This is a genomic window from Vibrio sp. SCSIO 43137 (assembly GCF_028201475.1).
GTDB lineage: Bacteria > Pseudomonadota > Gammaproteobacteria > Enterobacterales > Vibrionaceae > Vibrio.
The window spans coordinates 3,114,260-3,171,930 of sequence record NZ_CP116383.1 but is presented as its reverse complement, the minus strand read 5'-3'; the positions used below and the strand labels follow the sequence as shown (position 1 = coordinate 3,171,930).

At 47.3% G+C, this 57,671-nt stretch carries 49 protein-coding genes, 4 tRNA genes and 1 pseudogene (2 of these 54 running past the window's edge); 28 read left to right on the top strand and 26 right to left on the bottom strand.

Going from position 1 to position 57,671, the window contains the following annotated elements; genetic code table 11:
* Positions 1–857 carry the 3' portion of a bifunctional biotin--[acetyl-CoA-carboxylase] ligase/biotin operon repressor BirA gene (gene birA, locus PK654_RS14885; RefSeq protein ID WP_271696728.1) on the top strand. 97 nt of this gene lie to the left of the window's left edge, so 857 of the gene's 954 nt are visible here — the last part of the coding sequence; the start codon falls outside the window, past its left edge; the stop codon is at positions 855–857.
* A gap of 7 nt (positions 858–864) precedes the next feature.
* Here the strand turns inward: birA and coaA are convergent, their stop codons facing one another.
* A complete protein-coding gene (coaA, locus tag PK654_RS14880) occupies positions 865–1,788 on the bottom strand; it encodes a type I pantothenate kinase (RefSeq protein ID WP_271696727.1) in 924 nt (307 codons plus the stop codon).
* Between the two features lie 205 nt (positions 1,789–1,993).
* Here coaA and PK654_RS14875 point away from each other — a divergent pair.
* The 13 genes from PK654_RS14875 to rpoC all read left to right on the top strand — a co-directional run bounded on the left by PK654_RS14875 (position 1,994) and on the right by rpoC (position 15,911).
* A tRNA-Thr gene (locus PK654_RS14875) sits at positions 1,994–2,069 on the top strand.
* 26 nt (positions 2,070–2,095) lie between these two features.
* A tRNA-Tyr gene (locus PK654_RS14870) sits at positions 2,096–2,180 on the top strand.
* A gap of 34 nt (positions 2,181–2,214) precedes the next feature.
* Positions 2,215–2,289, top strand: a tRNA-Gly gene (locus tag PK654_RS14865).
* A gap of 11 nt (positions 2,290–2,300) precedes the next feature.
* Positions 2,301–2,376, top strand: a tRNA-Thr gene (locus tag PK654_RS14860).
* A gap of 139 nt (positions 2,377–2,515) precedes the next feature.
* Positions 2,516–3,700, top strand: a complete 1,185-nt coding sequence (gene tuf / locus PK654_RS14855; RefSeq protein WP_271696726.1) for an elongation factor Tu — start codon at positions 2,516–2,518, stop codon at positions 3,698–3,700.
* 229 nt (positions 3,701–3,929) lie between these two features.
* Positions 3,930–4,307 carry a preprotein translocase subunit SecE gene (gene secE, locus PK654_RS14850; protein ID WP_271696725.1) on the top strand — a complete coding sequence of 126 codons (378 nt, stop codon included), beginning with the start codon at positions 3,930–3,932 and terminating at the stop codon, positions 4,305–4,307.
* Positions 4,308–4,319: 12 nt separating this feature from the next.
* Positions 4,320–4,868 (top strand): transcription termination/antitermination protein NusG, encoded by a 549-nt coding sequence (nusG, locus tag PK654_RS14845; protein ID WP_271696724.1) that lies wholly within the window; start codon positions 4,320–4,322, stop codon positions 4,866–4,868.
* A gap of 144 nt (positions 4,869–5,012) precedes the next feature.
* On the top strand, positions 5,013–5,441 hold the full coding sequence (gene rplK, locus PK654_RS14840; protein ID WP_261834260.1) for a 50S ribosomal protein L11: 429 nt from the start codon (positions 5,013–5,015) through the stop codon (positions 5,439–5,441).
* A 4-nt stretch (positions 5,442–5,445) separates the two neighbouring features.
* Entirely contained in the window at positions 5,446–6,150 is a 705-nt protein-coding gene (rplA, locus tag PK654_RS14835) for a 50S ribosomal protein L1 (protein WP_271696723.1), read from the top strand.
* Positions 6,151–6,446: 296 nt separating this feature from the next.
* Positions 6,447–6,941 carry a 50S ribosomal protein L10 gene (gene rplJ / locus PK654_RS14830; RefSeq protein WP_271696722.1) on the top strand — a complete coding sequence of 165 codons (495 nt, stop codon included), beginning with the start codon at positions 6,447–6,449 and terminating at the stop codon, positions 6,939–6,941.
* 57 nt (positions 6,942–6,998) lie between these two features.
* Positions 6,999–7,367, top strand: coding sequence for a 50S ribosomal protein L7/L12 (gene rplL, locus PK654_RS14825; RefSeq protein WP_271696721.1), 369 nt, complete (start codon positions 6,999–7,001; stop codon positions 7,365–7,367).
* Between the two features lie 244 nt (positions 7,368–7,611).
* Positions 7,612–11,640 (top strand): DNA-directed RNA polymerase subunit beta, encoded by a 4,029-nt coding sequence (gene rpoB / locus PK654_RS14820; protein ID WP_271698899.1) that lies wholly within the window; start codon positions 7,612–7,614, stop codon positions 11,638–11,640.
* 68 nt (positions 11,641–11,708) lie between these two features.
* Positions 11,709–15,911, top strand: coding sequence for a DNA-directed RNA polymerase subunit beta' (rpoC, locus tag PK654_RS14815; protein ID WP_271696720.1), 4,203 nt, complete (start codon positions 11,709–11,711; stop codon positions 15,909–15,911).
* 172 nt (positions 15,912–16,083) lie between these two features.
* On the opposite strand, the gene rsd is transcribed toward rpoC, so the two are convergent.
* Positions 16,084–16,578, bottom strand: coding sequence for a sigma D regulator (gene rsd, locus PK654_RS14810; protein ID WP_271696719.1), 495 nt, complete (start codon positions 16,576–16,578; stop codon positions 16,084–16,086).
* Between the two features lie 182 nt (positions 16,579–16,760).
* On the opposite strand from rsd, the gene nudC reads away from it, so the two are divergent.
* Together nudC and hemE are read left to right on the top strand one after the other, a co-directional pair.
* Positions 16,761–17,555, top strand: a complete 795-nt coding sequence (gene nudC / locus PK654_RS14805; protein ID WP_271696718.1) for an NAD(+) diphosphatase — start codon at positions 16,761–16,763, stop codon at positions 17,553–17,555.
* Between the two features lie 229 nt (positions 17,556–17,784).
* Positions 17,785–18,852 carry a uroporphyrinogen decarboxylase gene (gene hemE / locus PK654_RS14800; RefSeq protein WP_271696716.1) on the top strand — a complete coding sequence of 356 codons (1,068 nt, stop codon included), beginning with the start codon at positions 17,785–17,787 and terminating at the stop codon, positions 18,850–18,852.
* 80 nt (positions 18,853–18,932) lie between these two features.
* Here the strand turns inward: hemE and PK654_RS14795 are convergent, their stop codons facing one another.
* Positions 18,933–19,514: a uracil-DNA glycosylase family protein gene (locus PK654_RS14795; RefSeq protein ID WP_271696715.1), complete on the bottom strand. Its 582-nt coding sequence runs from the start codon at positions 19,512–19,514 to the stop codon at positions 18,933–18,935.
* Positions 19,514–20,440: a D-2-hydroxyacid dehydrogenase gene (locus PK654_RS14790; protein WP_271696714.1), complete on the bottom strand. Its 927-nt coding sequence runs from the start codon at positions 20,438–20,440 to the stop codon at positions 19,514–19,516. Before PK654_RS14790 ends, PK654_RS14795 begins: the two co-directional genes overlap by 1 nt.
* Before the next feature lie 70 nt (positions 20,441–20,510).
* On the opposite strand from PK654_RS14790, the gene PK654_RS14785 reads away from it, so the two are divergent.
* Positions 20,511–21,098, top strand: a complete 588-nt coding sequence (locus PK654_RS14785; protein WP_271696713.1) for a YjaG family protein — start codon at positions 20,511–20,513, stop codon at positions 21,096–21,098.
* A 78-nt stretch (positions 21,099–21,176) separates the two neighbouring features.
* On the opposite strand, the gene PK654_RS14780 is transcribed toward PK654_RS14785, so the two are convergent.
* Entirely contained in the window at positions 21,177–22,226 is a 1,050-nt protein-coding gene (locus tag PK654_RS14780) for a CNNM domain-containing protein (protein ID WP_271696712.1), read from the bottom strand.
* A 259-nt stretch (positions 22,227–22,485) separates the two neighbouring features.
* Between PK654_RS14780 and hupA the strand changes: the two genes are divergently transcribed.
* Both hupA and PK654_RS14770 read left to right on the top strand, forming a co-directional pair.
* Positions 22,486–22,758, top strand: coding sequence for a nucleoid-associated protein HU-alpha (gene hupA, locus PK654_RS14775; protein ID WP_271696711.1), 273 nt, complete (start codon positions 22,486–22,488; stop codon positions 22,756–22,758).
* A 41-nt stretch (positions 22,759–22,799) separates the two neighbouring features.
* The gene (locus PK654_RS14770) at positions 22,800–23,498 is read left to right on the top strand and encodes a DUF1481 domain-containing protein (RefSeq protein ID WP_271696710.1); all 699 of its coding nucleotides are present in this window, start codon (positions 22,800–22,802) and stop codon (positions 23,496–23,498) included.
* Positions 23,499–23,590: 92 nt separating this feature from the next.
* Here PK654_RS14770 and purD read toward each other — a convergent pair whose 3' ends face one another.
* A complete protein-coding gene (purD, locus tag PK654_RS14765; RefSeq protein ID WP_271696709.1) occupies positions 23,591–24,877 on the bottom strand; it encodes a phosphoribosylamine--glycine ligase in 1,287 nt (428 codons plus the stop codon).
* 50 nt (positions 24,878–24,927) lie between these two features.
* Entirely contained in the window at positions 24,928–26,520 is a 1,593-nt protein-coding gene (gene purH / locus PK654_RS14760; RefSeq protein ID WP_271696708.1) for a bifunctional phosphoribosylaminoimidazolecarboxamide formyltransferase/IMP cyclohydrolase, read from the bottom strand.
* A 264-nt stretch (positions 26,521–26,784) separates the two neighbouring features.
* On the opposite strand from purH, the gene zntR reads away from it, so the two are divergent.
* From zntR to PK654_RS14745, 3 genes are all read left to right on the top strand, one after another.
* Positions 26,785–27,183: a Zn(2+)-responsive transcriptional regulator gene (zntR, locus tag PK654_RS14755; protein ID WP_271696707.1), complete on the top strand. Its 399-nt coding sequence runs from the start codon at positions 26,785–26,787 to the stop codon at positions 27,181–27,183.
* A gap of 100 nt (positions 27,184–27,283) precedes the next feature.
* Complete coding sequence (locus PK654_RS14750; RefSeq protein ID WP_271696706.1) at positions 27,284–28,063, top strand: hypothetical protein; 780 nt, start codon at positions 27,284–27,286, stop codon at positions 28,061–28,063.
* A complete protein-coding gene (locus PK654_RS14745) occupies positions 27,984–28,703 on the top strand; it encodes a hypothetical protein (protein WP_271698898.1) in 720 nt (239 codons plus the stop codon). Before PK654_RS14750 ends, PK654_RS14745 begins: the two co-directional genes overlap by 80 nt.
* A gap of 62 nt (positions 28,704–28,765) precedes the next feature.
* Here PK654_RS14745 and PK654_RS14740 read toward each other — a convergent pair whose 3' ends face one another.
* The 12 genes from PK654_RS14740 to PK654_RS14685 all read right to left on the bottom strand — a co-directional run bounded on the left by PK654_RS14740 (position 28,766) and on the right by PK654_RS14685 (position 40,345).
* Positions 28,766–29,329 carry a hypothetical protein gene (locus tag PK654_RS14740; RefSeq protein WP_271696705.1) on the bottom strand — a complete coding sequence of 188 codons (564 nt, stop codon included), beginning with the start codon at positions 29,327–29,329 and terminating at the stop codon, positions 28,766–28,768.
* The gene (locus PK654_RS14735) at positions 29,326–29,871 is read right to left on the bottom strand and encodes a sigma-70 family RNA polymerase sigma factor (RefSeq protein WP_271696704.1); all 546 of its coding nucleotides are present in this window, start codon (positions 29,869–29,871) and stop codon (positions 29,326–29,328) included. The genes PK654_RS14740 and PK654_RS14735 overlap by 4 nt, the downstream gene beginning before the upstream one ends.
* A complete protein-coding gene (locus PK654_RS14730) occupies positions 29,871–31,544 on the bottom strand; it encodes a vWA domain-containing protein (protein ID WP_271696703.1) in 1,674 nt (557 codons plus the stop codon). Before PK654_RS14730 ends, PK654_RS14735 begins: the two co-directional genes overlap by 1 nt.
* A 72-nt stretch (positions 31,545–31,616) precedes the next feature.
* Entirely contained in the window at positions 31,617–32,693 is a 1,077-nt protein-coding gene (locus PK654_RS14725) for a DUF1513 domain-containing protein (protein WP_271696702.1), read from the bottom strand.
* Positions 32,683–33,714 carry an imelysin family protein gene (locus PK654_RS14720; protein ID WP_271696701.1) on the bottom strand — a complete coding sequence of 344 codons (1,032 nt, stop codon included), beginning with the start codon at positions 33,712–33,714 and terminating at the stop codon, positions 32,683–32,685. The genes PK654_RS14725 and PK654_RS14720 overlap by 11 nt, the downstream gene beginning before the upstream one ends.
* A 10-nt stretch (positions 33,715–33,724) precedes the next feature.
* The gene (locus tag PK654_RS14715) at positions 33,725–35,107 is read right to left on the bottom strand and encodes a di-heme oxidoreductase family protein (RefSeq protein ID WP_271696700.1); all 1,383 of its coding nucleotides are present in this window, start codon (positions 35,105–35,107) and stop codon (positions 33,725–33,727) included.
* Positions 35,108–35,199: 92 nt separating this feature from the next.
* Positions 35,200–36,462: an imelysin family protein gene (locus tag PK654_RS14710; RefSeq protein WP_271696699.1), complete on the bottom strand. Its 1,263-nt coding sequence runs from the start codon at positions 36,460–36,462 to the stop codon at positions 35,200–35,202.
* Between the two features lie 358 nt (positions 36,463–36,820).
* Positions 36,821–37,117, bottom strand: a complete 297-nt coding sequence (gene fis / locus PK654_RS14705; protein WP_271696698.1) for a DNA-binding transcriptional regulator Fis — start codon at positions 37,115–37,117, stop codon at positions 36,821–36,823.
* A gap of 23 nt (positions 37,118–37,140) precedes the next feature.
* Positions 37,141–38,109 carry a tRNA dihydrouridine synthase DusB gene (gene dusB / locus PK654_RS14700; protein WP_271696697.1) on the bottom strand — a complete coding sequence of 323 codons (969 nt, stop codon included), beginning with the start codon at positions 38,107–38,109 and terminating at the stop codon, positions 37,141–37,143.
* Positions 38,110–38,245: 136 nt separating this feature from the next.
* Positions 38,246–39,130, bottom strand: a complete 885-nt coding sequence (prmA, locus tag PK654_RS14695; RefSeq protein ID WP_271696696.1) for a 50S ribosomal protein L11 methyltransferase — start codon at positions 39,128–39,130, stop codon at positions 38,246–38,248.
* A gap of 67 nt (positions 39,131–39,197) precedes the next feature.
* Complete coding sequence (greB, locus tag PK654_RS14690; RefSeq protein WP_271696695.1) at positions 39,198–39,671, bottom strand: transcription elongation factor GreB; 474 nt, start codon at positions 39,669–39,671, stop codon at positions 39,198–39,200.
* Between the two features lie 86 nt (positions 39,672–39,757).
* On the bottom strand, positions 39,758–40,345 hold the full coding sequence (locus tag PK654_RS14685) for a DedA family protein (protein WP_443088712.1): 588 nt from the start codon (positions 40,343–40,345) through the stop codon (positions 39,758–39,760).
* Between the two features lie 218 nt (positions 40,346–40,563).
* Here PK654_RS14685 and ompR point away from each other — a divergent pair, with 218 nt between their 5' ends.
* Both ompR and PK654_RS14675 read left to right on the top strand, forming a co-directional pair.
* Positions 40,564–41,283, top strand: coding sequence for an osmolarity response regulator transcription factor OmpR (ompR, locus tag PK654_RS14680; RefSeq protein ID WP_271696694.1), 720 nt, complete (start codon positions 40,564–40,566; stop codon positions 41,281–41,283).
* A gap of 48 nt (positions 41,284–41,331) precedes the next feature.
* Positions 41,332–41,982, top strand: a complete 651-nt coding sequence (locus PK654_RS14675) for an ATP-binding protein (protein ID WP_271696693.1) — start codon at positions 41,332–41,334, stop codon at positions 41,980–41,982.
* On the opposite strand, the pseudogene recG reads toward PK654_RS14675, so the two are convergent.
* Positions 41,979–44,053, bottom strand: a pseudogene (recG, locus tag PK654_RS14670) (ATP-dependent DNA helicase RecG). The gene PK654_RS14675 and the pseudogene recG sit on opposite strands and share 4 nt — an antisense overlap.
* Before the next feature lie 281 nt (positions 44,054–44,334).
* Between recG and queD the strand changes: the two are divergent.
* Entirely contained in the window at positions 44,335–44,691 is a 357-nt protein-coding gene (gene queD / locus PK654_RS14665; protein ID WP_271696692.1) for a 6-carboxytetrahydropterin synthase QueD, read from the top strand.
* A complete protein-coding gene (gene queE / locus PK654_RS14660) occupies positions 44,688–45,383 on the top strand; it encodes a 7-carboxy-7-deazaguanine synthase QueE (protein ID WP_271696691.1) in 696 nt (231 codons plus the stop codon). Before queD ends, queE begins: the two co-directional genes overlap by 4 nt.
* 76 nt (positions 45,384–45,459) lie before the next feature.
* Here the strand turns inward: queE and accC are convergent, their stop codons facing one another.
* The 6 genes from accC to PK654_RS14630 form a co-directional block, all read right to left on the bottom strand.
* On the bottom strand, positions 45,460–46,803 hold the full coding sequence (gene accC / locus PK654_RS14655; RefSeq protein WP_271696690.1) for an acetyl-CoA carboxylase biotin carboxylase subunit: 1,344 nt from the start codon (positions 46,801–46,803) through the stop codon (positions 45,460–45,462).
* 15 nt (positions 46,804–46,818) lie between these two features.
* A complete protein-coding gene (gene accB, locus PK654_RS14650; RefSeq protein WP_271696689.1) occupies positions 46,819–47,262 on the bottom strand; it encodes an acetyl-CoA carboxylase biotin carboxyl carrier protein in 444 nt (147 codons plus the stop codon).
* A gap of 72 nt (positions 47,263–47,334) precedes the next feature.
* A complete protein-coding gene (gene aroQ, locus PK654_RS14645) occupies positions 47,335–47,784 on the bottom strand; it encodes a type II 3-dehydroquinate dehydratase (RefSeq protein ID WP_271696688.1) in 450 nt (149 codons plus the stop codon).
* Between the two features lie 309 nt (positions 47,785–48,093).
* Positions 48,094–50,034 (bottom strand): acetate--CoA ligase, encoded by a 1,941-nt coding sequence (gene acs / locus PK654_RS14640; protein ID WP_271696687.1) that lies wholly within the window; start codon positions 50,032–50,034, stop codon positions 48,094–48,096.
* 234 nt (positions 50,035–50,268) lie between these two features.
* Positions 50,269–50,904 (bottom strand): 3'-5' exonuclease, encoded by a 636-nt coding sequence (locus PK654_RS14635; RefSeq protein WP_271696686.1) that lies wholly within the window; start codon positions 50,902–50,904, stop codon positions 50,269–50,271.
* Positions 50,905–50,945: 41 nt separating this feature from the next.
* The gene (locus PK654_RS14630) at positions 50,946–52,772 is read right to left on the bottom strand and encodes a DUF294 nucleotidyltransferase-like domain-containing protein (RefSeq protein WP_271696685.1); all 1,827 of its coding nucleotides are present in this window, start codon (positions 52,770–52,772) and stop codon (positions 50,946–50,948) included.
* A gap of 215 nt (positions 52,773–52,987) precedes the next feature.
* Between PK654_RS14630 and PK654_RS14625 the strand changes: the two genes are divergently transcribed.
* Together PK654_RS14625 and PK654_RS14620 are read left to right on the top strand one after the other, a co-directional pair.
* On the top strand, positions 52,988–54,154 hold the full coding sequence (locus tag PK654_RS14625; protein ID WP_271696684.1) for a 3-phenylpropionate MFS transporter: 1,167 nt from the start codon (positions 52,988–52,990) through the stop codon (positions 54,152–54,154).
* A 92-nt stretch (positions 54,155–54,246) separates the two neighbouring features.
* A protein-coding gene (locus PK654_RS14620) for a hybrid sensor histidine kinase/response regulator (protein ID WP_271696683.1) crosses the window boundary here: on the top strand, positions 54,247–57,671 show its 5' portion. Its footprint extends 10 nt past the window's final position; 3,425 of the gene's 3,435 nt are visible here — the first part of the coding sequence; it begins with the start codon at positions 54,247–54,249; its stop codon lies beyond the right edge, outside the window.

Here is a 57,671-nt window from a genome sequence, read left to right as displayed (position 1 = left end):
GCGCCGCGATAAGTAAGCATATTAAAGGGCTCTCTGAATGGGGGCTGGATATCTACCGGGTTCACGGGCGTGGCTATAAGCTGGCAAAACCTCTTCAGTTACTGGAGCAGGGTAGGTTGTCCGAAGCGACTTCACTACCGGTAGAGCTGATACCTGTTATTGACTCAACCAACCAGTACTTACTGGAACGGGTAGAAAACCTCACGAGTGGTTCAGTTTGTATTGCTGAGTATCAGACTCAGGGACGTGGCCGGCGTGGCCGTCAGTGGGTTTCTCCTTTCGGTTCTAACCTTTATCTCTCTATGTATTGGCGGCTGGATGCCGGTATGGCAGCGGCAATGGGGCTGAGCTTAATCGTAGGCGTTGCTATCGCTGAGGCGCTGGAGCAGCAAGGTATTTCCGGAGTGAAGCTGAAATGGCCGAATGACCTCTATATTAATGATAGAAAGCTGGCCGGCATCTTAGTTGAAATGAGCGGACAGGCCGGAGGTGCTGCCCATCTGGTGATTGGTATGGGCTTGAATGTGGCTATGCCGGAGAACACCGCAGGCATTGACCAGCCATGGGTTTCCCTTGAAGAGATGGGGGAAGTGCCGGAAAGAAATCAACTGGCCTCTGCACTTATCAATGCGTGGAAGCTGGCATTAGAAGAGTATGAGCAGCGTGGAATGACAGGTTTTGTCAGCCGCTGGAATCGTCTGGATAACTTCTTAGATCGCCCTGTCCGCCTGCTGCTTGGCCCGAGAGAAATTAGCGGCATAGCCAGAGGTATCAACGAACAGGGAGCCTTACTTCTGGAAACAGAACAGGGCATTGAGAGCTTTATCGGCGGTGAGATCTCTCTCCGGGCTGGCTAGATCAGCCCTACTTTCTTAACAGTACTTCTTCTACGGTATGGTTTGAACCTTTCCTCAGAATCAACTGTGCCCGTTCACGGGTTGGCAGAATGTTCTGGGCAAGGTTTTTACCATTAATAGATCGCCATATATCCTGAGCTTTCTGAATAGCCTGCTGCTGATCCATCTTGGTGTAGTGGGAGAAGTAAGAGCCGGGTTTTCTGAAGGCGCTTTCGCGGAACTTAAGAAAACGCTCCACATACCACTTTTCAATCAGTTCAGAATCCGCATCGACAAAGATAGAGAAGTCGACAAAATCGGAAATAAACACCCGGTGCGGGTCATGAGGGTAGTCCATACCACTCTGCAATACATTCAACCCTTCAATAATAAGTACGTCAGGCTGGTCGACTACTTTCTCTTCTTTAGTAATGTCATAAGTAATATGAGAGTAAACCGGTGCCGTGACATTGCGCTTACCAGACTTCACATCGGAAACAAACTGCACCAGACGGCGCATATCGTAAGATTCCGGAAAGCCCTTCTTCTTCATCAAATCCCTTTCATTGAGCACACGGTTAGGCAACAGAAAACCATCGGTGGTGACCAGCTCAACGGAAGGGTGCTTGTCCCAGCGGGATAGAAGTGCTTTAAGCAATCTTGCGGTGGTACTTTTGCCTACGGCCACACTGCCGGCAATACCAATAATAAAGGTCCCCGACTGTTCGTGGCGATTGAGGAAGTTGTTAAGGACGGTATTACGGCTCTGACGGGCAGAGATATAAAGGTTAATCAGACGAGACAGGGGCAGATAAATTTCCACCGCCTCTTTCATGGTGAGACTTTCGTTGATCCCCTGCAGTTCTTGCAAATCATGTTCAGACAGCGTCATCGGGACGGAATTTCTCAGCTCAGCCCACAAGTGCCGGTCGAATGACATATAGGAGTTCATAGACAATCTCAAAACGGTTATATAGATGGCGAAAATACATCATGTAAAGATGAATTCAAGAGATATGGGTAACATAACTCAATAACACAGCAAGAATTTGGGTAAAAAAGCATCGAAAAACAGGAATATTCAGGAAATGGCAAATTTTTTTAATTTAGCTATTGCAAGGGCCAAGATCATCCCATAGAATGCGCTCCACTTATGTGCCGACTTAGCTCAGTAGGTAGAGCAACTGACTTGTAATCAGTAGGTCACCAGTTCGATTCCGGTAGTCGGCACCACTTTCTTTTAAGAAAGAGAAATTTTTGGAGGGGTTCCCGAGTGGCCAAAGGGAGCAGACTGTAAATCTGCCGGCTCCGCCTTCGATGGTTCGAATCCGTCCCCCTCCACCATATTCTTAAGGAAATAGCTCTCAGAGTTACGTGTGCGTGCATCGTATAATGGCTATTACCTCAGCCTTCCAAGCTGATGATGCGGGTTCGATTCCCGCTGCACGCTCCATTCTAAAGAGTGCTGATATAGCTCAGTCGGTAGAGCGCACCCTTGGTAAGGGTGAGGTCGGCGGTTCAAATCCGCCTATCAGCACCAGCTCTTTGCGCATTTTTTTCCTTTTGATACTTTTTTTTGACTAAACTAAGTTTAGTTCTGAAGAACAGTTTATTACCAAGATTTTTTTTGGTTGCGTGGTCATCAAAGCCACCTAAATCCGTACCTAGAGGGACAACTCATGTCTAAAGAAAAATTTGAACGTACGAAACCGCACGTAAACGTTGGTACTATCGGCCACGTTGACCACGGTAAAACAACTCTAACTGCTGCAATCTGTACAACTCTTGCTAAAGTGTACGGCGGTGAAGCGAAAGACTTCGCATCAATCGATAACGCTCCAGAAGAGCGTGAGCGCGGTATTACAATCGCAACTTCTCACGTTGAGTACGACACTCCAACTCGTCACTACGCACACGTAGACTGCCCAGGACACGCTGACTATGTTAAAAACATGATCACCGGTGCTGCTCAGATGGACGGTGGTATCCTTGTAGTAGCTGCGACTGACGGCCCAATGCCTCAGACTCGTGAGCACATCCTACTTGGCCGTCAGGTTGGTATCCCTTTCATCATCGTATTCATGAACAAATGTGACATGGTTGATGATGAAGAACTACTAGAACTAGTAGAAATGGAAGTTCGTGAACTTCTTTCTGAGTACGAATTCCCAGGTGATGACCTGCCAGTAATTCAAGGTTCAGCTCTTGGTGCCCTAAACGGCGAGAAAGAGTGGGAAGACAAGATTGTAGAACTAGCAGAAGCGCTAGATTCTTACATCCCAGAGCCAGAGCGTGCAGTAGACCAGCCGTTCCTACTTCCAATTGAAGACGTATTCTCAATCCAGGGTCGTGGTACAGTAGTAACTGGCCGTATCGAGCGTGGTATCCTACGTGTAGGTGACGAAGTAGAAATCGTTGGTATTAAAGAAACAACTTCAACAACTTGTACAGGTGTTGAGATGTTCCGTAAGCTTCTAGACGAAGGTCGTGCGGGTGAGAACGTTGGTGCACTTCTACGTGGTACTAAGCGTGAAGAAGTAGAGCGTGGTCAAGTACTTGCAGCTCCTGGTTCAATCACTCCACACACTAAGTTCGAGTCAGAAGTATACGTTCTGTCTAAAGATGAAGGTGGTCGTCACACTCCATTCTTCAAAGGCTACCGTCCACAGTTCTACTTCCGTACAACTGACGTAACAGGTAACATCGAGCTACCTGAAGGCGTAGAAATGGTAATGCCTGGTGATAACATCCAGATGACTGTTGAACTGATCGCTCCTATCGCGATGGACGAAGGTCTACGCTTCGCTATCCGTGAAGGTGGCCGTACAGTTGGTGCTGGTGTTGTTGCTAAAATCTTTGAATAAGATTTGACGAAACACTAGTAAAAAGGGCATCATTTGATGCCCTTTTTCTGCGCAAGACAAAAGAGAAGATACGATTTAGTGTCCAACTCATTGAAAAGCAAAGAATTTAATGGTCAAGGTGTAGTATCTTGGCTTAATAATACGCCAAATTATTTAGCGTATTAAGAATGAGCCCTGCAACAGCGGGGTTGTTGTCGTCTATATTTAAGACTTGTGACAGGTTGGTTCTATGAAAGCAAACGCTGAAACTCCAAATAGCTCAAGTACAGCAGATATCTTTAAGTGGGTCGTCGCTTTTGCTCTGTTGGCCGCTGCTGTTGTGGGTAATTACCTGTATGGTGAATTGTCTGTTGTTATTCGTGCAGCAGGTGTTGTTGTACTGATTGCTGCTGCACTGGGTGTTGCGGCTACAACAGCAAAAGGTAAAGCCGCGATCACTTTTGCACGGGAGTCTCGTATTGAGGTTCGTAAAGTTGTCTGGCCTACGCGTCAGGAAACAGTGCAGACTACACTGATTGTATTGGCTGTATGTATTGTTATGGCTCTGGTTCTTTGGGGTATCGACGGCATTATGGTTCGTCTGGTTAACTTTGTAACTGGAATGTGAGGATCTTAATTCATGAGTGAAGCTCCAAAAAAACGCTGGTATGTAGTTCAGGCCTTTTCAGGCTATGAAGGCCGTGTAGCTCAATCTCTTCGCGAACATATTAAAATGCATGCGATGGAAGATTACTTCGGTGAGGTTCTGGTCCCTACTGAAGAAGTTGTTGAAATGCGTGCTGGCCAGCGCCGCAAGAGTGAGCGTAAATTCTTCCCGGGCTATGTTCTGGTTCAGATGATCATGAATGATGAATCATGGCACCTAGTACGCAGTGTTCCTCGTGTAATGGGCTTCATTGGTGGTACTTCTGACCGTCCTGCACCTATCACAGATAAAGAGGCGGATGCGATTCTTAACCGCCTTGAGCAAGCTAGCGAAGCTCCACGTCCTAAGACGATGTTTGAAGCGGGTGAAGTGGTACGTGTTAATGAAGGTCCGTTTGCTGACTTTAACGGTACTGTTGAAGAAGTGGATTACGAGAAGAGCCGCCTGAAAGTGTCTGTATCGATCTTTGGTCGTGCAACACCGGTTGAGCTTGAGTTTGGTCAAGTGGATAAACTTGATTAAAAAAACACCCTTTTAAGGTTGTATAAGGCGCGAAATCTGATTATAATTTCGCGCCTTTTTACTAGTCTCTTAGTAAAAAGAGTCTAATTACTCACGGGGAGCTGGTGATTACACTAGCGTCTGAACCCAAATTTAGGAAATATCATGGCTAAGAAAGTTGAAGCTTATATCAAGCTGCAAGTTGCAGCGGGTATGGCAAACCCAAGTCCACCGGTTGGTCCTGCTCTAGGTCAGCACGGTGTTAACATCATGGAATTCTGTAAAGCGTTCAACGCAAAAACAGAATCTGTTGAGAAAGGTCTTCCAATCCCAGTTGTTATCTCTGTATACAACGACCGTTCTTTCACTTTTGAAACTAAGACTCCACCAGCGGCAGTTCTTCTTAAGAAAGCTGCAGGCGTTAAGTCTGGTTCAGGTCGTCCAAACACTGAAAAAGTGGGTACAGTGACTGACGCACAGCTTCAGGAAATCGCAGAAACTAAAGCTGCTGATATGACTGGTGCTGACATCGAAGCGATGAAGCGTTCTATCGCAGGTACTGCTCGTTCAATGGGCCTAGTGGTAGAGGGATAAGATCATGGCAAAACTTACTAAGCGCATGCGCGTAATCCGCGAAAAAGTTGACGTAACTAAAGAGTACGAAATCAACGAAGCTATCGCTCTTCTTAAAGAACTTGCTACTGCTAAGTTCGTAGAAAGCGTAGATGTAGCTGTTAATCTTGGCATTGACGCTCGTAAATCTGATCAGAACGTACGTGGTGCGACTGTTCTTCCTCACGGTACTGGCCGTGAAATCCGCGTAGCAGTATTCACTCAGGGTGCAAACGCTGAAGCAGCTAAAGAAGCTGGTGCTGACATCGTTGGTATGGAAGATCTTGCTGAGCAGGTTAAGAAAGGCGAAATGAACTTCGACGTAGTTGTTGCTTCTCCAGATGCAATGCGCGTTGTTGGTCAGCTAGGTACTATTCTTGGTCCTCGCGGTCTTATGCCAAACCCTAAAGTTGGTACTGTAACTCCTAACGTTGCTGACGCTGTTAAGAACGCGAAAGCTGGTCAGGTTCGTTACCGTAACGACAAGAACGGCATCATCCACACTACTATCGGTAAAGCGACTTTCGAAGCTAACCAACTTCAGGAAAACCTTGAAGCACTATTGGTTGCTCTTAAGAAAGCTAAGCCTTCTTCAGCGAAAGGTACTTTCCTGAAGAAAGTAAGCATCTCTACTACAATGGGTGCTGGTGTTGCTGTTGATCAGGCTAGCCTGAACACTCAAGCAAACTAATTTGCATAGGCGCAAAATTGATGTATAATTCTGCGCCTATTTAATTGTGGTTGGGGCTGTGATCACAAAATTGTTTTTAAATTCCGTTTTTTAAACAAGCTTAGTGAACTTAGTCTCCGTCCAAGACCGTAGGCGTTCTGAACTTTTTGTGAGGAACTTAATAAAACCTACGTAGATGGTGCCCGAACTGACAGAAAGCCAAACTTTCATAGATTGTCTTTCTTCTGGGAATGCACTGTATTTACTCTCACTAATTTTTAGTGAGTAGTGTAACGACAACCAGGAGTAAATCCAAAATGGCTTTAAACCTTCAAGACAAAAAAGCAATTGTTGCTGAAGTCAACGAAGCGGCCGGTGATGCACTTTCTGCAGTTGTAGCTGACTCTCGTGGCGTTACTGTTGGCGCAATGACTTCTCTACGTAAACAAGCTCGTGAAGCGGGTGTTTACATGAGAGTTGTGCGTAACACACTAGCACGTCGCGCTGTGGAAGGCACAGACTACGAATGTCTACAAGACGTATTCGTAGGTCCAACTTTGATCGCATTCTCTAACGAGCACCCAGGTGCTGCTGCGCGTCTTTTCAAAGACTTCGCAAAAGAGAACAAAGAATTTGAGATCAAAGCTGCTGCATTTGAAGGCGCAGTTACTGACGCTGAAGTACTGGCGACACTACCAACTTACGACGAAGCTATCGCACGCCTAATGATGTGCATGAAAGAAGCTTCTGCAGGCAAGCTGGTACGTACTATCGCTGCACTACGCGACCAAAAAGAAGAAGCTGCGGCTTAAGCCTTGCTTTTCACTGGTTGCTATTTAAACTTATTGTTGATTTAAAAGAGAATTGTTATGTCTATTACAAACGAGCAAATCCTAGACGCAGTTGCAGAAATGTCTGTAATGCAAGTTGTTGAGCTTATCGAAGCTATGGAAGAAAAATTCGGCGTTTCTGCTGCAGCAGCTGTTGTTGCTGGCGGCGCTGCTGGCGGTGAAGCTGCAGAAGAGAAAACTGAATTTGACGTAATCCTAACTGGCGCTGGCGGTAACAAAGTTGCTGTAATCAAAGCAGTACGTGCAGCTACAGGCCTAGGTCTTAAAGAAGCTAAAGGTCTAGTTGACGGTGCTCCAGCACCACTTAAAGAAGCTGTTTCTAAAGAAGAAGCTGAAGCTCTTAAAGCACAACTAGAAGAAGCTGGTGCTTCTGTTGAAGTTAAGTAATTATTACTTAATTTCTTAGCCGAAAGGCTAATGGCTGGTGGTTTATTGACCACCGGCCTTTTTGCGCTGTAGGGTCTTGGTGAATTTTCCGCTGTTTAAGCACCAAGTATCCATGCAAAAAACCGCTATGCTATTTCTGTCAGCATAGGGTCTACAGTAAACAGTTGTTAGTTACTGTCCCGCTCTTTTCTAAAGGAAAATGAATGGACAGTTTGGGTCACTTATCAGCGAGCTGAGGAACCCCATGGTTTACTCTTATACCGAGAAAAAGCGCATCCGTAAGGACTTTGGTACTCGTCCACAAGTTTTGGACATTCCATATTTGCTATCGATCCAGCTCGATTCGTTCGACAAATTTATCGAACAGGATCCTGAGGGGCAATACGGTCTTGAGGCTGCTTTTCGTTCTGTATTTCCGATTCAGAGCTATAACGGCAATTCTGAGCTGCAATACGTTAGCTATCGTCTTGGCGAGCCAGTTTTTGATGTTAAAGAATGTCAAATCCGTGGTGTAACTTATTCAAAACCACTACGCGTTAAACTGCGTCTAGTTGTGTTTGATAAAGATGCACCGGCCGGTACTGTAAAAGACATTAAAGAACAAGAAGTCTACATGGGTGAAATCCCACTGATGACTGACAATGGTACCTTTGTAATTAATGGTACCGAGAGGGTTATCGTATCCCAGCTGCACCGAAGCCCAGGCGTGTTCTTCGACAGCGACAAAGGTAAAACCCACTCATCAGGTAAAGTTTTATATAACGCACGTGTTATCCCTTACCGTGGCTCATGGCTGGACTTTGAGTTCGATCCTAAGGATAACCTGTACGTACGTATCGACCGTCGTCGTAAACTGCCTGCTTCTATCATCCTTCGCGCACTGAACAAGACTACAGAAGAGATTCTGGACATCTTCTTCGAGAAAGTGAACTTCGAAGTGAAAGACCAGACTCTGATGATGGAGCTGGTACCGGATCGCCTACGTGGTGAAACGGCAACATTTGATATTGAAGCTAATGGCAAGACTTACGTAGAGACTGGTCGTCGCGTTACTGCTCGTCATATCCGTCAGCTTGAAAAAGATGGCGTTGAGTTCATCGAAGTACCAGTTGAGTACATCGTTGGTAAAGTATCTTCTAAAGATTACATCAATGAAGATACCGGCGAGATTATTGTAGCTGCGAACCAAGAGATTAGTCTGGAAGTTCTGGCGAACTTGTCTCAGGCTGGTCACAAAAATCTACAGGTGCTGTTCACCAATGACCTAGACCATGGTCCGTTCATGTCTGATACGCTACGTATCGACAGTACTGTTGACCGTCTGTCTGCTCTGGTAGAAATCTACCGCATGATGCGCCCGGGTGAGCCACCAACAAAAGAAGCTGCTGAAGCTCTGTTTGACAGCCTGTTCTTCTCTGAAGAGCGCTATGATCTGTCAACAGTTGGTCGTATGAAGTTTAACAGCTCTATCATGCGCGAAGATGCTGGTGATCAAGGTATCCTTGATGAAACTGACATCATCGAAGTAATGAAGAAGCTTATCGCTATACGTAACGGTATCGGTGAAGTTGATGATATCGACCACCTTGGTAACCGTCGTATCCGTAGCGTAGGTGAAATGGCAGAAAACCAATTCCGTGTTGGTCTTGTTCGTGTAGAACGTGCTGTTAAAGAGCGTCTGAGCCTTGGTGACCTTGATGCAATCATGCCTCAGGATCTGATCAACGCTAAGCCTATTTCAGCGGCTGTTAAAGAATTCTTTGGCTCTTCACAGCTTTCTCAGTTTATGGACCAGAACAACCCGCTGTCAGAAGTAACGCACAAGCGTCGTATTTCTGCACTTGGTCCGGGTGGTCTGACTCGTGAGCGTGCTGGTTTTGAAGTACGTGACGTACACGTTACGCACTACGGACGTCTGTGTCCTATCGAAACACCTGAAGGTCCGAACATCGGTCTGATCAACTCACTATCTGCATTTGCACGTTGTAATGACTATGGTTTCCTAGAGACTCCATACCGTCGTGTTGTAGATGGCATTGTAACTGACGAAGTAGATTACCTGTCTGCTATCGAAGAAGGTCAGTTCATCATTGCTCAGGCAAACTCTGCCCTGACTGAAGAAGGTTCTTTCGAGGAAGAGCTGGTTACAGCACGTCAGAAAGGTGAATCCGGTCTGCACCCACGCGATCAGGTTAACTATATGGACGTTGCAACCAACCAGGTTGTATCTGTGGCGGCATCTCTGATCCCATTCCTGGAACACGATGATGCGAACCGTGCATTGATGGGTGCGAACATGCAACGTCAGGCGGTTCCGACACTACGCGCAGACAAGCCTCTTGTAGGTACTGGTATTGAGCGTAACGTAGCGGTTGACTCCGGTGTTACTGCAGTAGCGAAACGTGGCGGTATGATCCAGTCTGTGGATGCATCACGTATCGTAGTTAAGGTTAATGAAGATGAGTTGGTACCAGGCGAAGCGGGTATCGATATCTATAACCTGACTAAGTACACCCGTTCTAACCAGAACACTTGTATCAACCAGCGTCCGACTGTACTGCCTGGTGAACCAGTGGCTAAAGGTGATGTACTGGCAGATGGTCCTTCTACGGACCTTGGTGAACTGGCTCTTGGTCAGAACATCCGTCTGGCATTCATGCCTTGGAATGGTTACAACTTTGAGGATTCAATCCTTGTTTCTGAGCGTGTCGTTCAGGAAGACCGTTTCACAACTATCCACATTCAGGAGCTATCTTGTGTTGCTCGTGATACTAAGCTGGGTAGTGAAGAGATCACAGCTGATATTCCAAACGTTGGTGAGTCGGCTCTGTCTAAACTGGATGAGTCCGGTATTGTTTACATCGGTGCTGAGGTTAAGGGTGGTGACATCCTGGTTGGTAAAGTAACCCCTAAAGGTGAAACCCAGCTTACTCCTGAAGAGAAACTGCTACGTGCCATCTTCGGTGAAAAAGCATCTGATGTTAAAGATACTTCTCTGCGTGTTCCTAACTCAGTGTCAGGTACGATTATCGACGTTCAGGTCTTCACTCGTGACGGCGTTGAAAAAGATAAGCGTGCTCTTGAAATTGAGCAGATGCAGCTTAAAGAAGCGAAGAAAGACCTTACTGAAGAGTTTGAAATTCTGGAAGGTGGTCTTCTTGCACGTGTTAAAGCTGTACTTATCGCAGGTGGTTACTCTGAAGCTAAGCTTGAGACTATCGGTCGTAAGAGATGGCTGGAACAGACTCTTGAAGATGATGATCTACAAACCCAGCTTGAGCAACTTGCTGAGCAGTGGGACGAGCTGAAAGCAGACTTCGATAAGAAGTTTGACAACAAGCGTCGTAAGATCACTCAAGGTGATGATCTGGCACCTGGCGTACTGAAGATCGTTAAGGTTTACCTTGCGGTTAAACGTCGTATCCAGCCTGGTGATAAGATGGCCGGTCGTCACGGTAACAAGGGTGTAATCTCTAAGATCAACCCTGTTGAAGACATGCCATACGATGAGAAAGGCCAGCCGGTTGATATCGTACTGAACCCACTGGGTGTACCGTCTCGTATGAACATCGGTCAGATCCTTGAAGTTCATATGGGTCTGGCGGCGAAAGGTATCGGTGACAAGATTAACCAGATGGTTAAAGAGCAGCAGGAACTGGCTAAGTTCCGTGAGTTCTTACAGAAGGTTTACAGCCTTGGTGATACCCGTCAGAAAGTTGATATCGCTGCACTGTCTGATGATGAAGTACGTACACTGATCAAGAACCTACGTGGTGGTCTGCCGATCGCTACTCCGGTATTTGATGGTGCACCAGAGTCATCAATCAAAGAGCTATTGAAACTGGGTGATCTGCCAGAATCTGGTCAGCTACGCCTGTTTGATGGTCGTACTGGTGATGAGTTTGAGCGTCCTGTAACTGTAGGTTACATGTACATGCTGAAACTGAACCACCTTGTTGATGACAAGATGCACGCACGTTCAACTGGTTCTTATAGCCTGGTAACTCAGCAGCCACTTGGTGGTAAAGCTCAGTTCGGTGGTCAGCGCTTTGGTGAGATGGAAGTATGGGCACTGGAAGCATACGGTGCTGCTTACACTCTACAAGAGATGCTAACAGTTAAGTCCGATGACGTGAATGGTCGTACTAAGATGTATAAGAACATCGTAGACGGTAACCATAGCATGGAACCTGGTATGCCAGAATCCTTCAACGTACTGTTGAAAGAGATCCGCTCGCTAGGTATCAACATCGAGCTAGAAGACGAAGAGTAATCCTGACGGATTATCGGTAGAAAGGTACTCGAAGCCGGGTACCTTTTAACTCCTCACAGGAGCTGATTGTGAAAGACTTATTAAACTTTCTAAAAGCACAGCATAAGACCGAAGAATTTGATGCAATCAAAATCGGTCTGTCTTCACCAGACATGATTCGTTCATGGTCTTTTGGTGAAGTTAAAAAACCTGAAACGATCAACTATCGTACGTTCAAGCCAGAGCGCGATGGTCTTTTCTGTGCGCGTATTTTTGGCCCGGTTAAAGACTACGAATGTCTTTGTGGCAAATATAAGCGTCTGAAACACCGTGGTGTTATCTGTGAGAAGTGTGGCGTTGAAGTTACACAAACTAAAGTTCGTCGTGACCGTATGGGTCACATTGAACTTGCTTCTCCAGTAGCACATATCTGGTTCCTTAAATCACTACCGTCTCGTATCGGTCTGTTAATGGATATCCCACTGCGTGATATCGAACGCGTACTTTACTTTGAAATGTACGTGGTGACTGAGCCGGGCATGACTGACCTTGAAAAAGGCCAGATGCTGACTGAAGAAGAGTATCTGGATCGTCTGGAAGAGTGGGGTGATGAGTTCACTGCTAAGATGGGTGCAGAAGCGATCAAAGATCTGCTTTCTACTATGGACCTTCAGGCAGAAACTGAACAAATGCGCGAAGAGCTTGAGTCTACAAACTCAGAAACTAAGCGTAAGAAAATCACTAAGCGCCTGAAGCTGGTTGAGGCATTTATCTCCTCTGGTAACAACCCAGAGTGGATGATCCTGACTGTTCTTCCGGTTCTGCCACCAGATCTACGTCCTCTGGTACCACTAGATGGCGGTCGCTTTGCGACTTCAGATCTGAACGACCTATACCGTCGTGTGATCAACCGTAACAACCGTTTGAAGCGTCTCTTAGAGCTAGCGGCTCCGGACATCATCGTACGTAACGAAAAGCGTATGCTGCAAGAGTCTGTTGATGCACTTCTTGATAACGGTCGTCGTGGTCGTGCGATCACAGGTTCTAACAAGCGTCCTCTGAAATCTCTTGCTGATATGATCAAGGGTAAGCAAGGTCGTTTCCGTCAGAACCTTCTAGGTAAGCGTGTAGACTACTCTGGCCGTTCTGTAATCACAGTAGGTCCATACCTTCGTCTGCACCAGTGTGGTCTTCCTAAGAAGATGGCACTAGAACTATTTAAACCATTTATCTACAGCAAGCTGGAAACTCGTGGCATGGCTACGACTATCAAAGCAGCTAAGAAGATGGTAGAGCGCGAAGAAGCGATCGTTTGGGATATCCTGGACGAAGTAATTCGTGAACACCCGGTACTACTGAACCGTGCACCAACACTTCACCGTCTTGGTATTCAGGCGTTCGAACCAGTACTGATCGAAGGTAAAGCGATTCAGCTACACCCACTAGTGTGTGCGGCTTATAACGCCGACTTCGATGGTGACCAGATGGCGGTACACGTACCTCTGACTCTGGAAGCTCAGCTTGAAGCACGTACACTGATGATGTCGACAAACAACATTCTGTCGCCAGCGTCAGGTGATCCTATCATCGTACCTTCTCAGGACGTTGTATTGGGTCTTTACTACATGACTCGTGACAAGATCAACGTGAAAGGTGAAGGTATGTACCTTGCCGGCCCTGAAGAGGCTGAGAAGGCATACCGTACTAAGACTGCCGAGCTTCATGCCCGCGTTAAAGTACGTATCACTGAGACCGTTGTTGATGAAGATGGCGAAAGTGTAACTGAGACCAAACTAGTAGATACTACTATTGGTCGTGCAATGCTTTGGCAGATTGTTCCTGCCGGCCTGCCGTTCAGCCTGGTTAACCAGAAGCTTGGTAAGAAACAAATTTCTACCCTTCTGAACGAGGCGTACCGTAAGCTTGGTCTTAAAGATACGGTAATCTTTGCTGACCAGATCATGTACACAGGTTTTGCATACGCTGCACTTTCAGGTGTATCTGTAGGTATCGACGATATGGTTGTACCGGCAGCGAAATACACTGAAATCTCTGAAGCTGAAGAAGAAGTTCGCGAAATCCAGGAGCAATTCCAGTCTGGTCTTGTTACCGCGGGTGAGCGCTATAACAAAGTTATCGATATCTGGGCGTCTACCAACGACCGTGTTGCGAAAGCGATGATGGATAACCTGTCTTCTGAAACTGTGGTTAACCGCGACGGTGAAGAAGAACAGCAAGAGTCTTTCAACAGCATCTATATGATGGCCGACTCCGGTGCTCGTGGTTCTGCAGCGCAGATTCGTCAGCTAGCCGGTATGCGTGGTCTGATGGCTCGTCCGGATGGTTCGATCATCGAAACACCGATCACAGCGAACTTTAAAGAAGGTCTGAACGTACTTCAGTACTTTATCTCAACGCACGGTGCCCGTAAGGGTCTTGCGGATACAGCACTGAAAACAGCGAACTCCGGTTACCTGACTCGTCGTCTTGTAGACGTTGCTCAGGACGTAGTAGTTCATGAACACGACTGTGGTACCCATGAAGGTATCGACATGATGCCTCACATTGAAGGTGGTGACGTTAAAGTTGCACTTTCTGAGCTGGCACTTGGTCGTGTAGTTGCTGAAGATGTTCTTAAGCCGGGTACTGAAGACGTACTGATCCCACGTAATACTCTGATTGATGAGAAGTGGTGTCAGATCATGGAAGACAACTCTGTTGACCGTATGAAAGTACGTTCTGTTGTTACCTGTGATGCCGACTTTGGTTGTTGTGCACAGTGTTATGGTCGTGACCTTGCTCGCGGTCACTTGGTTAACCAAGGTGAGGCAGTGGGTGTTATCGCTGCTCAGTCTATCGGTGAACCGGGTACACAGCTTACCATGCGTACGTTCCACATCGGTGGTGCTGCATCGACAGCTGCCGCAGAGAACAGCATTCAGGCGAAGACAACAGGTACCGTTAAACTTCACAACGCTAAGTTCGTAACCAACAAAGATAACAAGCTGGTTATCACTTCTCGTGCATCTGAGCTGACTATCGTAGATGAGTTCGGCCGTACTAAAGAGAAGCACAAACTGCCTTACGGTTCTCTTCTGAGCAAGAAAGACGAAGAAGCAGTTAACGCTGGTGAAGTTGTTGCTAACTGGGAAGCGCACACCATGCCAATCATTACTGAAGTGGCAGGTCGTATCCAGTTTGTAGACATGATTGATGGTGTGACGGTTTCTCGTCAGACTGATGATCTGACAGGTCTTTCTTCAAGTGAAGTAACAGACGCTGCTGCTCGTCCGTCAGCTGGTAAAGATATGCGTCCTGCTATCAAGCTGGTTGATGCGAAAGGCAATGACGTAATGATCCCAGGTACTGATATGCCTGCTCATTACTTCCTGCCGGGCAAAGCGATTGTACAGATCGAAGACGGCGCTGAAGTAGGTATTGGTGATACTCTTGCACGTATTCCTCAGAAATCTGGCGGAAACAAAGATATTACCGGTGGTCTGCCACGCGTAGCTGACTTGTTCGAAGCACGTAAGCCGAAAGAGCCTGCGATTCTTGCTGAGCACACAGGTACTGTGAGCTTTGGTAAAGAGACCAAAGGTAAGCGACGTCTGGTTATCACTCGCGAAGGTGGCGACACTTACGAAGAGATGATTCCTAAGCATCGTCAGCTGAACGTATTCGAAGGTGAGAAGATCGAACGCGGTGACGTTATCGCTGACGGTCCTGAAACTCCACATGATATCCTGCGTCTGCGTGGTATCCGTGCGGTAACTCAGTACATCACTAACGAAGTTCAGGAAGTTTACCGTCTGCAAGGCGTTAAGATTAACGATAAGCACATTGAAACTATCGTTCGTCAGATGCTGCGTAAGTGTACTATCACATTTGCTGGTGACTCTGAGTTCCTGGCAGGTGAGCAGGTAGAATACGCTCAGGTTAAGATCGCTAACCGTGCTCTTGAAGCGGAAGGCAAAGAGCCTGCACGTTTTGAGCGTGAGCTACTAGGTATCACTAAAGCGTCTCTTGCAACTGAGTCCTTTATCTCAGCGGCATCGTTCCAGGAAACGACTCGCGTACTAACAGAAGCTGCGGTTTCTGGTAAGCGTGATGACCTTCGTGGTCTGAAAGAGAACGTAATCGTTGGTCGTCTGATCCCTGCCGGTACAGGTTTTGCCTACCATCAGGACCGTCAGAAGCAGCGTGAAGGTGGTCAGGAAGCACCGTCTGCAGAGCAGGCAACTGACAATCTGGCAGCGCTTCTGAACGCTGGCTTCTCTTCAGAAGAGTAAGCATCAGATACAGACTAAATAAAAAGCACCTTCGGGTGCTTTTTTAATGCCTGCAATATAGACAAAGCTTTATGAGCTTCAGCCAGTGAGTTATCAGCGGCTAAAACTAAAACGAGCCCCTCTCTGTGTTTCAAGAGAGAAGCTCGCGGTAAAATCTATGTCAGATGGCAGCTTACGCTCCGGGCGGAACCGCCAGACTATCAGCGATTAACTGGATTAGCTGGTCTTCTACTTCAAAGCGCGTTTCAATTATCTCGCCAATCAGAGAAAGATCGCTATCAAACCCTTCCAGTCTGTCGTCTGCACTGACACCGGCGTACTTATCGGTAAAATTAAGCAGCGGATCTGTGGTTAAAACGATTCGGCCATAGGTCTGATTAATATCATCTGTTGGAGAAAAACCGGTAGACTTCCACTTATCCATCACCATTTCATAAATTTTAAAATGACCTTCGGATATGTAGTCGACCAGATGCTGGCAAAATGACTGAAGCTCTTCGGGGGAGGGCAGCTTGCTAATAGGCTTATTAGCCGCACCAGGCTGCAAAGAAGCCAGCTTGCAAAACTCTACGATTAAAATCTGGCGTGTATCTAACCAGTGATCGATCACCTCACTGGAGCCGCCCCACTGTTCTTGTACTTGTTTGAATTTATTTAACATGACCATGTCCCTCATGATCAGATTGCTAATCGTTAGCAATCGAAATTCCCTGAAAAATCAGGAGTCCAAATAACGCATTGTTTTTATTATACCTGAGGTTAACATATTGAAATTGTGTATGCTCACACTCTAGTATATTTTTTAGATTGCCAGTAAATCTGGTTAACATCAAGAGAAGAGATCAAAGGATGTTAAAAAATAGTGACAAGAAAAAAAGCCAGCAAGCTTACTGGGTAATCGTTAACGGAAGTGATGTCTGGTGTCCTGAAGGCCAGATACCTTTCGGCTACGCAGAGCAGTTTGAACTTCCGGCAGACAAAGCCATTTGTGTCGGAAGCTATGACAACAAACCAGTGATGTGGTTAAACGATGCTGATATTGAACAAGAGCTTGAACTGGTTTCTCTTCGTCAGCTTCTGCTAATCGATAATGAACTGTTCTTGCTGCTTAGCAAAGCGGTGCAGTATGGTCATATGAGCCAGACGCTGCGTTTTTGCCCCCAGTGTGGCGGGCGTAATTTTCTCAACCATATTGAAATAGCCATGCAGTGCGGTGAGTGCAGGGCGATACATTACCCGCGTATATACCCATGCACCATTGTCGGGGTACATAAACGCGACAAGATTTTGCTGGCGCAGCACCCTAAACATAAAACGGGCATGTATACGGTGATTGCCGGTTTTATGGAGGTGGGAGAAACGCTGGAGCAGTGCGTGGCAAGGGAAGTGAAGGAAGAGACGGGAATAGAGATAAAGAATATCCGTTACTTTGCCAGCCAGCCATGGGCATTTCCGTCCAGCATGATGGTGGGTTATCTGGCTGAGTATGATTCAGGTGAAATCAAAGTTGATCCAACGGAGCTGAATGACGCCAGATGGTTTGATGTTGATGAATTACCGGAAGTTGCACCTGAGGGAACCATTGCCAGATCCATTATCGACCAGCTGGTGGCGGAAATCAGGGCAAAAAAAACCCTCCGGTAAGGGAGGGGGTAAGTAAGATGTCGTTATGAGATGTCCGGGTAATCTTTTACCCGAATTATTATTGTTTTCGCTAGCGGGACAAATTTTTACACAGCTGAGCTGTGCGAGGCAAAAATAATACGAATTAAAAACTTGAGAACATGATCTAGGGCTCAAAGCACGGCTAACGAAGTGTTGAAAGAGTGTTAAACTACTAGCCCTCTCCAGAAAGTAACAATGGAAAAACGGAATGACCGAATTAAAGAATGATCGCTATTTACGTGCCCTATTAAAACAACCCGTGGACTACACACCGGTTTGGATGATGCGTCAGGCTGGCCGCTATCTGCCAGAGTACAGAGAGACCAGAAGTCAGGCTGGTGACTTTATGTCTCTGTGCAAAAATGCTGAACTTGCTTCTGAAGTCACCATTCAGCCTTTACGTCGTTTTCCTCTGGATGCTGCCATTCTGTTTTCTGATATTTTAACCATCCCGGATGCGATGGGACTTGGCCTGCGTTTCGAAGCTGGCGAGGGTCCTAAGTTTGACCGCCCAATCACCTGTAAAGCTGATGTTGATAAGATTGGCCTGCCGGATCCTGAAGGTGAACTGCAATATGTAATGAATGCTGTACGTCAGATTCGCAAAGATCTTAAGGGTGAAGTGCCTCTTATCGGTTTCTCCGGCAGCCCTTGGACACTGGCAACCTATATGGTTGAAGGTGGTAGCTCAAAAGCCTTCACTAAAATCAAAAAGATGATGTACGCAGAACCGGCAACGCTACACGCACTGCTGGATAAACTGGCGGACAGTGTTATTGAATATCTTAACGCACAGATTAAAGCCGGTGCTCAGTCTGTAATGGTGTTCGATACATGGGGTGGTGTACTTACTCCGCGTGATTACAACCTGTTCTCCCTGCAATATATGCACAAAATCGTTGATGGATTAATCCGTGAAAACGATGGCCGTCGTGTACCTGTTACTCTGTTCACTAAGAATGGCGGAATGTGGCTTGAGCAGATTGCTGCGACAGGTTGTGATGCTGTTGGTCTGGACTGGACTATCAATATTCAGGATGCAGTGAAGCGCGTAGGCGATAAAGTTGCCCTGCAGGGTAATATGGATCCGTCAATGCTATATGCGTCTCCAGAACGTATTCGTGAAGAGGTAGCCACTATCCTTGAAGGCTTTGGTGATGCAGGAACTGGTCATGTATTTAACCTGGGCCACGGTATCCATCTGGATGTGCCGCCTGAGAATGCTGGTGTGTTTGTTGAAGCGGTACATGAGCTGTCAAAGCCATACCATAAGTAAACATTCGCCATAAAATTATGAAAACGCCGGAGTTGAAAAGCTTCGGCGTTTTTTTATTGGCTAAATAACCGCTTTTGTTATCAGGAACCGTTATTTAGCAGTTTTTGTACTTGGTTTTGAATATAGGGAACCGCCTGTTGTTCAAACCATGGGTTTCTTCTCAGCCACAAAGTATTGCGAGGTGAAGGGTGAGGTAAAGGGATATAGCCCGGCGCCCAGTTTTGCCAGTTTTGAACGGTTTCAGTCAGGGTAGAAGGTTTATCCTTAAGGTAGTAGTTCTGCGAATACTGGCCGATTAATAGTGTCAGCTCAATATTGGGCATGGCCTCAAGCAGAGCTTTATGCCATAAGGGGGCACACTCTTTTCTGGGCGGCAGGTCACCGCTTTTGCCTTTTCCGGGATAACAAAAGCCCATCGGCATAATGGCAATTTGCTTCTGGTCATAGAAAGTCTGTTTATCAATGGCCAGCCACTGGCGTAGCCTGTCACCGCTCGGATCATTCCACGGTACTGAGGTTTCATGTACCCGCCTTCCGGGAGCCTGCCCTATGATTAATAACCGGGCATCTGAATGGGCCTGGACCACAGGGTTAGCCCCTAGTTCTAATTCAGGCTCACAAACACGGCACTGACCTATTGAGCTAAGCAGATCGGACAGCATCAATAGCCCTTATCGAAATCGATACGGTTTTTTAATTGAAAGCCATCACGCCACAACAGGTAGTTCTCTCTGAAAATATCAAACACCAGTTCAGGAAAACTGTTGGCAGCAATATGCGGGGTAACCGTTACATTTGGGTTATGCCAGTATGGACACTGCTGAGAAATAGGCTCATTGATAAACACATCCAGATAGGCGTGTTTTACTGAGCCATTTCTAAGAGCTTCCAGCAGATCATCCGTAACCACGGCATCGCCTCTGCCGACGTTAAAAAACAGCACCTCACGACAGTGAGAAAACAGTTGTTGATTATAGATGCCGGTCGTCAGATCGGTTTTCGGCAGGGTTGAAACCAGTATGTCAGCGCGGGAAAGCTGAGAGTGAAGCTGTTCAATATGCAGAACTTCGCTAAAAGCACTCTGCTTAGGGGGGATACCTGTGCGGTTGACGCCGACAGTATGTACTCCGAATGCCGCCGCTGTTTTTGCCAGATAATTTCCGATAGAGCCGGTCCCCATAATAAACATGCATTTATTATTGATAGTGCGGTATCTGTGAGGTTGCCAGATCTTGTCCTGCTGTTGAGACTTATAGCGGCTCCAGTGGCGGAAATGTTCTATGGTGTAGCCGAGCACATACTCTGCGATCTGAGGGCCGAAAATACCTTTTACATTGGTCAGCTCATAATCCTGATTGAGCCCCGGTTCCATCAGGGCATCCACTCCGGCATACATGGATTGTACCCACTCCAGTTGAGTAAAAGAGTCCAGAATACCGGCTACTTTCGGTGGCGAGGCGAGCAGTATATTGGCTTCATGGCTGTTTTCTGTCAGTTGCAAATCCGGCAGTCCTGCCTGATTAATCAGCTGATGAAACTCCTCATCATATTCGGTGATTATTTTTACTTTATTGGTGAAATTATCCATATGCTTTCTTTTTTCCCGTGCTCGAATCAAGTACACTTCCGCTGTCTTAATCATCAACCTCAGAGTCCCTATGTTACAGAATCCTCTTCAAGTTCGCCTTGAGAAATTTGAGCCGTGGCAGCAAATCACTTTTATGGCATCACTGTGTGAGCGCATGTATCCAAATTACGCTATGTTCTGTGATGCGACGGACTTTGCAGAATCCCGTATTTACAGAGATATTCTGGACAGCATCTGGGAACTTCTGACGGTAAAAAACGCCAAGATTAACTTTGAGCGTCAGCTTGAAAAGCTGGAAGAGATTATTCCAAGCTCAGAAGATTATGACTTTTATGCTGTTTATCCTGCCATTGATGCCTGTATTGCTCTTTCAACTCTGCTGCACGGTCTGTTGGACAGAGACTACTTGTTTGAAAATATGATTAAAATAAGCCAGCAGTCAGTGCTGACGGTTGCTCAACTGGAAGAAGCGCAGACAGGAGCAGAGATTACCAACGACAATCAGAAAGAGAATGAAGCAGTTTGCGCTGAGTGGGATGTTCAGTGGGCGATATTCCGCCCGTTAAGAGAAGCAACAGAAAGAGATATAGATCTTATCAAAGATCTGCGTGCAGAGCTTCGAGATGAGGCTATCAGCAATATTGGTGTTGAAATCTAGCCGTTAAAAAAACACTGAGGCGACATAAGTTGCCTCAGCGTAAACTCTCAGCAAGTTCCGCCCTGTAAACGGAAGCGCCTACTCCTTACTTTCTTTTACATCATGGGTCTGCTTCCAGCGCTCCCATCGCTGGTAAGCCAACTGCTGCATATCCGTAGCGTGGTCGGCTTCGTCCACTATCTCTTCTCCCAGCAAATATTCGAAAATATCTTCCAGTGTGACTATTCCCTGAATGGTGCCGTATTCGTCGACGATCAGCACCAACTGCAGGCGATTTTTCATCATATGGTCAAAGGCTTTAGGCAGATTAATGTTGTTTAGCAGCACATTGATAGGGCGCATAACCGCCCCAAGTTGCTTTTCGCCACAGCCAGACTGTTGCAATTTAAACAGCTCAAGGCGGTGAACAAAGCCGATAATATTGTCTTTCTGCTGACTATAAATTAGTGGTCTGGAGAACGGAATATCATGGTTGTCCTGAAGAAATTGGTTGATGGTCTGTTCCGCTTCCACCCTGAATACTACAGGGCGTGGTGTCATGACCTGAGTAACAGGAACATTTCTGATACTCAGCAGGTTACTCAGAATACGGGACTCTTCTTCATTAATTTCGCCACTCTCATGAGCCAGCATGGCCATAGCCGAGATCTCATCCCTGAGCTTTGGCGGCGTGTGTCCGTGAGCCAGACGCTTAGTAATCTGTTCAGATGCCCATACAAATGGTGTCAGTGCCCAGATCATCCACTTCAGAACCGCCGCAGCGGCTGGTGCTAACTGACGCCAGTAGGTTGCCCCAATGGTTTTAGGCACAATTTCTGAGAGCAGCAAAATGCCTAAAGTGAGTAGGGCTGAAAACAGCCCCAGCCACTGGCTGCCAAAAACATGTGCGGCTTGTGCGCCGGCTCCGGCTGCGCCGATAGTATGGGCAATGGTATTCAGGGTAAGAATCGATGCCAGTGGCCTGTCGATATCTTCTTTAAGGCGTGATAGTTTCGCCGCCGAAGGGTGATTATTCTGCCTTAACTGAGCCAGATAGCTGGGGGTAATACTCAACAAAACGGCTTCCAGAACCGAGCAGATAAATGACACCCCGATGGATAAGGAGATATAGAAAGTTAATAGCAGCATAAAATTTTTACTAAGATAGTCGGTTAAATAAACACATATTGGAGCGATAACTCCTGCCTTATCCACTGTATTTACTGGATTTCAGCGTTTTAAAGCCCCCCTATATCTACTGATATTAACAGCAAATTGTGAGTTAATGCCCATAATCAGTGTAAAAGTTGTTCTTTTAACGGAAAGATGCCAGTCAAACCTTTGCCAGACGGGGGGTTTATGCATTAGAGTGGGTTAGATTTCGATAACACATGAGAAGGGAAACCTAATGAACAAGACCCAATTAATCGACTTTATCGCTGAGAAGGCGGATCTATCTAAAGCTCAGGCTAAATCTGCACTTGAAGCGACTCTTGAGAGTGTTACTGAGACACTAAAAGAGGGTGACCAAGTTCAACTAATTGGTTTTGGTACTTTTAAAGTAAACCATCGCGCAGCTCGCACAGGTCGTAACCCTAAAACAGGCGAAGAGATCCAAATTGCAGCAGCAAACGTACCAGCATTTGTTGCAGGTAAAGCACTGAAAGATTCAGTGAAGTAATATAGTACGCCGGACTTTACCGTCCGGCGTGGTTCCTGACAATGAAAACAAAAACACTTACCCTCCTGCTTAGCGCCCTTCTATTCGGTTGTTCCTCTCAACCCTCTACAGATGCTGACAATCGTTTTCAGAATATGAGTGGCGGCCAGTCCGTAGGTGACGCGACCAGCTTCTACTGGTATAGCGAGGAGTTGGAATACCCATATTCAGCTGCCGATTATGTCGATTCAGGCAAGCATGGCTGGTATTTTTCTGATTATCGTTGGCGTGATGGTGTGGTGCGGGAAATTGTTCGTCAGGGCGAGCAACTAGAAGAAAAAAATGGCTTAGTTCCGTTTAAAATCCACCTGAGGTTTAATCAGAGTGGAGAGGCAGTTTACCAACAATACCGGCTTGATGGTAAGGTGCTTCCTATGCAGCCTCAGCAGATTACTATGGTGCAAAATAGTGCTGAGTCCATAAAAAATACGGTTAAAAAACAACACGCTAAAGGGCAGCGATTGATTCAGGGCTATTGGGATGGTAAAGGATTCAGAACCTGTTCAGGAGAAACTTACCAGAATGTCGAATTTAATCAGATTTTGCCTGACTTTGTCGTGAACCGTTTAGCTAACCTCGACAGTTATGCCGCTTTTTTAGGGACCACATCGCCTTCTAAGCTGGTGGTGCAGGATCTCTATATGCTTGAAGAGGATAGTGTGGATTGTGTTAATCGTCCGTTGCTGATCACGGAAGAATAACTGGCTGCGCGATCAAGTTGTTAAACAGACAAAGAGTCAATGAGAAAAGGCACTGTAGTAGTGCCTTTTTTGTCTGCCACGCAATGTTGCGGTTAGCTATTTTCGCGCTCTATGGCTCTGTAACCAATATCTTTACGATAGAACATACCATTCCAGTTAATTGCTTCTGCAAGCTGGTAGGCGCTTCTCTGAGCTTCTGAGACGCTATTTCCTAGGGCGGTTGCACAAAGTACCCGGCCACCGTTAGTCACAACCTGGTTATCCTTAATGGTTGTTCCTGCATGAAACACCTGCTTATCTGCTGAGCCTGTTTCAGCAAGCCCTGAGATAGTATCGCCTTTCTGGTAAGACGCCGGGTAGCCGCCGGCTGCGAGAACAACACCTACGGCTGCTCTTGAGTCCCAGTCAGACGAGCATTGATCCAGCTCTTGTCTGACAGCACTGAGGCAGAGATCAACCAAGTCAGATTTCATTCGCATCATAATTGGCTGAGTTTCCGGATCACCAAAGCGGCAGTTGTACTCAATCACTTTAGGAGTGCCGGACTCATCAATCATCAGGCCTGCATAGAGAAAGCCGGTATAAGGAGCGCCCTCGGCTGCCATTCCTTCAACGGTCGGATAAATCACTTCATTCATGATTCTGTCATGGATCTCGGCGGTAACGACAGGAGCAGGAGAGTAGGCGCCCATACCTCCGGTATTCGGCCCGCTGTCACCATCACCTACACGTTTGTGATCCTGACTGGTGGCCATAGGCAGAACATTTTTACCGTCTACCATAACAATAAAGCTGGCCTCTTCTCCACTAAGAAACTCTTCTATCACCACACGGCTGCCGGCATCACCAAAGGCGTTATCGGCCAGCATGTCTTTGATAGCGGCTTCAGCTTCTTCCAGCGTCATTGCGACGATAACGCCTTTACCTGCGGCTAGACCATCTGCTTTAACTACAATAGGTGCGCCTTGCTGCCGGACATAGGCAAGAGCCGGCTCAATCTCGGTGAAATTAGCGTAGCTTCCGGTAGGGATATTGTGGCGGTCAAGAAAGTCCTTGGTAAAGGCCTTAGAGCCTTCCAGTTGTGCTGCGGCTTTTGTCGGGCCAAAGATGGCTAGTCCGGCATCACGGAAAGCATCGACCACACCAATCACCAGAGGGGCTTCAGGGCCGACAATGGTCAGTTCGATCTGATTGTTTTTGGCGAACTCAACCAGAGAGGAAATATCTTCTACCTCAATAGCGACATTGCGGACACCGGGTTCTATTGCTGTACCGGCATTACCTGGCGCAACATAAACGGTTTCAACTTCAGGGTTTTGTGCGGCCTTCCAGGCCAATGCGTGTTCACGACCACCAGAACCGATAATTAACACTTGCATAGTAAGTTCCTTAATACATAAAAAAGAGGTGCCTTAGCACCTCTCAAAAGTTAGTGACGGAAATGACGCATTCCGGTAAAGATCATTGCCATACCGTGCTCATCGGCTGCATTAATCACTTCCTGATCCCGCATGGAACCGCCCGGCTGAATAACACATTTAATACCCGCTTCGGCAGCGGCATCAATACCATCACGGAACGGGAAGAATGCATCAGATGCCATAACACAGCCAGCCACTTCCAACCCTTCGTCTGCGGCTTTAATACCAGCGATTTTGGCTGAGTAAACCCGACTCATCTGGCCGGCACCTACGCCGATTGTCATATCATTTTTGGCGTATACAATGGCATTGGATTTCACAAACTTAGCCACCTTCCAGCAGAATAGGGCGTCTTTCAGCTCCTCTTCACTTGGCTGACGCTTAGAAACCACTTTCAGATCCGACAGTGAAACCATGCCCTGATCGCGATCCTGAACCAGTAGTCCGCCGTTCACGCGTTTAACGTCAAAGCCGGATGTCTTTTCTGACCACTGGCCACACTCTAGCAGGCGAACGTTTTTCTTTGCAGCAACGATGGCAAGAGCTTCTTCGGCAACAGATGGTGCGATAATGACCTCAACAAACTGTCTTTCAACAATAGCTTGTGCCGTTTCAGCATCCAGCTCGCGGTTAAAGGCGATAATACCGCCGAAAGCGGAAGTCGGGTCTGTCTGGTAAGCGCGGTTATAGGCTTCCAGAGTGTCTTTTCCTAAAGCCACTCCACATGGGTTAGCGTGTTTAACGATGACACAGGCTGGCTCTGAAAACTCTTTTACGCACTCAAGGGCAGCATCGGTATCAGCGATGTTGTTATAAGAGAGGGCTTTACCCTGAAGCTGACGTGCTGTGGCAACTGATGCTTCCTCAGGATTTGACTCAACATAAAAAGCGGCAGCCTGATGGCTGTTCTCGCCGTAGCGCATATCCTGCTTTTTCTCGAACTGCTGATTGAAAGTACGCGGGAACTTGGACTCTTCATCGCCTTCTTTGTTCTCGCCGTAAGATGGAACCATGGTGCCGAAGTAGTTGGCAATCATGCCGTCATAAGCCGCGGTGTGCTCAAAAGCAGAGATAGCAAGGTCAAAGCGGGTTTTCAGGCTAAGAGAGTTCTGATTGTTGTTCATCTCTTCCAACACCCGGCCATAGTCTGAAGCGTTGACCACAATAGTTACATCTTTGTGGTTTTTAGCTGCACTACGAACCATTGTCGGGCCACCGATATCGATGTTTTCTACCGCATCTTCCAGTGTGCAACCTTCTTTTGCTACGGTTTCAGCAAACGGGTAGAGGTTGACGACAACCATGTCAATTGGGTTAATGCCATGCTGTTCCATTACACTATCATCCTGACCTCTGCGGCCAAGTACCCCGCCATGAACTTTTGGATGTAATGTTTTTACCCGGCCATCCATCATCTCAGGAAATCCGGTATAGTCAGAAACTTCTGTTACCGGGATTCCCTGCTCAGCCAGAAGGCGGGCCGTGCCTCCGGTAGAGAGAATATCAACACCTCGCTCAGAAAGAGACTGAGCAAACTCAACAATTCCAGTTTTATCTGAGACGCTAATCAATGCGCGGCGAATAGGGCGGGCGTTATTCATTACTTCCATTTTCCTTAAGTTCCGGGTAGATAAAGATTTTTGCCAAACAGGTCTTACTTACTTTATTAATTGACGTTAAGCTCACATCATGTAGAAGAAAAGAGCTTTTGGCAAAGACCTTATGATGTGTACCCCAATAGAGGTTGTTTTTTCTGGCGCACATTCTAACTAAATTGTTTGCAAAATGCTCGCGCAATCGATTGCTATCGCAAAAATAATTCAATTTTGCATGTTTGTAGCTAACTCATATTAATGGGAGAAGCAATGTACTTAATAGGTGAACTGGCCAAACTGGCCGGGATCAGTGTTGATACGCTGCGGTTTTATGAGAAAAATGGACTTATTGTGCCAAAGGGGCGTAGTGAGTCGGGATATCGTATTTATGACCAGAATAGTGTGGAGCAGGTTAAGTTCATCTTAAATGCAAAGCAGTTAGGACTTTCTCTTGATGAAATAAAAGAACTGCTTGAGATTCGTCTTGAAGCCACCCAGCACAGTTGTGCTGAAGTAAAAGCGATTACCAGTGCGAAACTGAGCATGATTGATGAGAAAATTGCTGAATTGACCAAGATCCGAAATGCCCTTAAAAAGCTGAACGATGCCTGCTGTGGGCATAGTGAAGATAACGCCAGCCACTGCTCTATACTCGAAGCCCTGAAATAAAGTCACACAAGCTCAGGAAATTGAGACAAGTGACTATAATTTAGTTAGCGGTTCACATAAGATCAGGCTAATTTTTTAATCCACAACAGAGGCGCTGACATTGAGTGCTAAATACACCTATTTTGCGTGGCAAACCCAGCTTTCCAATCCGACAGAAAAACTGATTCTGTTGCTTTTGTCAGATTATGCCAATGAGAACGGCATCAGTTCTGTCTGCCTGCAAGAGGTGTGTCAGATGTGTTCCCTGACAGAGTTTGGTATGGCGAATCACCTTACCGCTTTAGCTGAGCAGGGCTATATCGAAAGAGTGCGCAGAGACGGGAATGGTCAGCAGGAAGTATTCACTTTTCGCCTGCTGTTTACTCAGCCTGTGCCTCAGGCGGTGAATCAGGTGTCTGATATGCTGCCTGCTGAGCAGAGTTACTCCCAGCCGGCGGAAGCGGAAGTGAATCGTTCTATACCGGTTTATAGTATGAGAGAGCAGGGTAACGCACCGTTCCCTTCCGGTTCACAGTATGTCGCCGGAAAGCGTAGCGAAGGCAATGCTATCTCGACTTATGATTTGGATGAAAATAGCATTCCCGACTGGGCAGAGCGGGCATTCCGTTTTTCCGGTATCGCCAATGACCACGCTGTAGTGTGGCGTAATTTTGTTATGCATCATAAAGCCCGGGCCAATGAGTTAATGACAATATCAAGAATTGAGTCCAAGCTTCAAAACTGGCTAACTAACGAGAAGAGATATGAAAGGCAAACCAGCAGATCAACAGCTCCGGGAGATGGAGGAAAAGCTAAAGCAACTGGGTATCAACAGAAGCTTAGCCCATCTGAGCGTTTCAGGCAGCAAGTCATCCAGAAAGGACACAAACCAAGGTTCTGAGGAAGTTGTTGCCGCGCCGGTGAATGAACCGGCAGGATCTATGGTAGCAACCGTGCAGGCAGAAGCCATGCCTGTTGTAGAGGTCACCGGTGAACTGACGGACTGGTGCATCAGTGTGTTTGGTACTCTCTTCTCCATTTATGAATCTAAATGGGAACATGTCCACGGCAGCGAGCCTAATACTAAGTTTATTCTGTTTACTGAGAATTTGACTCAGGCCGATTTTGACAGGCTGTTACGTCACTGCCGTGAGAGGATTCAGCGCGGAGAGTACTGGCCTCCGTCAACGGGTGAGTTGCAGGTTTTAAGCAAAGAGCTGACTACCGAAGAGCGTATGGATAGCCGCGTCCGGGTATTGAGCCGTTCGCCTGCCAATGAGATTGAAAAATGGCTGGTACAGAATAAGCTCTATGAACTAAAAAGGGTGCCGGAGTATAAGCTGGATGAGCTGTTTAAGCGTTACTATCTGGAAGCGAAGAGCTTACAGGAGAGGGGAATGCTGGTTACTGAGTTTCAGGACAATTTGCTGGCACAGCATTCAGTTAAAAATATGAATGATCTGAAACGTGAAGAGTATATCCAAAGTCATGGCTCCGCGCTAAACCCGAGAATTCAGAAGATTCTAGATAGTAAAAAATAATCTTGTATCAGCGTAAATTTCAGCCTTGTCTGTAATCAGACAAGGCTAAGTTGTTCAAATGGCTACTTCTGCTGAAGTTCTATTAACCTCTGCGGGAGCTTAGTCTTTAGTTCCGGTTGTTCAGAAAGTATCTTATCTAACAAGGCTTTTGCCTTCTCAGTCTCGCCGCTATCCAGAAGTTTATAAACCTCTTGCCATCGTTCTTCTTCCTGAGCATTGCTGTTTGGTACTATAGCTTGCGGAGTTACAGACTCAGCCGCCGGAATGGCTTTGTATTCGAACTGTGGCATTGCCGGGCTGGAAAGCTGCTCATTTTCTGTCAGCGCTTCACGTGACTTTTTCATCAGAGCTTTAGGCTGAGGAGAAGCCATATCCTGCTGCATCAGTTCAACCGAATCTGACAGGGGCTCAATACCTGCCTCTTGCCATTGCCAGGGAGAGAGTAGCGCAATAAAACAGAGAGAGGCAGCCAGACCTAAATAAGGCCACCATCTATAACGGTCTGTTTGTTTGCTTTGTGATGCTGCATAGCTAAGGATTTTCTTATCCAGTTCTTCAGAAGGTGACTCATTTACTTCCTTACGGAAAAGCTCAAGCAGCTTTTGATCATCAATAGGCTTTTTCATATTTCTGCTCCGAGTTTCCTTGTCAGGCAGTCACGCAACTGTTGCATGGCGTACCTTAGCCGGGTTTTTACGGCTTCTGGTTTGGCGCCGACTATGTCGCTTATTTGTACGGGACTGAAATCAGAGTTATGGCGCAACATAAAGGCTTCTTTCTGATGCAGTGGCAATTTAGACAGACAATAGCTTAAGGCCTGTGACTCCTGCTCACCGGAATCACTGTGCAGGATTTCCGGCTCTTCTGTCTGCTGCTGAAAGCTGCTTTCGGACATCTGTTTACGATACTCATCAATAAGCAAATTATGGGCTATGCGATACAGCCAGGTGGTAAATTTCGCCTCTGGCTTGTAACGCTTAGCCTGATCAATCACTTTAAACCAGACTTCCTGATACATCTCTTCCGCCCTTGCAGGGCTGGTGTTGTTGCCCTGCCGAAGAAAATAACGATACAGGGCATCTTTGTGACGGGAATAGAGTAGGGCAAAGGCGTTTTGATCACCTTTGCCAAAGGCTTCCATTAACTGTTCATCGCTCAGTTTTTCCATTAAAGGCTCTCTGCTATCTCCACCAGAGTGATAAATTCACCACGATAATTATACGGGTCATTTCCTCTGTTACTGCGGGCAATATCCGCTATCTGCCGGTAGGATAATCCATCCATATGCTTATTGTCTTTGAGCTTCTGCGCAAAGGCAGCGACTGCTGAGGCAAACTGAAAGTCTGAACTGGTGTTGCTGAAATTAGATTTAAGCTGCTCTCTTTTTACCGTTACAGAGGTACGTTGGCTGTTCTTCTCTCCGGGAAGTTTATAGCGGACTTTGATTTCAGCCAGCTCTTCAGGGTAACTGTGAGTTAGCACTGCATTCTGCTGATACTTAAGGTTATCAACTTGCCCCGTGTTTCCAGTCAGCGTCAGTTCATACAGTGCGGTGACCGTATGTCCTGCGCCAATTTCTCCGGCATCCACGGCATCGTTATTAAAATCTTCATCTTTTAGCTGGCGGTTCTGGTAGCCAATCAACCGGTACTCTTTTACTGCATCAGGGTTAAACTCAATCTGAACTTTTACGTCTGAAGCAATACTCTGCAAAGTGCCACTCATTTGTCTGGAAAGTACTTTTTTGGCTTCGTGAAGGGTATCAATATAGGCGTGATTGCCGTCGCCGATGTTCGCCAGTTGCTCCATCATGGCATCATTATAGTTTCCTCTGCCAAAGCCTAGGGTCGTGAGAGAAATACCGTTACGCTTCTCTTTTTCTACCAGCTGCTTTAAGGCATCAATGTTGGTGGTGCCGACATTAAAGTCGCCATCGGTTGCCAGAATAATACGGTTTACCCCGTCTTCGATATAGGCAGATTTTGCTTGCTGGTAGGCGAGTCTGATACCACTTTCACCATAAGTACCACCACCGGATGTCAGGCTCTTAAGCGCATTGAGGATAGCCTGCTGCTGATCGCCTTTGGTGGGTTTCAGAACCACAGATGAGTTTCCTGCATAAGTGACCAGACTGACACTGTCTTGTTCCGTCAGGTTAGCGGTAAGCAGGGAGAGGCTTCTTACCAACAGAGGCAGTTTATTGGCTTCATTCATAGAGCCGGATACATCCACCAGAAAAACCAGATTAGAGGGTTTACGCTGCGAGGCCGGAATATCATAACCCTTCATGGCAATACGTAGCAGGTGGCGCTGGCTATTCCACGGAGCTGCTGAAATTTCACTGTTGAGGGAGAAAGGCTGTGCCTTACTTTCAGGAACCTGATATTGGTAGTCAAAGTAGTTAATAAAGGCTTCTTCCCTGATGGCATCGGCAGGCGGAAGCTTACCCATATTGAGATAGCTACGGCTGTTGCTATAGCTTCCTGTGTCCACATCAATGGAAAAGGTAGACAGGGGAGCGTTTTTTACCTGAACCACGCCGTTGCTTTGCGAGGGAAGATAGTTATCCCGGTTTTCTGCCTGATAGTATCCATCTGTTACAGGTAGCGAGTGAAACTGAGCAGATCGCTTGTACTGTACAGCAGCATGTTGCACCAAGGCATCCGCCTCCATTGTGACTCTCTCTTTCACCGCGTTTTGGATGCCGCTGGCAGGTTGTTGCACATTCGCCGGTTGTTTGGTTTTTCCTGTTTGTTGTGGCGGCTGGCTCTCCTGTTTTGAACAGGCAGAAAGCAGGGCGAGAATAATGGCGCAGGTGATGGCGTTTTTAGTTGTCGTCATAGAGATAACCTTATCCTTTTCAATTGGGTTATCTCTATAAACGGCTAAGTCGAGAAACGGGGTTATTTATTTTTAAATTATTTTCGACCAGTGATTATCCCACTGAATGGTGCTGGAAAAACTTTGCTTTGATCTTCCCGCAATCTGCTTAACAACTTTTCCTGCCCCTGAGCTGATACGGAACTCGTCATCATAAACCACCACGCCAGAGGCGTCAGGAAGTGCGTTAAGCTCAACCAGTTCACCGCTTTCCTTTGACCATATGCCATAGCAGTTACCAGGAGGCGAGGTGGCCAGAATCCACTCATCTGTTGCGGCAATGCTGGCAATATAGTGATTAAAACGCGCCCACTGCTCAGGTTCAGCTTTAAGTTGCTTCATTTCACTTCCGCGGGTATGCATAGCAAGAAGGGACGGATATTCATCCGGTTCTCCGCGATACTGCTGACCACAAAGTACAGTCTCTGAGCCGTCGTGAGCCAGATGGCGGATACTGAGTTTATGGTCTGAAAGAGAGACCTGATCAAGCAGCTCCCCATTGATGGAAAGATAACTCAGGCTGGGTTGCATGCTATCCAGATTCAGAGGCTGACGACCATTGGTATGTACACCGCCGACTCCGACAACCAAGGTGTTATCGGGCATCATAATCACTTCATGGGGGCCGATACCAAATCCGCTCAGCTCATTGACTTTACGGTACTGATTGGCGACGTCATAAACCCCTATAATTCCGCGACTGGTGCCTTCTTCCCCTTCAGTGGTAAACAGATAGTTGCCATCCTGAGAGTAGACAGCGTGACCATAGAAGTGACGGTTTGCAGCGGCAGGCTGTAGTTTGATTATCTGTTGAGTATTGTAATCAAACACCATAAAGAAGGTACCCGGCCGCCGCGCGATAACCGCTGCATGTCCCTGAGGATTAGTAGCAACGCCATGACCGCGATCCGGAATGGGCAGTGTAGCAATGGGTAAGCCGTGTTCATCTGCCACTACGGCAGAGAATTTATCACGGCCATTAATAGCACAGCCAATCAAGGCTGGTTTTTTCTCATCAGCTACAGCAGCACAGCCAAACGGCAGTACGGGAGCAGCAGCGCCAAAAAGCGCTGCTTTAAGCAGTCTCCTGCGGTTATTATCAGTCACCATCAGTTGCGTTAAATCCTATTACTACACCAAGCTCAATGGCCACTTCTTCGTGTATCAGGTGTTTGAGGTACTCCAGCTTATTGTACTGCGCTAATGCGTTGCGGTAGCCTTCCTTCCCTTTGAGTGAGGCAAACAAGCTTTGCTCTTCCGGCCATGTCTCCAGTGCAGTGCTGAACTGGTTTGCTATCCGGTCTGCAAGTTCGGCTTTATCTATACTGCGAAGCCGGGCATCAAGCCCTTTTCCGTCAGCAAAATAGAGTGCCTGCATCCCCTGTAGGTTAGATTTCAGGTTGGCATATGAGCTTTCTGAGCGCCACGATTCAGCAAAGTAAGGCCGTGGCTGACCAATCTTAGCCAGAGGCCGGCTCAGCTTCTTCATACTGTATTCAAGCTGGTTGGAAAGAAGCGACAGATACTCGGAAGTCCACTCTTTATCGCTCAGAGCTTTCCACGGGTTCTCTGACCATGCTGAAGCAATGATCTTGGCGTTATTATGCAGATTGCCGGCAATGGCCGTTGCTGTTGAGCAGCTTTCCTCTCCTCTCTTTAGGGGAGATTTACTGTCGTAAAGCAGCCACTCCAGTGCACCAAGCCCCTGAACAGTAACGCTCTGTGTTGCTATCTGTTGTTGAGTCCACTGTTTGTCACTATTGGTAAGTGCAGCCATTTTTCTGCCGGTGGTATTCTTTTTGTCCGGCCAGAACTGAATATTCCAGCTCTGTTCCAGTGCAGCTTCAGGCCCGCGCTCCTGCCCCTGCAGCTTCATCCAGGCTTGCATGGTCTGATGCCACTGCTGTTTTACGGCCTTTTTATCTGTCGTCTCTGCACAGAACTGTTGCAGAGCGCTCTCCAACATTGCGGTCTGCCCGAGAAACTGCTGAGCATAATGATGTTCAATCTCATACACCGGCTGAGAGACAGAGTTGGTTTGTTCCGCCTGAACCTTCTCAGGGGTTGAGTTAGACTGACATCCTGCTATGCCTATAGTAAGTGTCAGCCCGGCCAGAAGAGTTTTATTCATTACAGCCCCCTTATAGTGAGTTTAAGAAAGCAATGAGCGCATCACGTTCTTTTTGATTAAGCGTTAATACTTTTTGTTTGGCTGTCTCAGCTTCACCGCCATGCCAGAGCACGGCTTCCATCAGGTTGCGCGCTCTGCCGTCATGAAGGAAATAGGTGTGACCATTAACTTCTTTTGTATAACCAATACCCCATAGTGGAGCAGTACGCCACTCCCGGCCGTTTGCCAGATACTCAGGACGGTTGTCAGCCAGACCTTCTCCCATATCGTGCAGCAACAGGTCGGTATAGGGGTGAATGGTCTGCTCTGATAAGGCCGGTAATTCTGAACGTTTAGCCGTTTTCACATTGGTTTTATGGCAGCTTTCACAGCCTGAAGAGGCGAACAGCTGCTGCCCGAGTTTAACCTGTTCATCTTTACTGTTGCGGCGGATTGGCACCGCCAGATGCTGGCTGTAGAACTCTACAAAGTCGAGAATATTTTCACTGACTTCCGGTGAGCCGCCATTGGGCAGATCACTACAGATAGACTGATTTACCGTGCAGTTTTCATTAGGGAACAGGTGACTTGTTAAACCGACATCACCATTAAATGCGGCGGCATTTTGCTGCATCAGTGTCGGCTGACCGGCTTTCCAGCCAAAGCGGCCGATGGAAAAATCTTTCTTTTCGACATCCCAGACCTTGTTTAGCTTGCCTGAGATGCCATCTTTGTTTGTGTCTTGTTCGTCAGCCCAGGCCTGAAGAGTCTCATCAGCAATACTTTCCAGTAAGCCGAGCCCTATCATTGGCGGTGCAACACGGGCAGAAAACTGAGTATCCGGATGCATTTCACCGTAGCCTAAATCGGTAATTTTTAGGTGTGGTTTTCTGAGGGTAACTTCGCTTCCGTCTGTAAACTGAACCTTAACATCGCTATAGCTGATGTTAATTTTCCCTTCTGGTGTCTGATCCTGAAGGGCGAAATCTTGTAGTTGGCCGCCATAGGTCGGTTCAGGTATTGCTCCGTCGAGGATATAGGCTTTTTTCTGCTCTGCTGTCATTGCCGGAATGCTAAGTCGTACCAGCATTGATACAGCGTGAATATCGCCCTGTTCTGGTGGGTGGCCGCGGCCGTCTTTAATATGACAGTTCTGACAGCCGTTAGTGTTAAATAGCGGACCAAGTCCGTCCCGTGCGTCTGTTGAGGCGGGAGCCTGAACCCACGGGTTTTTAAAGAAGCTGTTACCAACACTAAAATCGAGGCGTTTGCTCAGGGGAAGGTTGGCTGCCGGCAGGGAATAGGCATTAGCACCGTTTTTCTTAACACTGGTATTGCCGCCGGATTTAACCCCGTAAGCGTGAGTTGAAACAGAGAAAATAGTTGCGATTAAGGGAATAAAATATGACTTCATAGCATTGCTCTAAAAAATACGACAAGTGAAGGAGCTTAAATGGCAAAAGGGCTCTTTAAGAGCCCTAAAATTTATATTATAGGAGTAGCCAATTAAAACTCGTGGTCAGCGGTATCAGGGTTCAGGCTGCTGATACCAACAATACCTGCTGCACGTTCAATGGCTGCTGTCTGGTCTACCAGTGCCTTAATTGTCGTGTTTACTAGCTTGTTGCCCTGTACGTTACCGTTAGCAATTAGCTGATCAAAGTAAACATTGTTTTTCTCAGCAGAAGTAACCAACTGGCCAACCTGACTACGGGTCATATCAAACTGCTTCTGGATCTCTTTAGCAGCTTTCTGGTCTTTCTGGGCAACCAGATCAGCAAGGCTCTTTCCTGAAAGCAGTGTGCCGTCTGCACGCTTATACAAGCCGGTGTAGACGTTGTAGATGCCTTGTTCGTTGTAGTAGTGAGAGTTATGAGTGTTGTCAGAGAAGCAGTCGTGCTCATCTTCAGTTGAGTTTGCTTCCAGAGCAACCTTCATGCGCTCACCGGCAAGTTCGCCCAGTGACAGAGAGCCCATACCGAACAGCATTTTACGCAGACCGTTGTCAGCAGAGTCAGAAAGCAGCTCTTCACGGTAGTTGCCTTTCACATCAGCAGACCACTGCTTTTCCATCCACGCCAGATCTTCAACCAGAAGATCAGCAGCGGCACGCAGGTACTCACCACGACGTTCACAGTTACCATTTGTACATGCAGAACCTACTACAAAGTCAGTGTAGGCACGTTGTCCTGCACCAGCGTTAGTACCGTTCAGATCTTGTCCCCAAAGAAGGAACTCAATAGCGTGGTAACCTGATGCTACGTTCGCTTCTGAACCGCCAACTTCGTTCAGATCAGCAATCAGCTCAGGAGTGATTTTTGCTACGTCTAGTTTTGAAGCACCGATAGTCAGGCTTGTGTTAGCAACGATATTCGCAGTTGCACCTTCGTTACCTAGTTCGTGTTGATAATCTTTGGCTACGTAGTCAATCAGGCCTTCATCTAGTGGCCATGCGTTTAGTTGTCCTTCCCAGTCATCAACAATGGTGTTACCGAAACGGAATACTTCAGACTGTTGGTACGGTACACGAGAGTCAAGCCAGGCTTGTTTTACTTGTTCAAGTTTCTTTTCTGAAGGAGCAGCCAGAAACTGATCAATCTTCGTCTCTAACGTTTTAGCTGTGGTCAGAGAGTCGGCGAAAACGGCGTGAGCAACATCGGCATAGTGTTCAACCACTTGTTGTTTTGTTACTTGTGCAGCCATGGTGCTACCACTGGCAATAAGAAGTGAAGCAGCTACGGAGTGCAGCGCGACTTTTTTTGCATTCATCTGAAGTATCCTTGTTGAGCGTGATGTTTTTATTTTAATGTCATTGCGAATTGTTATCATTCGTAATATTGATAAGGCATGATACAAAAATCTAACTTTATTGCAACTTGTTGATTCAAAAAAACCTTAAAACTATGAGGTTATTAACAAAGACAGCTTGATGGAAAGAGCCGAAAAAGTAGACAGTGTGTTTGTTGGCTTTGTTGTCAGATAAGCCTGAACGGACAGTAGACTTTGGCTATAGGGGCTTTAGCAGAAAGTGAGATAAGCAAGGGATGTTTCTAACTGATAAATTGTAAAAAAGCCCGAGAGGAAAATCCAGTCAGGCTTTTAAAATCAATCAATTAACTAATATTAATTAGTTCATGCCGTATTTTTTCAGCTTCTTACGAAGAGTGCCACGGTTAATGCCCATCATGTTTGCAGCGCGAGTCTGGTTACCGCGAGTGTACTGCATGATAGTGTCCAGTAGAGGCTGTTCAACTTCTGCCAATACTAATTCGTACAGGTCGTTGACATCCTGACCATTTAATTGAGCAAGGTAGTTTTTCAAAGATGCTTTTACAGAGTCACGTAGTGGCTTCTGAGTGATTTGATCTTGTGAAGTTACAGTCGTTACTGTTAGTGGTTCGGAAGTCAAATTTTGTTCGAACATATTATGTCTAGCTCTTCTCGTATTTATGATGCAAATTTTACAAAGTAACCTTCTAACGCATCGAGTTGCTGGTTAGCAGCCTCAATAGCATTGAAGGTACGGCGAAACTCACCTGCCTGTTCATGTTCTTTCAGATACCAACCCACATGCTTTCGGGCAATGCGGGGGCCAAGATATTCACCATAAAACTGATGAAGCTCCTGAACATGACCAAGTAGTATTGCCTTTACCTCCTCAGGAGGAAGCTCTGGCAGTGTGGTGCCGTTTTCCAAAAAATGTTGGATTTCCTGAAAAATCCAAGGTCGGCCCTGGGCAGGCCGGCCAATCATCAAAGCGTCTGCACCGGTATAATCCAGTACATATCTGGCTTTCTCCGCACTGTCGATATCGCCATTGGCAATAACGGGTATTGAGATAGCCTGTTTAACCGCTCTGATGCTGTTGTATTCTGCCTCGCCTTTATACATGCAGGCGCGTGTTCTTCCGTGTAGTGCCAACGCCTGTATGCCGCAGTCTTCGGCCATTTTAGCGATCTCTACACAGTTTTTATTTTCTGTGTCCCAGCCTGTACGGGTTTTTAGTGTGACTGGCACATCTACCGCATTTACTACTGCCTGAAGGATCTTCTTGATCATTTCCGGGTGTTGTAAAAGCGCCGAGCCCGCAAGCTTCTTGTTCACTTTTTTTGCAGGGCAACCCATGTTGATATCGATAATCTGAGCACCGTTTTCAACACTAAACTGAGCTGCTTCTGCCATTTGCTGAGGATCTGCCCCGGCAATTTGTACACTGCGAATGCCCGATTCGCCTTCATGTACCATGCGCTGTTGGGATTTAGACGTTTTCCATAAACGCGGATTGGATGACATCATTTCGCTGACTGCCATTCCCGCGCCGTAACGAAGGCATAACTCTCGAAAAGGTCTGTCGGTTACACCTGCCATAGGAGCAACAATCAGATTGTTCTTAAGTTGGTGATTTCCGATTTTCAAAACGTCTTCACAGTTCTGTACCAGCAAGGGCGCGCATTTTACGCATTTTTTTGATGCGTGAAAAGACTAAATTTTGAGCATTTACCTTTTTGTTTTGTAAATTGCCCAAAATTCAATCAATTAATCACAGATGTGGCTAATTTTTTTTACCTGAGATACGGCACCACTCCTGCATTTCTGCAATCGGCTCAATGGCAAACTCATCTCTGTAGTAGTTGGCAACGTCTTCTGCCTGTGTATCCAGTACGCCGGACATAGCAATTAAACCTTCGCTTTTAACCAGACTTTTAATCACTGGAGAAAGCTCACGCAGTGGGGCTGCAAGTATATTGGCCACGACAACATCAGCAATCAGCCCCTCTGGCTGATCCTGAGGAAGGAAGAGCTCCAGTTGATCTGCAACGCCATTACGCTCAGCATTATCTTTTGAGGCCACAATGGCCTGAGGATCAATATCGATACCGATAACTTTTTCAGCACCCAGTTTAATGGCGGCAATGGCCAGAATGCCTGAGCCACAACCAAAATCGATAACGGTCTTGCCTTTCAGGTCAATGCTTTCCAGCCATTCAAGGCAGAGTGAGGTTGTCGGGTGAGTACCGGTACCGAAAGCAAGGCCGGGATCCAGCATTACGTTGATGGCGTCAGGCTCGGGAACTTCTTTCCAGCTTGGGCAGATCCACAGGCGCTCACCAAACTTCATCGGGTGGAAGTTATCCATCCACTCCCGCTCCCAGTCTTTGTCTTCCAACTGCTCGACTTTATAGGCGAAACCGGATTCAAACATGCCTGAGGCTTTGATCTGCTCAATGATTAGAGTGGTATCGGCTTCTGCATCGTATAGGGCAACAATGTCTGTTTCACCCCATAAACGGGTCTCTCCCGGCATAGGTTCAAAGATAGGGTTATCTTTGGCATCCAAAAAAGTGACCGACAGAGCACCTGTCTCTTCCATCAGCATATCACTGATAGGTAACGCGTTTTCACTGGTAGCGTTTAGTTTTATCTGAATCCAAGGCATGGGAAAACACCAATTTGTCGATTGAAATTGGCAGGGAGTGTAGCAGAATTTTCGCTGAAGTCAGTGTTTAAAGGTAGTCGATGCTGTTAACAAACCAGGTTTTGATGCCTTCCGGCGTTCTCACCTCTACTTCGTCATCCACTTCTTTTTTCAGTAGTGCGCGTGCCATAGGAGAGTCAATGGAGATATAGCCCTTGGCATCGCCATAGATCTCGTCAGGGCCGACAATCTTAAACTTAAGGCTCTCTCCGGCTTCATTTTCAACTTCGACGCTGGCACCAAAGAAAACTTTACCTTCCTGCTGAGGTGAGTAGTCAACAACTTTAACCTGTTCAAGACGTTTTCTCAGGTAGCGAACCCTGCGGTCTATCTCCCTGAGGCGTTTTTTATTGTACTGGTAGTCGGCATTTTCACTTCTGTCGCCGAGGCTGGCTGCCCAGGTAACCTTCTTGGTCACTTCCGGACGCTCTTCGCGCCAGAGAAAATCCAGTTCGTTCTTTAGTTTGTTGTACCCCTCACGGGTAATCAGGTTCGTTTTCATAGCTTGTTTCTGATATGTCCGGAACCGTTACAGTAACGAAAAACAGATTAAAGGTTAACTGTTTTGTCTTACCTGGCTTGTCCGCCTTAGCTTCTGCAATGCGGTTTTCTGGTTAGTAAACGGAAAAACAGCAATATGCCGGCAAAAGTCAGAATCAACACAGTCGTTTTATGTTCTGCGATAAACAGTTTTGCGCTCTCTAACAGAATAGTGCTGTTCAGGCCGTAAGCGAGCAGATACCCCCAGATCAGAAACTGTCCTACCCCAAGAATAAGGCCGATAACAGAGTAGAAAGTAAAGCGTGCCCAACTGATTTGACTGATACCGGCCATACAAGGAACAAACCATGCAACAGGGCCAAGCAGACGTGAGAAGGTGAGAACATAATTGCCTTTGTGGTACATGAGAAGCCTGCAGCGTGCTACTGAGCGACGGACTCTGGGGTGATGACGAACTAAAGCTTTTGTCAGTTTCTGGCCGTATCTGAGACCGATAAAGTAACTTAACTGATCGCCGGCAAAGCTGCCCAGCAATACCGCAAAAGCGGCCAGATAGACTCCCTGATGTAGTTGATAACCGGCTGCCAGTAAAAAAGGTTCGCCGGGAACAAATAAGTTGGGACCAATAAGAGCATCAAGAAAAGCGCCCAGAAAAAGTAACGGCAGTGATGTCATGCAGCAGCGTTTTTTTAATAGTAGATAGGTGAAATCTTATCGGTAAGCGATTGAACTATATCTGATCTGTTTGTTCAGTTTCAGTTCATTTGTGGTGTAACTGATACTTAAAGTGTCGTGTAACAATTTTTTACAAAACTTGCTATTAATTTTCCGTGCCCGGTTTGATACTCGGGTACCGTGTTTTGCAGTTAGCAGGCGGCAGTTGGGAGGGGCGGATGCAAGACTATCAGAGATTACTGATTGTTGATGATGATCCACGGTTACGCTCATTGCTCGAGCGTTATCTGGCAGATAAAGGGTTTCAGATCCGCTGCGTGGTCAACACTGAACAGATGGATCGTATGATGACACGGGAGTCGTACAATCTTGTTATTTTGGATCTGATTTTGCCCGGAGAGGATGGTTTATCCGCGTGCCGGCGTATCCGGGCCTGTGGGAACGATATTCCGATTATTTTTTTGTCGGCGCTCGGAAGTGAAGATGAGCGGATAAGAGGGCTGGAAGCAGGAGCGGATGATTATCTTTGTAAACCATTTAACCCGCGGGAACTTCATGCCCGGATTAAGACGGTTTTGCGCCGTCAGGTTGCTGAGCCACCAGGAGCGCCAAGCCCGATAGACAAATATATAGAGTTCGGCGGTTTTCGTTTCAGTCTGGGTTCCAGAGAGATATTTAAGGGAGAAAAAAGAATCCCGCTTACTTCGGGTGAGTTTGCAGTATTAAAGGCTTTGGTTACACATCCCCGAGAGTCTATGTCCAGAGACAAGCTTATGCATGTTGCGCGGGGGCGGGAGTATTCTGCCCTTGAGCGATCCATTGATGTTCAGGTATCAAGATTAAGGCGTCTGATTGAAATAGATCATACCCGCCCAAGGTATATCCAGACTGTGTGGGGGCTAGGTTATGTTTTTGTACCAGATGGTGAAAAAATCTGACTCGTGATATTGGTCAGCCAATATTGTGCAAGGGTGAAGTATAGTTAAATGGGCAAAGACAGAGAGATAGTTATTGCGCAGGTTTGTCATGATCTACGTGCTCCATTAGCCAGAATCCGGCTTGCTGCCGAGCTGCTATCCGATAGTGAAAGACAGCTCGCTAAGGGCATTGTGCAGGACACAGAAGATTGCCACTTGATCATTAATCAGCTAACGGAATTTGCTCGTTCTGCTGATAAAAGCTTGCCCGTCTGTGTGAGTATCAATCCGTTAATCAGAGATGTAGTTAGTTTATTTCAGGGCAGTGAGCCCGGCCAGATAGAAACCGATTTAGATGAGCATATCGTCGCTGTTTTTGTTGATCCTATTGCGATACGCAGAGCACTATCCAATTTAATTACTAATGCCTTCCGTTACGGTAAAGGATGGATAAAACTCTCCACTGGCATTAGCCGCAAGCGCGACTCTATCTGGTTTTGTGTTGAGGATAACGGTCCGGGAATCCAGGCGTCTCAAGTTGAGCGGCTGATGCAACCTTTTCAGCGCGGAGAAGAAGCCACCAGCGGAACCGGGTTAGGGCTGGCCATTGTCTGTCGTGTTGCGAAGCAGCACTCAGGCAGTTTTTCTGTCTGTAACAGAGCGGAAGGCGGGCTTAAAGCCCGCCTCACTATCCCGTATACCAAAGCGAATGATGCCTAAGCCTTGGCAAACACATCTCTGTCGCCCAGCCAGCGTTGAATGATGGCATGAGCATTTTGTGGGTGATTTTCATGAATATAGCGGGCTATTTTCTGAACTTCCGGAATGAGTTTCTGATCGCGGATCAGGTCGGCTATTTTAAAGTCCGCCAGCCCCGTCTGTTTGGTGCCTAATAGCTCGCCGGGGCCACGGATCTCCAGATCCTTCTGTGCTATAACAAATCCGTCATTACTCTCTCTGAGAACGCCTAAACGCTTCTGGGCGGTTTTTGATAAAGGTGAATGGTAGAGAAGCACGCAGTGACTGGCTACTTGTCCGCGCCCTACACGGCCTCTCAGCTGATGTAATTGTGCCAGTCCGAGACGTTCCGGGTTTTCAATAATCATCAGGCTGGCATTGGGAACATCAACGCCCACTTCAATAACGGTAGTGGCAACCAGCAGATGAAGTTCATTATTTTTAAATTGCTGCATGACAGCCTGTTTCTCATCAGGCTTCATCCGGCCGTGTACCAGTCCTATTTTCAGTTCGGGTAACTGCTGCTGTAGTTCAAGTGCTGTGTCTGCGGCGGCCTGAGCTTCCAGCACCTCTGATTCATCAATAAGGGTACAGACCCAGTAAGCCTGTTTGCCTTCATTAAGGCAGGCATTTTTAACCCGTTCGATAATATCTGCGCGCTTGGTGTCCGGAATGGCGACGGTCTGAATCGGCGTTCTGCCCGGAGGCAGTTCATCAATAACAGAGGTCTCCAGATCGGCATATGCCGTCATGGCTAAGGTTCTCGGGATCGGTGTGGCAGTCATAATCAACTGGTGGGGGAATGCGCCCTGAGCTTCCCCTTTTTCCCGCAGCTTCAGCCTCTGATGAACCCCAAACCTATGCTGTTCATCAATAATAACTAAGGCCAGATTATGGAAAGAGACATGCTCCTGAAACAGGGCGTGAGTGCCTACCATTTTTGCCTCACCGCCGGCGATTCGCTCAAGCTCTTTTTCTTTGGCTTTCCCTTTTAGTTTACCGGCAAGCCAGCCGACGGGTATTCCCATTGGTTCCAGCCAGTCTGCAAAGTTTTTACTGTGTTGTTCTGCCAATAGTTCAGTGGGTGCCATCAGGGCGACCTGATAGCCGTGTTCTATAGCCTGTAGTGCTGCCAGTGCGGCAACCAGAGTTTTTCCTGAGCCGACATCGCCCTGCACCAGTCTCATCATAGGGTGAGGCTTAAGCAGATCCGCTTCAATTTCAGCGACAAACACGCGATTGTGCTCCGGTCGGAGAGAAAGGCAATTGAGACAGGAGCTGGTTTTTGTAGTTACTGGCTGATGGAAGTGCCAGAGCATGATCTTGCTGCCCTTTACTACGTACAGCCAGCATAGATAAGTTCTGCGCCAGCAGCTCTTCGATAATCAGCCTTTTCTGTGCTGGAGTTTCTCCCTCATCGAACGCGGTTAGATCGGTATCCGGTGGCGGGCGATGAATAAACAGCAATGCTTGCTCAAGGGTTAGCTGGCGATCATAAAGCCCTGCCGGTAACAGCTCTTCAACAGCTGACTGAGTCAGTAGTTCCAGAGCCTGTTCGGTTAAGTTACGCAGAGTGATTTGTCGTAACCCATCCGTGGTCGGGTAAACGGGAGTAAGTGACTGTTCACTGACTTCCTGCCGGGAACCGGTAACAAACTTATAATCAGGATGCACGATCTCCAGCCCGTAGCTGCCACGTTTTACTTCGCCGTAGGCGTGCACCAGCCGATCCTGACTAAAATGGTTTTTCATACCGGCAGTGAAATTAAAGAACCTCAGGGTAACCGTACCGTTTCCGTCACTGATCTTTACCGTCAGCATTTTGCGGCGACCGAAAATGGTGTCAACACTCATCACTTTACCCTGTACCGCAGCCCACAAACCGTGGTGCAACTGAGCAACCGGATAGATACGGGTTCTGTCTTCATAACGCAGCGGAAGGTGAAACAGCAGATCCTGAACACTGCTTATGCCTACCTTAACCAGTTTCGGCTACCTTGGCGCCGACGCCGGTCAATGACATCACTGGAATAGCAGATAATAGTTGTGGCATAAGCTGGCAAAGCTCCATATATGAGTTGTGAGATATTCAAGCATTTAACTGTCTATTTGTACAGGTTTGTAGCCGATAAAGATGGCTGATTTGCGGGTAAAACAGCCTGCTTATCCACACAGTAAAGGCGGTTTTCATTGCTCTCTGTAACTGAAGTGATAGACTGTGCCGCGCGCCGATTGCGCCCTGTCGTAGCACCAGGTTAAAAACAAGCCTTTCTCCGCTTTGCGGCAGAGAGCTTTTTGTGCTGCATTGTTATTTATAATCAGGACAATGCATCTATGTACCGAATCCGAAAATCTTTTCAGTTTTGCGCCTCTCACCAGTTGAGAAATCTACCCGATGATCATCCATGTACCCGTTTGCACGGTCATAACTATGAAGTGATGGTAGAGCTGGCCTCAGACACCCTTAATCAGGCCGGTTTTGTGCGTGATTACCGCGAACTGTCTGCTTTTAAAAATTATATTGATGACAACCTTGACCACCGTCACCTGAACGATGTGCTTGGCGATGACAATACGACGGCTGAACGTCTGGCTAAACACCTTTATCAATGGTGTTCTGACCGCTGGCCGGAAGTATGTGCTGTCAGTGTGTCTGAAACGCCAAAAACCTGGGCTGAGTACCGCCCATGATTCTGATATCCGAAATTTTCGGCCCCACCATTCAGGGGGAAGGGGTTGGCATTGGCATGCCTACGGTGTTTGTCAGAACCGCCGGATGCGATTTCCGTTGTAGCTGGTGCGATACCCTGCATGCGGTAGATAAAAAGTACCGTAGTGACTGGTATGAGATGAGTGCCGCGCAGGTTTTAAGTAGGGTAGAAGAGCTGAGTGGTGGTGTGCCCCTGTTAATTACTTTATCTGGCGGCAACCCTGCTACTCAGGATTTGAGTGAGCTGATTAAACTGGGTAAGGCAAAAGGCTATCGCTTTGCTATGGAAACACAAGGCAGTGTTGCAGCCCCTTGGTTTTCTATGTTGGATCAGATTACTTTCAGTCCGAAACCGCCATCCAGCAAAATGAAGTTTATCCGTGAACGCTTTGAGCACTGTCTGATTAGTGCCGGAGAGATTGATAAGAGCATCAAGATTGTTATTTCCGGTGATGAAGATCTGCAATGGGTGAACGACATCCGCGACCGGTATGCTGATATCCCTCTCTATCTGCAACCTTGCAATGAACAACTGGAAGGGGAGCCGGATCAGGCGATTCTGGCGAAGAATATCCGCGATCTGGTTGATGAAGTGATCAGGCGACGCTGGTATGACGTAAAAGTGCTGCCTCAGTTACATGTTTATCTGTGGGGCAATGCCACAGGGGTGTAGCCGCTAAGTATATTAAAGTCAGCAATAAAAAACGGCTTCAGTTGAAGCCGTTTTTGTATCTGATAGTCAGAACAATTTACTGCAGACCCAGCTTCTTCTCAAGATAGTGGATATTTGCACCACCGTGCTGGAAGTTTTCATCGTTCATAATGTCTTGCTGCAGAGGTACGTTAGTTTTAATACCTTCTACAATCATTTCACCCAGTGCGTTTTTCATGCGGGCAATAGCAACATCACGGTTCTCACCAAAGGTGATCAGCTTACCAATCATGGAGTCATAATGTGGCGGTACTGTATAACCCGTGTAGATGTGTGATTCCCAGCGAACACCCATACCACCCGGCGCATGGAAGCGGTTGATGGTACCCGGACATGGCAGGAATCTCTCTGGATCTTCCGCGTTGATACGACACTCTACGGCGTGGCCGCGGATCTTAATATCGTCCTGAGTGAATGAAAGTGGCTGACCAGCGGCAACACGCAGCTGCTCTTTAATCAGGTCCACGCCTGTTACCATCTCTGTTACCGGATGCTCTACCTGAATACGGGTGTTCATCTCGATAAAGTAGAACTCACCATTTTCATACAGGAATTCAAAGGTACCGGCACCGCGATAGCCGATTTCAAGACAGGCACGGGTACAACGTTCACCGATGTACTTACGCATCTGCTCGGTAATTCCCGGTGCAGGCGCTTCTTCAACTACTTTCTGGTGACGACGCTGCATTGAACAGTCACGCTCACCAAGGTGGATAGCACCACCCTGACCATCAGCAATAACCTGAACTTCAACGTGACGAGGGTTTTCAAGGAATTTCTCCATGTACACCATGTCGTTGTTAAAGGCTGCTTTCGCTTCAGCACGGGTCATTGCGATAGCTTCGATCAGTTCACCTTCGCTACGCACAACACGCATACCACGGCCGCCACCGCCACCTGATGCTTTGATGATGACCGGATAACCGATACGTTTAGCGTGTGCTTTGTTGGTTTCAGTGTCGTCGTTTAGCGGACCATCGGAACCTGGTACACAAGGAACCCCTGCTTTCTTCATTGCCGTGATAGCAGACACTTTGTCACCCATAATACGGATGGTTTCTGCTTTAGGACCGACAAAGATAAAGCCACTGCGCTCTACCTGTTCGGCAAAGTCAGCATTCTCAGACAGGAAGCCGTAACCCGGGTGAATAGCGATCGCACCGGTCACTTCTGCCGCAGAGATAATACGCGGGATATTCAGGTAACTGTCGATACCGCGGGCAGGACCGATACAGATAGCTTCATCCGCCAGCAGTACGTGTTTCAAATCACGGTCAGCTGTCGAGTGAACTGCAACAGTTTTAATGCCCAGTTCTTTACATGCGCGAAGAATACGAAGTGCGATTTCACCCCGGTTCGCGATGACTAATTTATCTAGCATGTTGGCTAACCTCTATTATTCGATAACAACAAGTGGTTGATCGAATTCTACCGGAGCACCGTCATCTACCAGAATAGCAGTAACAACACCGGATTTATCTGCTTCAATCTGGTTCATCATCTTCATCGCTTCAACGATACAAAGAGTATCGCCAGCTGAAACAGACTGGCCTACTTCAACGAAGGCTTTTGCTTCAGGGCTTGGAGAGCGGTAGAAAGTACCAACCATAGGAGAAAGAACCTTGTGACCCGCAGGTGCTGCTGGTGCTTCAGCCGCTGCTGGTGCCGCAGATGCTTCAGCTGCCGGAGCAGGTGCCGCTGCATATTGAACAGGTGCGGCTACTGGTGCACTACCGTGACGGTTGATGCGTACAGACTCTTCACCTTCAGAGATCTCCAGCTCAGCAATGCCTGACTCTTCAACCAGTTCAATCAGTTTTTTAATCTTACGAATATCCATCTTATCTTTCTCTTTTATCTGTTAAACGTTTCTGGCTTCTATACGACAGAGTGAAACGTTATAAGTTCTTTATTATTTTGACCGCAGGTGTTCGACAGCAGCAGTCAATGCGAATTGGTATCCTTGCGCGCCCAGACCACAAATCACCCCGACCGCTTTGTCTGCAAGGTAGGAGTGGTGGCGGAATGGTTCGCGGGCATGCACGTTTGACAGGTGAACCTCAATATACGGAATGGCTACTCCTAATAGTGCGTCTCTTATTGCCACACTGGTGTGAGTAAATGCCGCCGGATTGATAATGACAAAATCAATATCATCTTGTGCTTTGTGGATGGCTTCAATGATTTCATATTCACGGTTGGACTGGAGATGATCCAGTTCGACATCCATGTTGCCCGCCTGCTGTTTTAAACCGGAGACAATCTGCTCCAGTGTCTGCGAACCGTAATGTCCGGGTTCACGTGTACCCAACAGGTTAAGGTTTGGTCCGTTTAGAAGTAGAATGCGAAACTTTGCTGCCATCTTGAGGTTATCTTCCTTTAACGTGGTTTTAAGTCAAAATGCCTCGGATTATCTGATGATAGTGGGCAAATTTTTTGCAAAAAATTGAACACTCATCATTTTAGACCAAGATTATAGTTAATTCACAGCAAATAGCAGCAATTTACTGGTCTAATCACATTGCCGTAGCAGCATTATTTGCAAGCGGGTTAACACTTTTAATAATAAGAGTCTGATTTTTGAGCGTTTGATCCAAAAACAAACAACTGGCCGGAAACAAAAAAACCGCCTCGAAAAGGAGGCGGTTTAAAGAGTAAAGCTTTGATGAGATTAAGACATTTCGGCTTTTTCTGCGATCAACTTATCAACGACACTTGGATCGGCAAGGGTAGAAGTATCACCAAGGTTGCCGGTATCACCCGTTGCAATCTTACGCAGAATGCGACGCATAATCTTACCGGAACGGGTTTTCGGCAGAGAGTCTGTCCAGTGCAGCACATCTGGTGTGGCAATCGGGCCAATCTCTTTACGTACCCAGTCTTTCACCTCTTTGTGTAACTCGGCACTCGGGTACTCTCCGTCATTCAGGGTGATGTAGGCATAAATTGCCTGACCTTTAATATCGTGCGGCACACCTACGATTGCTGCTTCAGCGATCTTCTCAAAGGCAACCAGTGCAGATTCAATTTCCGCTGTACCCATTCTGTGTCCTGAGACGTTAAGAACATCATCCACACGGCCGGTAATCCAGTAGTAGCCGTCTTCGTCACGGCGGGCACCGTCACCGGTAAAGTACATGCCTTTAAAGGTTGAGAAGTAGGTTTGCTCAAAACGATCATGGTCGCCATATACGGTACGCATCTGGCCCGGCCATGAATCAAGAATCACCAAGTTACCCTCAGTCGCACCGTCAACGATGTTGCCCATATTGTCGACCAGAGCAGGTTGTACACCAAAGAAAGGACGGGTTGCTGAACCCGGTTTCAGCTCTGTCGCACCCGGAAGCGGAGTGATCAGAATGCCGCCGGTTTCAGTCTGCCACCATGTATCAACAATCGGTGATTTTTCGTTACCTATAGTTTTGTAGTACCACTCCCATGCCTCAGGGTTAATAGGTTCGCCTACTGAGCCCATAATACGCAGGCTTTCACGGCTGGTACCCTGAACGGCTTCATCACCTTTGGCCATCAGTGCACGGATAGCCGTCGGAGCAGTATAAAGAATAGAAACCTGATGTTTGTCGACTACTTCACTCATACGGCTGGTGTCGGGGTAGTTTGGCACGCCTTCAAACAGAATGGTTTTGGCACCGTTGGAAAGAGGGCCGTAAACCAGATAGGTGTGGCCGGTAATCCAGCCTACATCGGCAGTACACCAGAAAGTGTCATCATCATGGTAGTCAAATACGTACTTAAAGGTCATGGTAGCGTAAACCAGATAACCACCAGTGGTGTGCAGCACACCTTTCGGCTTACCGGTTGAACCGGATGTGTAGAGGATAAACAGGGGATCTTCCGCTTTCATCTCTTCCGGCGGGCAGTTATCAGATACATTAGCAACGGCTTCATGCCACCAGATATCTCTGTGACTATGCCATTCAACATCACCACCGGTACGTTTAAGAACCAGAACTTTTTCAATGGTTTTTACTTCAGGGTTTGTTAGTGCTTCATCAACGTTCTTTTTCAGTGGAACAGCACGGCCACCACGCACACCTTCATCGGCAGTGATAACCACTTTGGCATCGGAGTCGATAATACGGCCTGAAAGTGCTTCAGGGGAGAATCCGCCAAATACAACGGTATGAACGGCACCAATACGGGTACAGGCCAGCATGGCAACGGCGGCTTCAGGAACCATTGGCATATAGAGACAAACCACATCACCTTTGTTAACACCAGCTTCTTTCAGGGCATTAGAGAAACGACACACTTCTTTGTGCAGTTCGTTAAAGGTCAGAGTTTTGTCATCTTTAGGATCGTCCCCTTCCCAGATGATGGCAACTTCATCACCTTTAGTGGCAAGGTGACGGTCGATACAGTTAGCTGAGACATTCAGAGTGCCGTCTTCAAACCACTTAATGTCAACATGACCGGTGTCAAATGAGGTGCTCTTGACCTGAGTAAAAGGCTTAATCCAATCGACAATTTTGCCGTGTTCACTCCAGAATCCTTCAGGATCGCTGACAGACTGCTGATACATAGCCAGGTAGGTGTCGTTGTCAACGTGGGTCTGAGCTTTGATATTTTCTTTGACCGGATACACACTCATTGCTTCTCTCCTTGTGATTTAAGCAAACTTCCGTTGAGTTTATTGTTAGGGCTGTCTGAAATGTCGCGGTTTTCTCCCTTCAGCCATTTCAGATCTAAGCGGTAATACTTAGAGTTAATACTTAAGCATAGTCGCTTTTTATTGATGTAACTGTCGGTTATAAGAGTACTTTTCTCAATTAGACTTTAGGATATATATGAATCGGTTATATATGCGGAACCTGAATTTTCGTCGTTATCTCAGGTAAGCCGAGGTAAGAGCGGGCAGATCACCATATCTGAGCCGCACATAGACAAGGGCTGCAGAGATAGCGTCCTGCAGGGCATCGTGCTTATTGTCTTGCTCAGGAAGATCTAAGTGTTTGCAGATGGCATCCAGACTGAGGTCGAAGTAGGCATTTGGCAGGTGACGCTCAAGCTTTTCGTGATAGATATGGCTCACTTCTATCAGCTGGTTGGGCAGGGGAAAGCCAAGGTGTTTCTGGCAGGCGATATCCAGAATAGTCTTGTCATAACGGATATGGTAACCAACCAGAGGGCGGTTGCCGATAAACTCCAGCAAGGCTGAAATAGCCTCTTTCTCACTCATGCCGTCAATTAAATCCTGATGGCGGATTCTATGGATTCTAACAGAACCTGAGTCAAGGGATTGCGGAGCCCTGAGACGCACGTAAAAAGGCTCGCTGGTGATAATCCGGTTGTTGATTATCTTGGTCGCAGCAATGGTAACCAATTCGGCTCTGTGAGGATCAAGGCTGGTGGTTTCACAGTCCAGAGACACATACTCTTTGTTGTCAGGCGCGGTAAAAAGCCCCTGATAAGGGGAGCCTTTCAGTTTGTAGTTCCACCAACGCCTTAATAACCAATTCATATCTACCGCCTAGCTGATTATGTTACTCCGTTTATGCGGAGCTATTCCCGGATCTGATAGTGATAACCCAGCCACTGCTTAAACTTTTTCACCACATGCAGGCTGTGCCTGAGCAGATCCCGCTCAGTACGATCCAGCAGTTTTAAGTCGACCTTGTTGTGAGTGTGCTGAAGGGAAAGTTGCTGGGATAATCGCAGCTTAAAAAACAGCTTCAGGGCTTCACTGAGGTTATCTGCGGTCTCCTGCTCCAGTACTTTTTTCTTCTGCAGGGCTTCTATACGATCGAAGGTATTATTTTCATTGATGCTGTTTTCCAGCGTCAGCGCCCTGATTCCGTGCACAATAGGAAATATTCCGCCCTGTTTTAGATCGACACCTGACTTAGAGCTCTTCACATTACCGAACAGGGTGAGCGGGATAGAGAAATTAAGCGCCGGACGGGTAAATTCAGTCAGTATCAGCTCTTGATCGGCCATCAGGTTAGTCAGGTGCTGTTTTACCGGTGTCAGCAGAGATTTATTGCCGGCTACAGGATGAGCATCGGCAACAATAGCCAGCTTCATTACCTGTTCTGCGTTGGCTTTTTTAACCCAGCCGGAAAGGGTCTTTTGCCAGCTATCCTGAGTTTTTACCCACTCAGGGTTGTTTACCATTACCTTACCGGGGCAGAGCGGATAACCGAGCTGTTGCAAGGTATGAGTAAGTGTATCCATGGTTGGCTGAAGCTGAGGTAAGTCTGCTCCGTCTCTGATAATAAGGGCGTTGTCCTGATCGGTTTTCAGGATCTGCTCTCCTCTGCCTTCAGAGCCAAGTACCATCAGGCAGATATCCTCTCTCAATGCAGGGGGAACGGTAAGCTCAAAGGCCTTTTCAATGATCTGCTCATTAACGGCAGAAATCAGCTCCATAATAAAACGAGTACGGATACCATTGTTCAGCAGGCTGTCTACCAGATTTCTCTGCCGGTTTGCCGCCAGTGCCAATTCTTCAATGGTGGTGGCTCTGGCGATACTCAGGGTGAGCACATGAGAGTGGGTTGAGAAGGCACTCAATATCTGAGTCATATCCAGCATACCGACAGCTTCACTGCCGTCACACACCATCACTCGTTTCATTCTGTTTTTAGTCATGGAGATCATGGCATTAAACAGAAAGTCGCCATCTTCAACATGGAATACCGGGAAGGTTGAGATAACGCCGATCTCTGTATCCAGCGGGTGTCCCTCAAGCATAACGGCATGCAGCATATTGGTACGGGTGACTATACCGTAGGGAAGCTGATGCGGGTTTTCTGAGACTCTTGGGTCATCTTCATTTAACTTCACCAGAGCTGCATCCAGTCGTTTCTCTTTCAGCATTTCCGTTACTGATTGCAGTGAAAGTTCCGGTTGCAAAATGAGTGGCGGATGATAAATGGTGCTGTCGACTTTGGTCAGGATAAACTCGGCCAGATTCTGCTGTTGCTGCGCTGCTTCAATCAGCTCCTGTCGCTTAGCCAGGTTGTTATCAAAGTAAGCGGCAAACTCGGCATTGCCGTTATAAAGTTTTAAGAATATATGTTTAGGTAACAGGTAGGCTAGGGTATCTTCCAGTGCAATATATTTGTGTTTTACCGTACCTTCAAACTGGGAGCGGACATCAAACAGATCATCATTAGCGTAATGGGCAAAAATCTCGCTGTCGTCTGCGGAACGCTCTTCCACAGCACCTTTAATAAGTATAAATAGCTGCTCACTACTCTCCCCGGGCTTGAGCAGAGGTTCTTTCTCCCGATAGTAAGCCACATCCAGAGATGAACGAAGTAACTCTTGCTGATCTTCTGAAAGTCGGTCAAAAGGGGGAGATTGGGTATTAAACTTATCAGGCATAATGAGATCGCCACCAGTGAAGGAACCTAATCTAAGTCTGACAAATTTACCCTAATCCTCCAGACGACTTTGGTCTAATGCAGCTCTGCTGCTAGTCAGAACTGAGAAGTCCTCCGTTTTTTGGGGAAATAAATGTACAAAACAATTCCCTTTTTTGAAAAGGGTATTGGCTGCATAATATGCGCGATTATTGATATATAACTTCAGGTTGTTCTATGTTGTCTCCGACCCCATACGGCTGGATATCCCAGTATTTTATCGGCTTCTTTTTTGCCTACGGTGTCTATATCCCGTTTTGGGCGCTCTGGTTTGAGGATCAGGGTGTTTCAGCCGCAGATATCGGTTTGCTTATGGGGATTGCCTTTGGCGCACGATGTGTAGCGAACTTAGTGTTAACTCCGCGTTTACACAAAGTTGAACATATGATCCCGGCCATTCGCTGGTTAAGCTTCCTTTCTGTTCTGTTTATCTGGTTCCACTTCTTTACCGGTGGTAATTTCTGGCTGATGGCATTGGCAACCGTGCTATTTAACGCCTGTTGCGGCCCTGCCATTCCTCTGTCTGATGCCATGGCAAACTACTACTCCAGACTGAAGCTACTCGACTACGGCCGTACCCGTTTATGGGGTTCAATCGCCTTTATTGCCGGCTCGACAGTGGTGGGCTATCTGGTATCACTTTATGGTACGGATATGATTGTTCATACCGCACTGGCAGGTACCGCAGTTGGTTTACTGCTGGCTATGCGCACACCGAATCCTGCTCCGGTCTCTGAGAGTGCATCAGATTCGGAACGACCAAAAGTGCTGGCACTGTTGGCTGACAAAGAGATTATGCGCTTTGTTATTCTTCTGTCACTGCTGCACGGAAGCCACGCTGCCTACTACAGCTTTAGTTCGATTTACTGGAAATCGGCCGGTTATGCAGAGAGCACCATTGGCTATCTTTGGAGTTTAGGGGTTATCGCAGAGATAACGGTATTTGCCGTCAGCAAAAGGGTGTTTGCCGGTCTTAGCCTGAGAACTCTGTTTGTTATTGCCTCTGTTGGTGCGGTTGTGCGCTGGAGCTTAACAGCCATGACCACAGAACTCTGGGTGATTGCACTGGTCCAGACGCTGCACGGCATTACCTTTGCTACTGCGCATATCGCGGCCATTCAGTATATTCAACGCGCCAGAGAGAATGAAATTGTGCCTCTTCAGGCCATTTATAATGCTATCCCTATGGGCGCCTTTACGGCTCTGATGATGGCGCTGACCGGCTGGGGCTACGAGCTTTATGGTGCCAATGTATTCTGGGCCATGGCCGTTATGGGTGTGATGGCTCTGTTTGTAAAAGTTGAACAAAAGAAAACCGTACCTGAAGCACAGATTCAAAGTTAATAGCTTGTAACTGATTGAGTTAAAAAAACATCTTTGACTACACTAACACCGGGGTGAGTTCATCCCGGTTTTTTTGTATAAGGGATATTACAATGCAGGGTTGGCTCGTCGTTCCGGTAACACTCACCTATCTGGGAGTGCTTTTTCTTATTGCCTGGTATGGAGACCGGCAGACAAAATGGCTGTCGAACTGGCGTCCGTGGATTTATAGCTTATCCATTGCTGTTTACTGTACCTCGTGGACGTTTTACGGAACGGTAGGGCAGGCAAGCAGCAACCCATGGTCTTTTCTGCCTATTTATATCGCCCCTATTATTGTGTTTGCTTTTGGCTGGAGGATTCTGGCCCGTCTGATCCTGATTGCCAAAAGGGAACATATCACCTCCATTGCTGACTTTATTGCGGCCCGCTACGGAAAATCTCAGGGGCTGGCGGTCACTGTTACTCTTATTGCTGTCGCCGGGATTCTTCCTTATATCGCCCTGCAATTGCGTGGTATTACCATGGGACTGGATATTCTGGCTCCGGATCTTGGTACCCATTTAGGTTATCAGGACAGCCATATTTCCTGGTTTGTTGTCGGTGCTTTGGCGGTGTTTACTATGCTATTTGGTACTCGTCATATTGATAATACAGAGCATCACCGCGGCATGATGATGGCTGTCGCCTTTGAGTCTCTGGTTAAGCTGGCGGCGTTTCTGGTGGTTGGTCTGTTTATTCTCTATCTGGCCATGAGCCGTTCAGAAGTTCACCTTATTGATATGGCAGTGGCCAGTTATCAGGCTCCAAATGTTCCCGGGCTGGTGGTTCATACCCTGCTGACTATGGCGGCGATTATCTGTCTTCCGCGCCAGTTTCATACCATGGTGGTGGAGAACGAAAGGGCTCAGGATCTGCATGTTGCCCGTAAAGTATTTCCTGCCTATCTGATTTTAATGGGCTTATTTGTACTGCCTATTGCATGGGTCGGCCAGAGCATCTTGTCCGGCAGCTCTGCGGATACCTATGTTATCAGCCTGCCGCTGGCGTTTGGCGCTACGGATATTGCTTTGCTGGCCTTTCTTGGCGGCACCTCTGCGGCCAGCGGCATGGTGATAGTCTCAACCATTGCACTGGCAATTATGGTATCCAACGATCTGGTGCTGCCTCTGTTATTGCGCCGGATGCGCCTTTCGCAAAGAACCCATCTGCACTTCTCCGGTTTGCTGCTGAACATTCGGCGAACCCTTATTATGCTGATTCTGTTGGGGGCATGGGGCTTTTATATGGCACTGGACAGCATTCGTTCACTTTCGGTGATCGGGCTGCTCTCTTTTGCTGCTATCGCTCAGTTCGCTCCTGCACTTGTCGGGGGCATGTACTGGCGGTTAGGTAACCGTAAAGGGGTGTATGTCGGGCTACTGTTTGGTTTCACCATCTGGCTGGTTACCCTGATGAGCCAGACCGATATGCTGGCCGGGGATTACAGATCGAATGTATTGCTATGGCTGATTGAACCACCGGCGTTACTTTCTGACTGGAATATGAGTGGTTCAGACTGGGGAATGATGCTCAGTTTACTGGTCAATACCCTCTGTTATATCTCTATTTCTCTGGTCACCAGAGCGAGTCTGAGTGAGCGGCTACAGTCAGCGGCATTTGTCGGAACCCCTCTGCCTGAGAGTGAGAATGTCAGCCTGTATCAGAGCCGGGTAACCGTTGCTGAGCTGGAGATGCTGGCGTCCCGTTTTGTCGGCCGTGCCCGTGCACGATCCTCTTTTAACAATTTCTGGCGACAGCACAGTAAAACCCTGATGCCCAATCAGCAAGCACCCTCTGGTCTAATTCGTCATACAGAACGATTGTTGGCGGGTGTATTTGGTGCTTCTTCGGCGAAGTTGGTACTTACCTCTGCCCTTAAGGGTAAAAACATGCAACTGGAAGAGGTTGCCACTATTGTGGATGAAGCCTCTGAACTGTACGACTTCAGCCGTGGCTTGCTGCAAGGGGCAATTGAGCATATCAGTCAGGGTATTACTGTTGTCGATAAACAGCTGAGAATGGTGGCGTGGAATCAGCGCTACCTTGAGATGTTCGAGTTTCCGCCGGGATTGGTTCAGGTAGGAAGACCGATAGCCGATGTGATCCGCCATAATGCAGAACAAGGGCTTTGCGGCCCCGGTGATCCTGAAGAGCATGTACGCAAGCGTGTCTACCACCTTGAGTGCGGAACTCAGCACACCTCTTCACGAACGTACCCTGACGGCAGGGTGATTGAGGTGCAGGGAAACCCTATGCCGGGAGGCGGATTTGTTATGAGTTTTAGTGACATTACCGTGTTCCGTGAGGCAGAAAAGACCTTAAAAGAGGTGAATGAGAATCTGGAGAGCCGGGTAAAAGAGCGAACCAAAGAGCTGGAAGAGCTAAACAAAAGGCTGGTTTCAGCAACCCAGAGCGCCAATACCGAATCTCAGTCCAAAACCCGTTTCTTGGCGGCAGTGAGTCATGATCTGATGCAGCCCCTCAATGCTGCCCGTCTGTTTGCATCATCGTTGTCAGAAACCGCTAAAGATGGCGAAACCAAACAGTTGTCAGGTCATATTGAGAGTGCGCTGGGGGCGGCGGAAGAGCTGATAGGCGATCTGCTGGATATTTCACGGCTGGAGTCGGGCAAGCTGGAGACCAATGTACGCTACTTTAAGCTGAATGAAGTGCTGGATAACCTGAATGCGGAATTCTCTGCACTGGCAAAACAGCAGCAGATAGATTTTCATCTGGTGCCGTCGGAGTTGATTGTCCGTTCTGATCCTAAGTTGTTGCGTCGGGTACTACAGAACTTCCTAACCAATGCGTTTCGCTATAATCCTAAAGGCAAAGTGCTGCTGGGGGCGAGAAGGGTCAAAGGTGATGTGAGAATCGAGGTGTGGGACAACGGAATGGGGATCGTTCCTGAGAAGCAGTCAGAAATTTTTGAGGAGTTTACCCGCGGTGATGCCAGCCATGTGTCACAGGGGCTGGGGATTGGGCTGGCCATCTCCCGAGGCATTGCCAGAGTTCTGCAACATGATATTGGTTTGCGCTCATGGCCTGAAGAGGGAACGGTTTTCTCCATCAGCTTAGACAGAGGGAAGATGGTAGAAGAAGAGAAAAGAGAACCCAGCCAGCAACAGGAAAGTTCACCGCTTCAGCATATCAGAGTGCTATGTGTTGATAATGAATCTGAGATCCTTGCAGGAATGCGCAATCTGCTTGAGCGTTGGGGCTGTCAGGTCAAAACCGCTAAGGATCTGGTTGAGAGCATGAAGACGTTAGAAAACGGCTGGGTACCTGATGTGATTTTCTCCGATTATCGTCTCGACTACGGAAGAACCGGCCTTGAAGTATTGCAGCAGTGCAGGTTAAGACTGGGCGATAGTTTTGAAGGGGTAATTATCAGCGCAGACCGAACAGACGATATGTTAAGTGCCATTAAGTCTAACGGTTTCAGTTTTATCGCTAAGCCGGTTAAACCATTAAAGCTAAGAGCAGTATTAAACAG

Excerpts from the sequence above, each read along its gene's own strand:
- coaA (WP_271696727.1), bottom strand. The coding sequence starts at position 1,788 with ATGAACTCCTATATGTCATTCGACCGGCACTTGTGGGCTGAGCTGAGA.
- tuf (WP_271696726.1), top strand. The coding sequence starts at position 2,516 with ATGTCTAAAGAAAAATTTGAACGTACGAAACCGCACGTAAACGTTGGT.
- secE (WP_271696725.1), top strand. The coding sequence starts at position 3,930 with ATGAAAGCAAACGCTGAAACTCCAAATAGCTCAAGTACAGCAGATATC.
- nusG (WP_271696724.1), top strand. The coding sequence starts at position 4,320 with ATGAGTGAAGCTCCAAAAAAACGCTGGTATGTAGTTCAGGCCTTTTCA.
- rplK (WP_261834260.1), top strand. The coding sequence starts at position 5,013 with ATGGCTAAGAAAGTTGAAGCTTATATCAAGCTGCAAGTTGCAGCGGGT.
- rplA (WP_271696723.1), top strand. The coding sequence starts at position 5,446 with ATGGCAAAACTTACTAAGCGCATGCGCGTAATCCGCGAAAAAGTTGAC.
- rplJ (WP_271696722.1), top strand. The coding sequence starts at position 6,447 with ATGGCTTTAAACCTTCAAGACAAAAAAGCAATTGTTGCTGAAGTCAAC.
- rplL (WP_271696721.1), top strand. The coding sequence starts at position 6,999 with ATGTCTATTACAAACGAGCAAATCCTAGACGCAGTTGCAGAAATGTCT.
- rpoB (WP_271698899.1), top strand. The coding sequence starts at position 7,612 with ATGGTTTACTCTTATACCGAGAAAAAGCGCATCCGTAAGGACTTTGGT.
- rsd (WP_271696719.1), bottom strand. The coding sequence starts at position 16,578 with ATGGTCATGTTAAATAAATTCAAACAAGTACAAGAACAGTGGGGCGGC.
- nudC (WP_271696718.1), top strand. The coding sequence starts at position 16,761 with ATGTTAAAAAATAGTGACAAGAAAAAAAGCCAGCAAGCTTACTGGGTA.
- hemE (WP_271696716.1), top strand. The coding sequence starts at position 17,785 with ATGACCGAATTAAAGAATGATCGCTATTTACGTGCCCTATTAAAACAA.
- PK654_RS14795 (WP_271696715.1), bottom strand. The coding sequence starts at position 19,514 with ATGCTGTCCGATCTGCTTAGCTCAATAGGTCAGTGCCGTGTTTGTGAG.
- PK654_RS14790 (WP_271696714.1), bottom strand. The coding sequence starts at position 20,440 with ATGGATAATTTCACCAATAAAGTAAAAATAATCACCGAATATGATGAG.
- PK654_RS14785 (WP_271696713.1), top strand. The coding sequence starts at position 20,511 with ATGTTACAGAATCCTCTTCAAGTTCGCCTTGAGAAATTTGAGCCGTGG.
- PK654_RS14780 (WP_271696712.1), bottom strand. The coding sequence starts at position 22,226 with ATGCTGCTATTAACTTTCTATATCTCCTTATCCATCGGGGTGTCATTT.
- hupA (WP_271696711.1), top strand. The coding sequence starts at position 22,486 with ATGAACAAGACCCAATTAATCGACTTTATCGCTGAGAAGGCGGATCTA.
- PK654_RS14770 (WP_271696710.1), top strand. The coding sequence starts at position 22,800 with ATGAAAACAAAAACACTTACCCTCCTGCTTAGCGCCCTTCTATTCGGT.
- purD (WP_271696709.1), bottom strand. The coding sequence starts at position 24,877 with ATGCAAGTGTTAATTATCGGTTCTGGTGGTCGTGAACACGCATTGGCC.
- purH (WP_271696708.1), bottom strand. The coding sequence starts at position 26,520 with ATGAATAACGCCCGCCCTATTCGCCGCGCATTGATTAGCGTCTCAGAT.
- zntR (WP_271696707.1), top strand. The coding sequence starts at position 26,785 with ATGTACTTAATAGGTGAACTGGCCAAACTGGCCGGGATCAGTGTTGAT.
- PK654_RS14740 (WP_271696705.1), bottom strand. The coding sequence starts at position 29,329 with ATGAAAAAGCCTATTGATGATCAAAAGCTGCTTGAGCTTTTCCGTAAG.
- PK654_RS14735 (WP_271696704.1), bottom strand. The coding sequence starts at position 29,871 with ATGGAAAAACTGAGCGATGAACAGTTAATGGAAGCCTTTGGCAAAGGT.
- PK654_RS14730 (WP_271696703.1), bottom strand. The coding sequence starts at position 31,544 with ATGACGACAACTAAAAACGCCATCACCTGCGCCATTATTCTCGCCCTG.
- PK654_RS14725 (WP_271696702.1), bottom strand. The coding sequence starts at position 32,693 with ATGGTGACTGATAATAACCGCAGGAGACTGCTTAAAGCAGCGCTTTTT.
- PK654_RS14720 (WP_271696701.1), bottom strand. The coding sequence starts at position 33,714 with ATGAATAAAACTCTTCTGGCCGGGCTGACACTTACTATAGGCATAGCA.
- PK654_RS14715 (WP_271696700.1), bottom strand. The coding sequence starts at position 35,107 with ATGAAGTCATATTTTATTCCCTTAATCGCAACTATTTTCTCTGTTTCA.
- PK654_RS14710 (WP_271696699.1), bottom strand. The coding sequence starts at position 36,462 with ATGAATGCAAAAAAAGTCGCGCTGCACTCCGTAGCTGCTTCACTTCTT.
- fis (WP_271696698.1), bottom strand. The coding sequence starts at position 37,117 with ATGTTCGAACAAAATTTGACTTCCGAACCACTAACAGTAACGACTGTA.
- prmA (WP_271696696.1), bottom strand. The coding sequence starts at position 39,130 with ATGCCTTGGATTCAGATAAAACTAAACGCTACCAGTGAAAACGCGTTA.
- greB (WP_271696695.1), bottom strand. The coding sequence starts at position 39,671 with ATGAAAACGAACCTGATTACCCGTGAGGGGTACAACAAACTAAAGAAC.
- PK654_RS14685 (WP_443088712.1), bottom strand. The coding sequence starts at position 40,345 with ATGACATCACTGCCGTTACTTTTTCTGGGCGCTTTTCTTGATGCTCTT.
- ompR (WP_271696694.1), top strand. The coding sequence starts at position 40,564 with ATGCAAGACTATCAGAGATTACTGATTGTTGATGATGATCCACGGTTA.
- PK654_RS14675 (WP_271696693.1), top strand. The coding sequence starts at position 41,332 with ATGGGCAAAGACAGAGAGATAGTTATTGCGCAGGTTTGTCATGATCTA.
- queD (WP_271696692.1), top strand. The coding sequence starts at position 44,335 with ATGTACCGAATCCGAAAATCTTTTCAGTTTTGCGCCTCTCACCAGTTG.
- queE (WP_271696691.1), top strand. The coding sequence starts at position 44,688 with ATGATTCTGATATCCGAAATTTTCGGCCCCACCATTCAGGGGGAAGGG.
- accC (WP_271696690.1), bottom strand. The coding sequence starts at position 46,803 with ATGCTAGATAAATTAGTCATCGCGAACCGGGGTGAAATCGCACTTCGT.
- accB (WP_271696689.1), bottom strand. The coding sequence starts at position 47,262 with ATGGATATTCGTAAGATTAAAAAACTGATTGAACTGGTTGAAGAGTCA.
- aroQ (WP_271696688.1), bottom strand. The coding sequence starts at position 47,784 with ATGGCAGCAAAGTTTCGCATTCTACTTCTAAACGGACCAAACCTTAAC.
- acs (WP_271696687.1), bottom strand. The coding sequence starts at position 50,034 with ATGAGTGTGTATCCGGTCAAAGAAAATATCAAAGCTCAGACCCACGTT.
- PK654_RS14635 (WP_271696686.1), bottom strand. The coding sequence starts at position 50,904 with ATGAATTGGTTATTAAGGCGTTGGTGGAACTACAAACTGAAAGGCTCC.
- PK654_RS14630 (WP_271696685.1), bottom strand. The coding sequence starts at position 52,772 with ATGCCTGATAAGTTTAATACCCAATCTCCCCCTTTTGACCGACTTTCA.
- PK654_RS14625 (WP_271696684.1), top strand. The coding sequence starts at position 52,988 with ATGTTGTCTCCGACCCCATACGGCTGGATATCCCAGTATTTTATCGGC.